The sequence below is a fragment of the Arthrobacter sp. UYCu511 genome, assembly GCF_040547105.1.
Lineage (GTDB): Bacteria > Actinomycetota > Actinomycetes > Actinomycetales > Micrococcaceae > Specibacter > Specibacter psychrochitiniphilus.
The window spans coordinates 1-54876 of record NZ_JBEPPB010000011.1 but is presented as its reverse complement, the minus strand read 5'-3'; the positions used below and the strand labels follow the sequence as shown (position 1 = coordinate 54876).

Below are 54876 nucleotides of genomic sequence, written 5' to 3'. Positions count from 1 at the left end.
CCCAGTACGGCGTTGCGGCGGGAACCGGTGTGACGTCGCGCAGGTCGCCCACCACGTTGACGGCGGCATCCACGGAAACGCGGTAAGGAAGAGAATCTGAGTTGACGCGGCGGACGCCGAGCCGCTCCAGTTCGGCCACCGTCAGGGTTGCGTGCGCAAGGACGTTCAGGGGATGTTCGATTCCTGCGGCGATGCTGCGGATATCGTCCGCGGCGGACAAGCCAAGGACGAAGATCCCGTTCGCGCCGGCATCGGCGTAAGCTCGGGCACGGAGCAGCACAGCCTCGACAGTGGCGTTCTTGGCAAACCAATAGTTGTCCACTCGGGCGTTGAGAAACACGTCGGGGGTGCTGTGCTTTAACGCCGCAATCTTTGCCGCTGAGAGCGCCGGGTTCACCAAATGCCCGTCCGTACTGTCCTCCAAGTTCACCCCGTCCACGCCGAGTGCTGACAGCTTGGCCACGAATCGAGCAACTTCCTCGGGGTCGTCGGAGTAGCCGTTTTCAATGTCGGCGCTGACATGTACCGGAAGCCTGCCCAATCCCGATACCAAGGCGAGCGTTGCCGCTTTGCTGGCGTGCCCGCCGTCGGGCATTCCAGCGCTGGCGCGCACCCGTCCCCGCCTGCGTCAACAAGATCCGCGCCCGCCTCCCCTAAATGCGCCCGGTCTAGCGGGCGCGGAATGGGGGAGCGGTAGCGGATGTTTCAGGGCGGCCATGTTCCGGGCCGCGGGGCAGTGAGGCGCAGCCAGGCTGGCCCCATTTAGGCCAGGGACAGGAACAGTTTCTCCAGCTTTCCGCTGTCCAGGTCCTGACTTTCCCCTGAGGCGAGGCATTCCTTCAGGCTGCCCGCGACCAGTCCGAAGCCTGCCCGATCCAGAGCCTTGCCGACGGCGGCCATCTGCATCACGATGTCTTCGCAGTCGCGCCCTTCCTCAAGCATCTTAATGACGCCCGCCAGCCGGCCCTTGGCACGGCGGGACGGTTGATGATGGGCTTTGAGTCTTCCCCTGACAGCTGCTTGGCACTCCTTGGTTCTTTCAGGTGGACTTGACATAATACCCTAGGGGGTATGTAAAGTATGAGTTGGAGATACCCACAGGGGTATCTAGGAATGAGGAGAAACCGCATGTGCCGCGCCGTGAACTGCAAGAGCTGCAACAAGACCACCTGGGCCGGCTGCGGCAACCACGTTGATGAGGTGATGCGCCATATCCCCAAAGCGGAGCGCTGCTCCTGTGACCGCAATGCGCCCAAATCTGCGGCACCGAAATCTGCGGCCCCCAAGGCCAGCTCCGGCGGCTGGTTCAGCAGGCTGTTTGGCGGAAAGTAGGACGATCGTTGAGCCGCAACCGCGATCACCTCGCAACCGCGAGCACGCCGAGGGCTAGTCGCTGACCTCGTCCGTTTCTGTGGACTTGTGCCGTACGGCCAGGACCTCCTCATGGATCCGTTCCATCTTGACGTCCAGGTTGTTGGCCACCCGGGCAGCGTCCTGGAGTTCCTGCAGCAGGGCCGCGGGAATTTCCTCGTCGAACTTGTAATAAATTTTGTGTTCCAAGCTCGCCCAAAAGTCCATGGCGATGGTGCGGATCTGGATCTCCACGCTCACCGTTTCAACGGAGGCGGATAGGAAGACCGGGACGGACACAATCAGGTGCAGGCTCTTGTACCCATTTGCTTTAGGGGAGGCAATGTAGTCCTTCACCCGCAAGACGGTCACGTCCCGCTGGGAGGAAATCATCTCCGCCACACGGTAGACGTCGGAGATGAAGCTGCACGTGATGCGAATGCCCGCAATGTCGTGGATGTCCCCGCTGATAGCAGCGAACGAGGGCTCCATCCCATCGCGGCTGATCTTTGCCAAAATGCTCTCAGGCGTCTTCAGCCGTGAACTGACGTGCTCAATGGGGCTGTAGTCATGCAGATGCTCAAATTCAGACTTCAGGATGTTGATTTTTGTCATCATCTCGTCAATGCCGAATTGGTAGGAGAGCATGAACCGGGCAATGCCGGTGCGGAACATCTTGAGGGTCTCGAGCGGCAATTCGTGGCGGGCTGGCATTGCTGATGGTTTCCTTCTGGTGCGGTGGAGCGGGCCCTGAGCCTCTCGATTCTAGCTCGCGACTCTGGCAGCCCCCTGTCAGGGATACGCTCGATTTCCCGCCACCGCCGCCTGCGACTGTCCCTAGGACCAATTCGGCAGTTTGAGCCATTCTGAGGCCTGGGCGCGGAACGTCTCCGGTGCCAGTTGGGCTGCGCCGGCTGGCAGGGTGCCCAGGAAGTTCACTCCCTGCCCCTGCAGCGAATCCAGATTGCTCACTTCCACGTACGACGGCGCCGCGGGCCACGCACCAATCACCAATGCGGGCGCAGCCACACCCCTGTGGTGCAGGGCTTCCAACGTGAGCCCCGTATGGTTCAACGTCCCCAAGGCGCTGCGGCACACCACCACGAACGCCGTCCGGATGGTGAGCGCGTCAGATCCCTGGGCTGCAGCACGCTCAACAACTCTCTGGTCAACCAGGGCAGCCAGTTCGGCAATGGTATTGCCCTGTCCGTCCAGGGTCACAAGCAGTCCGCCAGCCCCTTCAACGAGGACATGGTCGTGGCTTGCCGCCAGCTCGAGGATGCGTGCGGCATGGTCGGCCAGGGAGGGAAGGTCCCGGTTTTCACGCAGTGCAGCCGCATCCGGGGCCATGGGATACCTCAGCCGAATGCCCTCGTGGACGTTTTTCACGCCGCTGAGCCGGGCCACCTCGGCCATGTCTGCGGGGTCGTCGCAGGAGACACCCGTCTGCGTCGGCTTGTACACGGCCACAGTGTCACCGTCCGCTGTCAGCGCTGCGGCGAGTGCCGCCGTCGTTATTGTCTTTCCCACGTCCGTGTCGGTGCCGGTGACATAGCTGATGGTGGATTCGCTCATGGGGTTCCTTTCCGGATACCTATAAATAGGCGTGATTTAGTGAGGTTGAGTGGCGTGCACCGTCAGCGGTGCCTGGAATGAGAGCAACCGCAGCCACTGCGGCGGATCTCCCGCGGGCATGAGGCCGGGCAGGGCTCGGGCCGTTTCCTCCACCACCAGTGCGGTTTCCAGCTCGGCCAGTTTGGCGCCCAGACAGCGGTGCAGGCCGTACCCGAACGCCAACGAGAACGCCGAAGCAGCCGCGTTCTCAGGGTGTTGGCCTGTCAGCTCCAGCAGGATCTCGGCCCCGGACGGGATGGCGGTGCCCTGTAGTTCGGTGTCATGCAGGGCAGCCCGCCGCCACGTGTGGACGGAGGATTCCGTGGCCAACACGGCCTTGATATGGGCGCGGGCGGCCTCCGGGTCCGCGAGCGATGCCCACCCTCCCGCTACTTGCCCGAGTTCCAGCCCGCGGTAAAGCGCCGTATTGATCAGTAACGAGGTGGTTTCCTGGCCCGCAATGACGAGGAAATAGCCCAGCGAACAGACTTGAGCGCTCGTGAGCCCGGCAGCATCCAAAACACCAAACAGCGATGCCGTGCCCTTGGCTGCCGCAACTTCCTGGCGCAGCCACACATAGAACTCGGCCGCACTGTGGGCCAGTTCCACCTGCCGCTCGGGATCGGGCCAGCCCCAGAACAGCTCCAGGGAGTCCCTGCTCCAGCGGTTCAACAGGTCCAAGTCCGGGGTGGGTTGGTCCGTCAGCTCGGCCATGACCAAGGGTGGAATGTGCCGGCCCACGGCATCGCCCAGATCCAGCGGACCGTGCGCAAGTTCAAGCTTCGCGGCAGCCAGGCGCTGCTGCGAGAGTTCGCGCACGCGCGGCTCGATCGCCGCCACCTTGGCCGGGGTGAAAAATTTCCCCACCATGGTGCGCACGGCGCGGTGCTGGGCGCCTGTGGCGGAGGCCAATACGGGTGGCAGCGCAAAACGCGCCTTGCTGAGAATGCGCAGGGTGGCAGGAGCCAGCGGCACCACCGACGTCAGCGCATTCGTAGGCGCGAAGTCGTCCGTGCGGGCCATGACCTCCTTGACCTGGGCGGGCTCGCCAATGACTAAATAACTCATGCCGGATTACTCGCTTTTCCGTGGTTGATGCTTGCCATGGCACTGCTTTCAGTGACACTGTTTTCGGCGGCATTGTTGGCCGCAGCCAGGACCCGGGTCAGGGCAGTGATGCCGGTGTCGAGCTCCTGGGCCGTGAGGTTGGCGCGGGCCGTGAGCCTGAGCCGGGACACACCGTCGGGCACGCTGGGCGGACGGAAACAGCCCACCGACACCCCCTCCAACCGCAGCTCCGTGGTGATTTCGGCAGCCAGTGCCGCGGACCCAACAGGGACCGACTGCACGGCTCCGGCTGACGGGGCCACCCCGCAACGCCGCGCCAAAACCTCTGCATTGCGCAGCAGTGCGGCGGCCAGCCCGGGCTCCTCCCGGACAATGGCGGCAGCACGTGCGCCCGCAGCAGCTGCCGCAGGTGCCAACGCGGTATCAAAAATGAACGTCCGGGCCGTGTTCACCAGATGCTCGCGCAACAGGGCCGATCCCAGCACGGCCCCGCCCTGGGAGCCGAGTGCCTTGGATAAGGTGGCAGTCGCGGCAACATGGCCCGCCCCGGCCAACCCCGCCGCAGCAACAGCCCCCCGCCCGCCGCCGGCAACACCAATCCCGTGCGCCTCATCCACCAAAAGCAGGGCGTCGTACGTGGCGCACAGCGCGGCAGCGGCCGCAAGATCTGCCGCGTCCCCCAAGACTGAATAAATGGATTCAAGCACGACGACGGCCCTCGGCTGAGTGCGCCCGGCCAGTGCGGCGGCAATCGCGTTCAGGTCATTGTGGGGCACCTCCACCGCGGGGGAGCGGGAGAGCTTGATCCCGTCACGCAGGGAAGCGTGGACGTGGGCGTCAAAGATCATCAGGGTTCCCGGGCCGCCCAACGCCGCGAGCACGCCCAGGTTGGCGGTGTAGCCGCTGGAAAATGCCAGTGCCGAGTCATGGCCCGTGAGCAGGCACAATTGCTCCTCGAGGTACTGGTGAGCCTGATTGGTGCCGCACACCACGCGGGAAGCGCGGGCCCCGGCACCGTGATCGTGCAGTGCCTGGACGGCCGCCTCAATGACGCGCGGATCGGCGGAGAGACCCAGATAATCGTTGGAGGCTAGGTCAATGACTGCGCCTTGCGGGGTTGCGCCACGCTGCAGCCCGCGCCGTTCCCGGACCTCGGCGCGAGAATGGAGCCAGACGTCCATGGCAGTTTGCGGGCAGGCTGTTGGTGCTGCGGTAGTTGGTGCACCCGCCATTAGCCGTGCACCTGGGACGCTGCGGCGCAGATGCCTGCGCCAATGGTAGCCACTTCGTGGGGTGTGATGATGAACGGCGGCATGGTGTAAATGAGGTTCCGGAACGGCCTGACCCACACACCATGGTCCAGGGCAGCCGCTGTCACAGCCGGCACGTCCACGGGAAAATGCAGTTCCACAACGCCCACGGCACCCAAGACCCGCACCTCGCGCACAGATTCCAGCTCCATGGCCGGTGCCAGTGCTTGTTCCAGACTCTGCTGAATTCCAGCAACTTGCTGCTGCCAGGTCCCTTCCGCCAACAGGTCCATGGATGCGCACGCAACAGCACACGCGAGGGGGTTGGCCATGAACGTGGGCCCGTGCAGCAGCGCCCGCAGTGGTGATTCGGTGACCACGGCGGCCACGCGTGCCGAACACAACATGGCAGCCAGGCTCAGGTAGCCCCCTGTCAGAGCCTTGCCCACGCACATGATGTCCGGGGCAACATCTGCCCATTGGGAGGCAAACAGCTTCCCGGTCCGGCCAAAGCCGGTGGCAATTTCATCAACAATCAACAGCAGCCCGTGCTCATTCGCCACGCGGCGTGCGGCCGTCAGAGCCTCCGGGGCATAGAAGAACATGCCTCCGGCCCCCTGAACCACTGGCTCAACAATGATGGCTGCCAGCTCGTTGCTATGGCTGCGCACCGTCTCCTCGAGTACGGCAATCCACCGGGACACGGACTCCGCATCGGAGACGAGCGTTCCGTTGACAAGGTGTGCTGCGGGCGGGCGGGGCAGAAACAGTTGCTGCGCAATATTGGCCGGAAACGCGGAATGCATGCCATCCACGGGATCGCACACGCCCATGGCGGCAAAGGTGTCACCATGGTAACCGCCACGCAGGGCCAGGAAGCGGTTGCGGCCGGGCCGGCCGCGCCCCAACTGGTGCTGTCCCAGCTGGTATTGCACGGCCAGTTTCAGCGCCACTTCCACCGATACGGAGCCGGAATCGGCAAAGAACACATGGTCCAGACCTGTCATCTCTGTCAGCTGTTCGGCGAGCCGGACAGCAGGTTCGTGGGTCAGCCCGCCAAACATGACGTGGCTAAACCGTCCACTCTGTTCCACCAAGGCCGCGTCGAGTGTTGGGTTCTGGTAGCCGTGGATGGCCGACCACCACGAACTCATGGCATCTAATGCCTCAAAGCTGCGGCCATCTGAACCCGTGAGGCTCAGCTTTGTGCCGTTTGCCCCATGTACCGCGTACGGCGGGTGCCCGTCCAGTGGCGCATAGGGGTGCCACAACAAGCCGCGGTCACGCTCAATCAGGGAGGCCTCAGGCATTGGGCGCCAGCGCGGTGCCTGCTCCCCGGCGGCGGATGGTGGGATTGGCGCCGGAGGAGGTCTCGGCGTCGTGCGTGCCGTGGCAACCGCAACCACCGGAAGACTGGCTCCCGCACCCCTGCTGGGTGGCGGCTTCCGGACTGCCCAGGACCACGAAGCCGTTGTCCGCGATCATGTCCAGATCGGCCTGCCCGGCCTGGCCCTCGCTGGTGAGGTAGTCACCCAGGAACAGCGAGTTGGCCACATGGAGGGCGAGCGGCTGGAGCGTGCGCAGGTGCATTTCGCGACCGCCAGCCATGCGTAGCTCAGTGCTGGGGCAGGCGAAGCGGACAAGGGCCAGAACGCGCATGCAGGCTGCGGGTCTCAGGAGCCAGGTGCCTTCCAGCGGGGTGCCGTCAAAGGGCATGAGGAAGTTGACGGGGATGGAGTCGCTGCCCAGCTCGCGGAGGGCGAAGACGGCATCAATGAGATCCTCGTGGCTTTCCCCCATGCCTACGATGATGCCGGAGCAGGGGGAGAGGCCAGCGGCCTTGGCATGCTCCACCGTTTGTACGCGGTCGGAGAATTCATGGGTGGAGCAAATCTTTGCGTACATGGATTCGCTGGTGTTCAGGTTGTGGTTGTAGGCGTCTACTCCGGCCGCCTTCAAGCGTCCGGCCTGGCCGTCCTTGAGAATGCCCAAGCACGCGCAGACCTCCACGTCCGGGTGCTGGTCCTTGAGTTCTGTGACCATCCCGGCCACACGGTCCACGTCACGGTCGGTGGGGCCCTTGCCGCTGGCCACCATGCACACCCGGGAGGCGCCGGCACGAATTCCGGTAGCGGCTTGGGCCACGGCGTCTTCCGGCTTCAACCACGTGTATTTAAGGATTTGCGCGGCCGAGCCCAGCCGCTGGGAACAGTACGTGCAGTCCTCCGGGCATAGGCCGGATTTCAAGTTTACGAGGTAGTTGACCTTGACCGTGTTGCTGAAATGGGTCCGGCGCAGCCGTGCAGCAGCAGCCACCACTTCCAGCAGTTGCTCGTCGGTGGATTCGAGGATGGCAAGGGCCTCATGGTGGGTCAAGGTGGCGCCGCTCAGCTGGCGGGTGGCTAGGTCATCAAAGTAATTGAACACCGTTCAAGTTTGTGTGTTGAGGGTGCCCCTGTCAATTGAGGCGCTCGCAGCTGGGATGCGAATGAGGATAGGCGGGGGGCATGGGGGAAGATGGGACGGGTGCCGTTGGGGTATCCGGGCACTCTTGATAAGGACACTCATTCCATGGCGTTGACACGCGAGCAGATAGTAGCGGCGGCCATGGGAATTCTGCGCGAATACGGGCTGGCCGACCTCTCCATGCGCCGTTTGGCGCGCGATCTCCAGGTGCAGCCAGGAGCCTTGTACTGGCATATCAAAAACAAGCAGGAACTGCTGACCGTTCTGGCCGGAATGATCCTGGACACGGTTGGTGAGCCGGCGTCTCTGCGGGAGCTGGCCATGGCTATTCGTACAGCGTTATTATCGGTGCGCGACGGCGCTGAGGTGGTGGCATTGGCTCAGGTGCTGGTGCCACACGCCGATTCGCCGCTGCTTGCGGTGCGTGCCTTGATGGCCGTGCAAGGAATGTCTGCGCCTGCAGATCAGTGGGCTGCCGAGGCGCTCATTCACTACATTATTGGTGCCGTTACGCAGGAACAGACCCGGGCGGGGCTTGTCCGCGCGGGCCTTCTGGAAGAACCGGACCACGACGCCGACGCGGCCTTTGACTTTGGCCTGGGGATTTTCCTGGCGGGGCTCAAGATCTCAGGCGAGTAAATCTGCCTGACGTTGCCCGGTTGCCCGGTTGCCCGCTGGCCCTACTGGAACTGTTGGCCCTGTTGGATGGCCTGCTGTGCTGGGCTGGGCTTGGCTGTGCTGGGCGCGGCGTGCCTAAGCTCGCCCAGCACGCAGAGGCGGACCGGAAGTACTATTTGGGCCAAATCATCTAGAGGACTCCTCGTCAAAGAGAGCTAAGTGTTGAGCGTGATAGTTCGAGGCCAGGTTGCCTGTGGGCGGACCGATAATATGTGATCGATAACAATGGATGAATGTTACCCACCTGTTTCTTTTGTTCCAGTACAAGGCACGCATAACTTGATGTCAAGGGATGTCTCTTGATGGGCGCCGTGTGACTCGATGTGTCACTGGATGTACTCCAAATGTGTTGAGCGTGTCCACTGCGGAGTGGTTTGTGAAAAAGTGACTATCCTTACGCTGTGGCCTGGTTTAACCGACGGGGTCAATCTCGCCGTCTTTCGCCCTCAAAGACTGGGGCGAGGCGGCCAGATCCTGCTACATTGGCGTCATGAAAATGCGCCGATACAGTGAAGAGGATGTCTTCTCCGAAGAGGCGTATCGGGGCAATGCGTTAGCGGTTGTTCACGATGCCGATGGTTTGAGTGCCGAGGAGATGCAGCGCTTCGCCACTTGGACAAATCTGTCTGAAACAACGTTTATTCTCGCCCCAAGCGTTCCGCAGGCCGACTACCGGGTGAGGATCTTCTCAGCCAGGGAAGAGCTTCCCTTTGCCGGCCATCCAACGCTTGGATCCGCCAAAGCATGGCTGGAGGCCGGTGGCTCACCACGGAGTGGCGGCATGCTCGTGCAGGAATGTGCAGCAGGCTTGATCCCCGTCCGAGTCGCGGATGGTCGAATCGCTTTTGAGGCGCCGCCGCTCACTCGGTACGGGCCCGTAGATGAGATGCTCGTTCACCGAGTAGCAACGATCCTAGGTATCTCCAGGGGCAAAATCATTGATGCTTCGTGGCTGGTCAATGGCCCCCAGTGGATTGGTGTCCGCTTGTCCTCGGCGCGGGAAGTTCTTGGTCTACGGCCCGATCCGGGGAAGGCCGGTGATCTTGAGATAGGAGTGGTGGGCCCCTACGGACCCGGGGAAGAATCCCAGTTCGAAGTACGTGCCTTCATCGGAGAAGATCCCGTATGGGAGGACCCCGTAACCGGAAGCCTCAATGCTGGCCTGGCCCGCTGGATGATCGACACCGGGGCAGCAGCCAACCATTACGTTGCGTCGCAGGGAACGGTACTGGGGCGCCAGGGCCGAGTGCATGTGAGCCTCAATGACGGGGCAATCTGGGTGGGTGGCCATGTCACGAGCTGCGTTGAGGGAAGCGTCAGGCTGTAGCTGGCTATGGGGTGAGGTCCCGGAACGGTAATGACCGTTCGCCAGAGAATTCAACCCTGCTCCGTACAACCGCAGAACCGTAGAACCGTAGAACCACAGAACCGCAGGTCAACGGCTGCACCTTTCTGGGAGAAAATGGCTCTACCTTCAGATATTTCATTTTTCACTAGCCCCGTTGAGGTTCAGCGCAATGATTCTGTCGTCGCCCTGTCCCGGATTGCCTCGGCCGTCGGTATTGTTGGTCAGCAGCCACAGGGAACCGTCCGGGGCCAGGGCGCTGTCCCGGATGCGTCCATACTTACCGGTAAACCAATCCTTGGCCGTTGTGGGATCAGTAGCGGGGATCCTGCGCAGCACCTCCCCGCGTAAATTGGCAACGTACAGTGCGCCGTTGGCGTAGGCGATGCCGCTGGGGCTCGCCTCCTCGGGGCGCCACTGCTGCACTGGATCGGTGAACGCTTCAGTCCTGGCGATTCCTTCCACTGTGGGCCAGCCATAATTGTTCCCTGCAGTGATGATATTGAGCTCATCCCACGTGTTTTGGCCGAATTCTGTGGCGAATAACGTCCCATCCTCTGTCCACGCCAGGCCCTGCGGGTTGCGGTGCCCGTAGCTGTACACGTAGGAGCCGGGAAAGGGATTATCTGGAGGCACACCGCCGTCGGGGCTCATCCGCAGGATCTTGCCGCCCAGCGAGTGAAGATTCTGGGCCAGTGAGCGTTGGCCGGCGTCCCCAGTAGTTGCATAAAGGAGCCCATCCGGACCAAAGGCGAGGCGGCCGCCGTTGTGATTCCCGGCTGCTGGGATCCCCTCGAGGAGGCTCTGCGGCGCGCCCAGTGCCAGCGACCCTGCCGTGCCTGTGACCGCGAAGCGTTGGATGCGGTTGCCTCCCGCGCCCGTGGAGTATGCGTATAAGCGGTTCTGGGGATCAACCGTCAAACCGAGCAAGCCACCCTCGCCCCCGTGCAGCACTCCAGGGACAGTGCCGATGGTGCGTGGTGTGCCGTCGGCGGAGAGTTCCATAATACGTCCGCTGTCCCGTTCGCTGACCAGAGCGGCGCCGTCCAGAAACGTAATGGACCAGGGTGCTTCCAGTCCTGACGCCACCTGTGAAACACGGCCCCAAGGTGCGGGCTGTGTGGGCGTGGACTGTGTGGGCGTGGACTGGGCCGAGGCGGACCGCGTGGGAGTAGGTGGTTCGCTGGCGCAGGAGGCCATCAGCAGGCAGGAAATCAGTGCGGCCATGATGGCTCGCAGGGCACGCATCCAGCTCATGGTGGACTCCTCATAGTGGTCTGTCCCGTGTTTTGCCCACACTATCTGACCCACCAGCAGGCAATTGCCTGCGGGACGCGCCCGACGGCGCAAGACGCGCCCGCCCTGCGCAGGTGAGCGTGCGGCGGTAGGTTCGCAGACGGCGTCGCCCGCGGGTAAATAGCGCTGTAAATAAGGCGGGCAAATAACGCGAGCAAAAGCCCTTCCGCGCCCACTAGCTGGTGTTACTATGTAGTGGTAGTCAATACTACTTAGTAGCAAGGGGATGTTGCCTGTGGGCAAGCAAATGACCGAGATGCTCAAGGGAACGCTCGAGGGGATTGTTTTAGCCACGCTCGCCGTGAAACCCGCCTACGGGTATGACATGACGGCGAGGTTACGTGAGCAAGGCTTTACGGATATTGCCGAGGGAACCGTCTACGCGCTCTTGGTGAGAATTGAAAAAAACGGCCTGGTTGAGGTCGAAAAGGTGCCCTCCGAGAAAGGGCCGCCACGCAAGGTGTACGCCTTGAACGCTCAGGGGCGGGACTACCTGGCGGAATTTTGGAAAACCTGGAGCTTCCTCTCGCAGCGGCTCGAGACGCTCCACCATGGAAGGAATGAAGCATGAGCTGGATTGAAAAAGTTACCGGACCGCTGGAGCAAAAGAAGGCGTACCGGGACTACAAGGCGCGGGTGAAGGCTCTGCCCGGCGGGTATCGCCAGGCGGCGGCCGCACTGGAGCGCTACCTTATGTTCATGGGGCCCAGCAATGACGGAAAATCTCTCATCGCAATGCTGGATGACCTGGTTGAGCTGCTTGAACAGAGCGCGGCGGCCGGTACCCCCGTCCGCGATGTGCTCGGGGCCAATCCTGTGGAGTTCGCGGAGCTATTTATGGACAACTACGGTGGCGGCAGCTGGATCAGGAAGGAGCGGGCCCGGCTGAGTACATCGATCGAGCGGGCGGTGGCGCAGGGGCAGGAGCCATGAACGCCCCGGCCCCCATGATCCACGTGCGGGCATACACAAGTCTTACAAGAGCGCGAAGGGGTTGCGCGGTGTCAACCGTGAGGTTGCCACAGGCAGCATTCTCGCCCTGCTTGGCGCCAACGGTGCCGGCAAAACCACTCTCATCAAGATCCTTGCCACCCTGTTGAAGCCCGACGCCGGAGCTGGCGCCGTCAATGGCTTTTCCGTCACCACCGCGCCGGCCCAGGTACACGAGTCAATCAGGTACTCGAGTCAATCAGCCTCACCGGCCAGTTCGCCGCCGTGGATGAGATCCACTCGGGCCTTGACCCGCAGGCACGCCTGGAAGTGTGGGCGGCTGTGAAGGAACTTGCTGTCCAAGGGGCCCCCGTGCTGCTTGGCCGCTCCCTGCGGCACATCACCCGCTGCCCGGACACCATCATCACCACCACTGTCATGCCGATCGCCTCGGGTGGGGCCTACACCGCTTACCGGCTCTTCCATGACTTAAAGGGTGGCATCTTTGGGCGTTTCCAATCCATGCCGATTGCCCGCCTATCCGTCCTGTGGGCGCACGTCTCGACGTCCTTGGTGGCCAACCTGGTCTCCGTTATTGTGGTGGTGCTCGTGGCCCTGATCATGGGCTTTAGATCAGGAGCCAGCGTATTGGCCTGGCTGGCTATTACCGGGATTCTGGTGTTATTTACCTTGGCTCTGACGTGGCTGGCCGTCTTTGCCGGACTGTCCGCAACAACAGTTGATGGTGCCAGCGCTTTTTCCTATCCGCTGATGTTTCTGCCCTTCATCAGCTCGGCGTTTGTGCCCGCTGCGTCCATGACTGGAGCGGTCCAGTGGTTCGCGGAGCATCGGCTTGTCACCTCCATTGTTAGAGCGATCCGGGAACTGCTGGCGCAGGCACCGGTGGGTGGCACCATCTGGGTTGCGCTTGCTTGGTGCGGGGGCATCCTGATGGTGGCGTACACCTTTGCCTTGGTGGCCTACCGCAGGAAGTTTCTTTAAGGCCGCGGCTGGCGTTCTAGCTCCTCTGCAGCCGCGGTGATGCGCTTGGACATGGAAGAAAAGATCTGGCCGTGAAAGGGGAGAATGGCCAGCCAGTACAGGCGCCCGGCGAGGCCGTGGGGGAAGAACACAGCGCGCTGGATGTAGTGGCTTCCGGTACCAGCAGGTTCCACCGAGAATTCCAGCCAAGCACGCCCCGGGGCTCGCATTTCGGCGCGCAGGCGCAAGAGCTGGTTGGGGACTATCTCCTCAACCCGCCACCAATCCACAGCGTCGCCAAGGGCCAGATTCTCGCGGCTACGCCGGCCACGGCGCAACCCGACTCCGCCCATTAATTTATCCATGATGCCGCGCAGTGCCCATGCGCTCGGTAGGGAGTAATAGCCAGTTTCCCCGCCGATGCCTTGAATGACCTTGAAAACGCTGGCGGGGCTGGCCTTCGTTTCGCGTTTGCGCACGTCAGTCAGGACAGTATGCCCCGTCCATTGAGGATCTGAGGGCAATGGATCCGCAGGAGCTTCCAACGCGTGGGCTGTGACCCAAGTCGTCTCCACGGTGTCCTCCCGCAACTTGGTCAGCGCCAACTCCACCGCCTGTGAATAGTCCATCAGCCCGCCTTCCGGGCGGTCAATAATAGTGTCAATGTCACGGTTCTCCATGACACAGTCATGCTGCAAGGATTCGACCAGCGGAATGGCCAAGGATCGCGGAATGGGGGTTACCAAGTTCACCCATTGTGCGGCCAGCCACGGCGTCAGGACCGGTAACGGGACTATCTGGGGACGCCGAATATGGGCAGCATCAGCATAAAGGCGCATGAGATCTCCATAGCTATGCGCCTCCGGGCCGCCAATATCGAATCGCCCAAAAACCTCAGGCGGGAGTGCAGCGGCTTTGGTCAGGTAGTGCAGGGCGTCCCGGACCGCGATGGGCTGGACTCGGTTGAGTACCCATTTGGGGGCGGGCATTACAGGAAGCACGTCTGTGAGGTGCCGGACCATTTCAAAACTAGCCGAACCGGAACCGATGATCAGCCCTGCCTGTAATGTCAGGGTAGGGATGGAGCTAGATTCTAGAATCTCGCCCACCTTGACCCTGGAGCTCAGGTGCCTGCTCAGCGGACCCTGTGGGTGCAGGCCGGAAAGGTAAATCAGCCGCTTGAGCCCTTTTTCCTTCGCTGCGGCTGCTACGACCTTCGCGCAGCGTTCCTCGACCGGGCCAAAATCTTGGCTTCCGCTCATGGAATGCGCCAGATAGTACAGAACCTCCGTACCATCACAGAGTTCTTCCACCGCGTGCGGATCTGCCAGATCACCGACAACCACTTTGACCTGATTACTCCACGGCACGTCCCGTAGGGCATTGGCCCGTCGCGTCAATACACGCACATCATGACCTTGTTGGAGCAGAATGGGAATCAGACGCCCGCCAATGTATCCCGTGGCGCCCGTGACAGCAATGTTACTCATAAGGTTCACCTACTCGACAGTTGTTAGTTACTTACCCCATAATGTATCTAGATAGGAGAGCAATCAACCCATCGAGGTAAAAAATGTCAGAAACTTTCCAAGATCCCGCCAAAGAGGGCGCATCACGGCTGCTACATGAGGTTCTTCTCTTTAATGATTCGCTGAAGCACTCCTTGTGCCGCGAGCTCGAAATCAACGAAACAGATTTTGACGCGCTGCAACACCTCACCTTTGGAACGCCGCTGACACCGAGCGAGTTGGCCGCAAAACTGCGGGTATCCACTGCAGCCACCACCGCACTGATTGACAGGCTCAGCGCCCGCGGCAGGGTTGTTCGCACACCCAACCCCGCAGACCGAAGAAGTATCTTGATTCGTCCCAGTACCGGCACAGTGGAACTGGTAGTGGCTGCCATGCGTCCGCTTTTTGACGCTTCCAGTGAATCAATGAACAACATCTCCGCTCATGAGCAGCAGATAGTGACAAGCTATCTAGAACACGTACTGGCAGCAATTCATTGCCGCATTGACACCTTGGCAGCGGCCGCGACGGCGAAAAGGGGAACACAATTATGAGCTTGTCGACCTGGACCACCACCACCACGCCGCAGCCAGCTGGTTTTAGCACCGAGCAGGAAGCGGCCTTTGACGCTAGTGTGCGCGGAGAACTTTCCCAGATAGTGCAAAACTACACAACAGACGCCGCACAGTATTCGCCGGCAACAGAAGTTTTATGGTCACGGATTGGTGGATCGCTGCACGGCGGCAAACTGACCCGTCCCCGCCTAGTAAAACTTGGCCATGACGCCTTTGCTCGAGAAGGGTCTGCAGCGTTGCGCGGGAGCAGGCCAAGCAATGACCGGATCGTCAGTATGGGTTGCGCTTTTGAACTGCTGCACACCTCGTTGCTCCTTCATGACGATGTGATTGATAGGGACTTCACGCGCAGAGGGCGCCCCACCCTTTCCGCCCTGTACCGTGATGATGCCCTCCACACCGGCGAGAGCTTGCTTGATGCCGAACATGCAGGTCACAGTGCCGCAATCATCGCCGGAGACTTGCTGCTCTCTGCCTCCATTTCACTGGCGCTGCGCGCCGGCGGCTCCCATCCGCACGCGGCAGCCTTGGAGAGTTCCTTTCAGCGGGCCATCCATCACGCAGGCGCTGGGGAGCTGGAGGACCTGCTGTATTCGCTGGGCCGAACCCCGGCAAAGGTTCGGGATGTGTTGCTCATGGAGGAGCTCAAAACGGCCTCGTATTCCTTCAAATTCCCACTGCACACAGGTGCGTTGTTGGCCGGTGCGAGCATGGAGGCGGCTGAGGCACTGGCTAGTATTGGCGGCCAGCTCGGGGTGGCGTATCAGCTGATCGATGACGTTTTGGGAACTTTTGGGGACCCAGCCCGGACCGGAAAGTCAATAGACTCTGACTTGCGTGAGGGGAAAAGTACCATCTTGACCGCGCTCGTAGCCCAACAGCCCGAATTCGGGGCGAGCCTGAGCATGCTGCGCGCCCACACCGACTCCGTGGAATCGCTTCGTTCGGTTTTGGAAGCTGCGGATGTGGAAGCCCAGGCGCGGGCTCTTGCTCAAGACTTGTGTGAGAAGGCGATCGTGTCTGCACAGCAAATGCGGTTACCGGAACATGTGAGCGAACAATTCCAGGACTTCGCGCTACTCATTTTGAACAGGGGGGCCTAAATCATGAGTCATGACACAACAGAGCATTCATCGGCAAAAACAGGTCCGCGCACAGAGCGTCTGACGCCGTTGGAGCTGTACTCAGCCACAGCAAGACGCAGCGCCGGGGTGGTCATCAGTGCCTACTCAACATCCTTTTCGCTGGCTTGCCGGATGCTGGGGCAGGCGTCACGGACACATATTGCCAACGTCTATGCCTTGGTGAGACTTGTTGATGAAGTGGTGGATGGCGTGGCCAGGGAAGCCGGGCTGAGCGTAGCCGCCACGGAGGAAGCGCTGGACCGGCTGGAAGCGGAGACTGAGGCGGCTCTGCTTAGCGGATACAGCACCAACATGATTGTGCACGCCTTTGCGTGCACAGCAAGGCAGTGCGGCATTGATTCCACCTTGACGCGCCCATTTTTTGCCTCGATGCGCAAGGATTTGACTGTCTCTGACCATGATGAGGCTTCACTTGATACCTACATCTACGGATCCGCCGAAGTGGTGGGGCTGATGTGTTTGAAGGTTTTCCTCTCCTCTCCCACGGCAAACGCTGGCCAGAACGCCGAAGTGGAAGCTGCCGCTAGACGGCTCGGAGCTGCCTTTCAAAAGGTCAACTTCCTGCGTGACCTGGCCTCGGATACAAGCGAACTGGGCCGTAGCTATTTCCCCGGGCTGGATCCGCAAGACTTCTCTGAAGAACACAAGGATCAACTGGTGGCTGAAATCCGTGCGGACCTCAACGCCGCAGCACAGGGGATACCTTTCTTGCCGTTACGTGCAGCTGTGGCAGTGTCCGTGGCTCATGGTTTGTTCAGTGAGCTCAACACTCAGCTGGACCGCACCAGCGCAGCAGAGCTGCTGGGGCGGCGCGTGTCAGTAGCGCCATTGCACAAAGCAGCCATCGCGGTTCGGGCATTGTCCGCGCAGACCCTGACACGGCTGCGCCGATGAGCCAGAACAAACAAGGAGCACAGCACACCGTGAAGACCAACAAGAAACAGACTCCTGCGGCGGGGCCACAGCAGGTGGTGGTGATCGGGGGAGGCTTTTCCGGGCTGGCCACCGCGGGCTTATTGGCGGCCTCGGGCCACAAGGTCACCTTGTTAGAGCAACAAAAGCACCTAGGTGGACGTGCCGGGCGCCTGCACCGAGACGGGTTCAGTTTTGACACCGGACCCTCTTGGTATCTGATGCCTGAGGTCATTGAACACTGGTTTGAGCTGATGGGCAGTTCTACGCAGGAAGCCTTGGACCTGGTGGCGCTGGACCCCGGTTACAGAGTGTGGTTTGCCGGAGAGTCCGGGCCCGTGGACCTTTCCACTGGAGAAAACGCCGACGCCGTCTTTGAAGGCTTGGCGCCCGGGGGCGGTGCAGCACTGAGCCAATACCGTGAACAGGCCAAGGAAAGCTACAACCTTGCCCTGCAACATTTCCTCTACGACGATTTCTCTTCCATTAAATCCTTCATCAACCCCCATACGTTGAAGCTGCTGCCACAACTTGCGCCGCTTCTGGGCACCTCCTTGGAGAAGCATGTAGCCAAGCGGTTCACCGACGGTAGGCTCCGCCAGATCTTGGGGTATCCGGCAGTTTTTCTAGGATCCAGCCCGCAGCGAACCCCCGCCCTGTATCACTTGATGAGTCATCTGGACCTCACCCAAGGTGTTGGGTACCCCATGGGAGGCTTTGCCGCCCTGGTTGATGCTATGGAGCAGATCTGTCTTCAAGCGGGTGTGGAGATCATCACCGAGGCTCAGGTTGAAGGCATAGATGTTGCTACCACGGGCAAACCCCAGGTCCAGGCTGTCCGGTGGATTAATACCGCTAGGTCCGGGATAAAGCACAATGTTCAAGAAGCTGACGTTGTCGTGGGCGCAGCCGATCTGCACCATATCGAAGCGGACTTGCTGCAACCGGAATTCCGTGCACATTCGCAAGCCTCGTGGAAACGCCGGGACCCCGGCCCCAGCGCCGTGCTGCTGTGCTTAGGTATTAAGGGGAAAATTCCACAGTTAGATCACCACAATCTTTTCTTCACCAAAGACTGGGAGGAGAATTTTGCGCGGATCCATCAAGGCCGAGACCTCGAACCGGAAACCAGTGTGTACGTCTGCATGCCCAGCCACACTGACCCTTCGGTGGCACCCGCCGGCCACGAGAACCTCTTTGTCCTAGTCCCCGCACCGGCACTGCCCGCGTGGGGAGGCGGCGGACCAGACGGCACGGGCGCCGCGCAAGTGGAGGAAGTAGCAGACGCCGCGATTGACCAGATTGCGTCCTGGGCCGGGATCCCTGACTTGCGCGAACGTATTGTGGTGCGTCAAAGCTACGGACCTGCTGACTTCCTCAACACCGTCAACGCTTGGCAGGGTGGAGCCTTGGGCTTGGCCCACACACTGCGTCAGAGCGCATTTTTTCGGCCGGCAAACCACAACCCCAAGGTTGCTGGCCTGCATTATGCTGGCAGTTCGGTACGCCCTGGGATCGGTATCCCCATGTGCCTGATCAGTGCCGAACTTGTCACCAAACGCATCAACGGGATCAAGAAACCCGGTCCGCTGGAATTTGGTCCCGCCATTCAAAGCGCTGCCAAGAGGCGGGCAGAGCGGTGACGTACTTGCTGATTCTGTTGGTACTCATTGTTTGCCTGGCGTTACTGGATGCCAGATACCGCCTGTTCCTCTTTTCCCAACCATTACCGGCAGCGGTCTCACTGCTGGGTGGGACCGGCATTTTCCTGCTCTGGGATGTCATCGCCATAAAACAGGGCATCTTTTTACACCTTGATTCTCCTCTCATGACGGGGATCATGCTTGGCGATCAGCTGCCGATGGAAGAAGCGTTTTTTCTTTTCTTCCTCTGCTACCAGAGCATGTTGGCAGTGCTAGGATTCCTGCGCTGGAGCGGATACCGGAAACTGCTTAAACTAGAGCACTCACCTAGTTCCAATGGGCTAGCTCAGTCCCAGCGCTCAGGTCAGGGGGAGCAGTGAGTTTTGCCTTGCTTTCGCTGTATTTCTTGGCCGGTTCGGTGTTGTTGCTTTTTATAGCACTTTGGGTGCGGCGCATCAGTTTGCGCACTGTAGCGCCAGCGCTGGGCATTGCCTTGCTGGCCCTGGTGTTACTGACGGCTATTTTTGACAATGTGATGATTGGCTCAGGTCTTTTTGCCTATGCCGAAAAGACCCTACTGGGCGTGCGAGTGGGGCTGGCCCCCTTGGAAGACTTCAGCTACCCGGTGAGTGTGGTGTTTTTCGCCCCGGCGCTGTGGTGGCTTGCCGGCGGCCGCCCCCCGGGCACGCCCGCACCTGCGAGGTCTGTGGAACAGCAGCCGGCGGCCAAGACAACAGCGGCCAAGACAACAAGGAAAGGGCTCTAAATTTTGCTGCGTGAACTCTTCGCCACCTCCCGCCCGGTCTCGTGGGTCAATACCGCTTACCCCTTTGCTGCCGCGTATTTATTAAGCACGGGTGCCATTGACTGGATCTTTGTGGTGGGCACAGTATTTTTCCTCATTCCCTACAACTTGGCCATGTACGGAATCAACGATGTTTTTGACTACGAATCCGATCTGCTCAACCCGCGCAAGGGTGGCGCGGAGGGTGCGCTGGTGGATCCGAGCAGACACCGCAGAATACTCTTTGCGTGCGTTCTAGGGCTGCTTCCCTTCCTCATTGTGTTGGCTGTGGTGGGCTCTTGGCAGGCGAACCTGGTGTTGCTGTTCTCCATGGCGGCAGTGGTGGCCTACAGCGCCCCGCATCTGCGGTTCAAGGAACGCCCCTTTCTGGATTCAATGACTTCCAGCATCCACTTTGTCTCTCCCATGGTCTACGGGCTAGTCCTAGCGGGAGCCCATTTCAACACCGAATTGGTTGCCGTGACTGCTGCATTTTTCCTTTGGGGGGTTGCATCCCAGGCCTTCGGCGCGGTTCAAGACATTGTTCCTGACCGGGCGGCCTCGCTAAGTTCCATTGGCACGGTGCTGGGTGCCCGGTTGACTGTGGGGTTTGCGGCTGGCGCCTATGCGGTAGGCGGCATTTTGTTGTTGTTCACTGATTGGCCAGGCCCCTTAGCCGCGGTGTTGGCACTGCCCTACATCTTGAATGTGTTGCCGTATCTGTTTTTACGGGATCAGGATTCTGGCCGGGCGCACGCTGGCTGGGTGCGTTTCTTGTGGCTCAACTACATGACCGGTTTCTTCATCACCATGATTCTTATTTGGTATGCCTTTATCCGATGACGCCCACCACCTGCCTGAGAGAAGGAATAGCATCGACATGAGAAAAACTGCTCTGAGCGCCATTAACGTTGTGTGGTTCCGTGACGACCTCCGTCTAGCCGATCACCCCGCACTCAGTGCAGCCATGGCGGATACTCACGTGCCTACCGTGGCAGTGTTTGTTCTTGATGAAGAGTCTGAGGGCATCCGCCCGTTGGGTGCTGGTGCAAAGTGGTGGCTGCACCACAGTCTGGTGGACTTATCCAAGGATCTCGACGCGCTGAACGTTCCGCTGGTGCTGTTGAAGGGGCCGGCAGCGCCGCTGGTCACCGAGTTGGTTAGCAAGCTGTGTACACTGTTCGGGCTGCCCGCCAACGGGCTGTCCATGCACTGGAACCGCCGGTACGGTGGGGGAGAACGCAGCGTTGATACCGAAATCAAGGCAGCCCTGCGGGAACTTGGCTGTTCCGTCAGTAGCTACTCCGGCACCTTGTTGCACGAACCTTGGGTTGTTAAGACCAAGGAAGAACGGCACTACAAGGTGTTCACACCGTTCTATAACGCGCTGCTTGCCCTCCCGCTGCGCCCCGAACTTCCCGCACCAGAGAGGGCCCAAGAACATCTGGACCTTGATGGGCTTAGGCCGGGAAGCAGCAACGACGATCTAGAAAGTTGGGAACTGCTGCCCAAGGCTCCGGATTGGTCCGCAGGGCTAGCCAAAGCTTGGACACCGGGTGAGGGTGCCGCCCATGAAAGGCTAGCGCTGGTCCTGGATGAGGTGGCCGCCGGGTACCTCACAGGACGGGACCGGCCCGGCTCTGATGAAACCTCCCGGCTTTCGCCCGCACTGCGCTGGGGGCATCTGAGCCCTGTCCAAGTATGGGAAGCATTGGGCGCCTTGGCCGCGGCGAACCGAGAAGCCGCCGACGGCGCCCGGGCCATCATGCGCCAACTGGCCTGGCGGGACTTTTGCTGGAACCAGCTCTACCACCAGCCGCACTTACACCAGCAGAATCTTCGCCCGGAATTTGACGGCTTTGATTGGTCTTGGCCCACCACGGTGCTGCCCGTACCCGGTAGCGCGGGCGCTGCGAGCGGAGCATCTGTGAGCGGATCCGGTGAGAGCGAGCCGGGCCAAGCAATCATCGATGAGCTTTACACTGCCTGGTGCCGAGGCGAGAGCGGGTTCCCGTTGGTGGATGCCGGCATGCGCCAACTATGGCAGATCGGGTGGATGCATAACCGCGTGCGCATGGTTGTTGCCAGTTTGCTGGTGAAGAATTTGGGTATCCATTGGCGAGCCGGCGAGGCTTGGTTCTGGGACACCCTCGTGGATGCTGATGCGGCATCCAATCCGGCGAACTGGCAGTGGGTAGCTGGGTGTGGTACTGACGCCGCACCCTATTTCAGGGTCTTCAACCCTGTACTGCAAGCCAAAAAATTCGATCCACACGGCCGGTACCAGGCACAGTTTGCCCCGACACTTAGTCACGAGCCAGTTGTAGACCTCAAGGAATCACGTGCAGCTGCGCTTGCAGCCTATGAGCATATGAAGCAAAGCGCTCGAAGCGGTGAGGCGCTGCTCTAGCGCGCCTCACCGCCTCGAGCTGCTGCCTTAGCTTCGGTGAGCGGACAATGTATCTAGCTGGCCGCCGTGAGCCCCGTCTCCGGCGCCAGCTCCGTCAGCCTCACCGTCGGCACCTCCGTCACCATGGCCGCTGGCGTGCGTGGCTGCCCGGGAGAGCTTGGAGGGCCACCAGATGACTTTGCCCAGATCGTAGCTGAGGGCCGGGACCAGCAATGACCTGACCACAAAGGTATCCAGCAGCACCCCGAACGCCACGATGAAGGCAATCTGGGCCAAGAAGAGGATGGGAATTACACCAAGAGCCGAGAAAGTAGCGGCCAGAACCAGCCCTGCCGAGGTGATCACGCCACCAGTAATGACCAGCCCGCGGATGATCCCGTCATGGGTGCCATGTTTGAGTGATTCCTCCCGCACTCGAGTCATCAAGAAGATGTTGTAGTCAATGCCCAGGGCTACAAGGAAGATGAATCCGAAGAGCGGGACCGCGGGATCGGCGCCGGGGAAGTGGAACACGTGGTTGAAGAAAAAGGCCGCCACTCCCAAGGCCGTGCCAAAGGACAGCACGGTGGTCAGGACCAACAGCACCGGTGCCAGGACAGAACGCAGAAGCATCATAAGGATGAGCAGAATGACCACCAGAACCACGGGGATGATCAAGTTGCGGTCATGGATGGAGGCGTCGTTAGTGTCAATCGAGGTGGCCGTGACACCGCCCACCAGAGCTTGCGGGACAACGCCGGAGAGGCCGGTCCGTAGCTTGCGCACCACGGAGGAGGCAGCGTCAGAATCCGCGGCAGCAGCGAGTGTGCCTTGGAGCATGATGTCCCCGTTGGCCACGGTGGGTTGGGGAGCTGCTGCCCCGGGTGCGCCCATGGCTCCAATGCCTTGGGCTGTGACAGTGGCGCTGCCGCCGGGGGCATCTGCCGCAACAACTGAGACAGAGTCAACACCCTCCTGCGCCAACAGCACATCCGCCGCATCCTGCAACTGCGCCTGTGGCACAACAACAAGCACGGGACTGCCGGTGCCGCCCGGGAAATGCTGGCCTAAGACGGCTTGGCCATCACGTGCCTCGGAGGAGCCCAGTACCAGCTCCGATTGCGGAACCCCACTGGCATTGAGCGTGGTGGCGCCAAAGACGCCTATCAGCAGGACGGCGGTGGTCACCATCCAGATCAAGCGCGGACGGCGTTTGATGGTTCGGGACAGCTTGGCCCAGACACCCGTGGCGTGCACTCCATGTTCTGCTGCCACAACGTTTGGTTCATATTTGGGCCGGCGCGGCCAGAACGCGTTGCGGCCAAAAGCGAACAACAGTGCCGGTAGGAGAGTCAGGGCAGAAAGCATGGCAAAGACAATGCCTATCGCAGCTACTGGTCCTAGTGAACTGTTGGATTTCAAATCGCTGAGCAGCAGACAAAGCAAGCCCACAATAACTGTCCCGCCGGAAGCGGCAATCGGTTCTGCGGACTTGCGGATGGCCGCCATGCTCGCGGACCATTTATCCGTGGAGATACGCAACTCTTCCCGGTAACGAGAAACGTAGAGCAGTGAGTAGTCCGTGGCGGCGCCAATGACCAGAATGAACAAGATGCCCTGGGTTTGGCCGCTCAGCAGCAGGATTCCAGCTTTCGCCAGCCACCAGACACTCAGTAGGGCCACGCACAGGGCAAACAGGCTGGTGGCCAGCACGGCCACCGGGAGCAACAGGGAGCGGTAGACGGCAATCAAGATGACGAACACAGCCAAAAGAGCCACGCCGAGCAGGATCCCGTCGATCCCGGAGAAACCTTCGATCAAATCTGCCGTGAATCCGGCCGGGCCGGTGACATGAACTGAAACGCCCTCAGGTGCTGATGCGCGCAGAGTAGTGCCAATGGTGGTGACGATCTCACCAATGTCGGCATCGGATTGGATGGGAACGAAAGCCTGGAGTGCCCGGCCGTCTTTTGAGGGGATGGCAGGGGATACGTCCTGGCCCACGCCGGCAATCTTGGTCAGTTCTGAAACTTGCTCAGACACCGCCGCTATGTCATTTAGGCTCAGGGTGTCGGTGCTGGAGAAGACCAGGACGGCGGGAATCTCGTCAGAGTCACGGAAATCACTCAGCAGTTTTTGTACTTGGGTGGCGTCAGAGGAGGACGGCAGGTAGGTGGTTGGATCATTAGATGAGACCTCGCTGACCTTGCCAAAGTAGGGTCCGCCAATGGAGCCGCCAACAAACCAAGCGATGATGATCAGCGCCGGCAGCAGTGTCCTCAGCCATTTTCGGGGTTTGTGCTGTGGTTTGCCGGGATTTCTCCCGGCGTGAGGGCTGGCTTTATGCCTGCTCATATTCAGTTCTCCATCGCTAACAAATTTTAATCTAGTTTAGCTAGTAAATACTAAAGCTTGCAACAAGTGGAGCTCTTTATATAGGAGCTGGGATAGAATTATGTTCATGGCAAGTATCAAGGAAAATGAAGCTCCATTGCCGAGAAACCTCTACGATGTGAATGCTGCCGACCCCGACAGCCAGCTCATTGACCGGGCGGCAATGGCCCCGGCCGAAATTGAGAGCATTGGCCAGCTTATGGCTGCGCTGGGTAGGCTGCGCGTTGCCGAGAAGGAGCTCTCGGACGCCTCGCTGCGGTACATGAAACTCAACCAATCCGATATGCGGGCGCTGCACTACTTGATCGTAGCGGCGAACACCCAAGACATTGCCACCCCCGGTGCCATTGCCGCTCACCTGAAAATCTCGACGGCGTCCACCACTAAGCTGCTGGACCGGCTCGAAAGTGCGGGACACATCATCCGTCAGGCCCATCCCACCGACCGCCGGGCGCTGGCGATCACCATCACTGCGAAAACCCGGCAAGCGGCCATGGACACGGTGGGGCGCCAACAAGCCAAGCGATTCTATGCGGCGGCGCGGTTGAGTCAGGCAGAACGCGATGTGGTGATCCGTTTCCTTGATGACATGAGCCAAGAAATTTCCCTCAATGGTGTGGCCTGGGCGCAACAGGGCTGAACCACCGCAGTGAAGGTGCGCCACGTTTTACGCCAAGGACAGGAACAGCTTCTCCAGTTTGCCGCTGTCCAGGTCTTCGCTGTGGCCTGAGGCCAGACATTCCTTCAGGCTCCCAGCGACCAGTCCAAACCCCGCCCGGTCTAGAGCCTTGCCGGCGGCTGGTTCAGCCGGCTCTTCGGAGGAAAGTGACACGTTCGCTAACTTCTCAGTGACGTCATCGGCCCACGGGCTTAGCCGCGCCGCCGTCAGTCGGTAAAACTTTTTCATGCCCGCTCAGGAGCCACCCAGCCGCAAGGTGATCGCGCGGGCGCACTTTTTGGCGGCCTCGCCCAAATTTGCCAATTGTTCGGGGGAGACGCGGAACCGTGGCGCGGGGATGAGTACGGCGGCCACCAGATGACCGCGGTGGTCAAAGACGGGGGCGGCCACACCCACCTCGTCTAAGGCCGACTCCCCATAGTTGGTGGCATATCCGCGTTTTGCTGCGTCTCCGAGCCGGACTGCGTAGGTCTCCAGCCCGGCTTCATCTAAACCAGCGAAGTGAATGGTGCCGTTAATTATCAGTTCCCGTACCCGTTCTTCCGGCTCCAGAGCCAAAAATATTTGGACAGAGGCGCTCATTGCGTCACTGTACCGGGCGCCTAAGGGTGCGGTGTGCTTGACCTGCTGGGTGCTGGGGATTTGTTCCACACACATGGATTCGCGCCCGTTCCACACCATCAGAGCACTGGTTTCCCCTGTGCGCTCGGTCAAGGCCTGGAGCATGGGGTAGGCCACGCGGCGTTCATCCAGTTCCGCCAGGAGCGGCCCGGCCACGGCGATCAGACCCAACTTGTAGCGCCGTCCTCGCCAATTACCAAGATGCAGTGCTCACGGTAACCGCCAGCTCCGGGCTGACCGTCCATGACGGTGACCATGGGCTCCAAGGAGACCACCATGCCTGGTTCCAAGACTGTGTCAATGTCCTTGCACACGGTACCGTCCGTGTTGATGCCTGACCGGAACCACACCCAGGTATCGCGGATTTCTGATCGGGGAAGGTCTTGGCGATCTCATGCACCACGCACGGTGACGGTAGTCAAAAAGTATCATTTGACAAGGCGATCGAAACGATGCGTCAGACAGGTGCCGACATGATGAGCAAGTACAAGGAAACCTCCCGCGGGGGCCTGGCCGTGAACGCGATTGAGTGCTGAGCCATGACCACCACACACCATGATTCCGGCCAAGGGTAAGGGCTGGAGCGCGAGGCGGACATTATTGATAACCTGCAATTTAGTGACCGCAGGCATCTTGATCAAGGCGCTGTTGGGGCCAGCGGTCACCAAGGTGAACCCAAGGGGCACTTCTTCATGCGCCCCCATGGCGCCAAAAGGCGGGTGTTGATCATGGTCTCAACGTTTGAGCACTGCCTCAATGACTTGCTGTTCAGGACCCAGACCGGGGAACTGCCGGTGGATATTGTTGCTGTAGTCTCCAACCACCTGGACCATGAGCGGTTGGCGCAATGGCATGGCATACAGTTTTTCCATGTCCCCATCTCCGCCGCGACTAAGCCGGCTACTGAGGCTCGGTTACTGGAATTGGTAAATGAGCTGGACGTTGAGCTGGTGGTGTTGGCCCGCTATATGCAGGTGCTCAGTGATGTTTTGACCCGGAAGCTGGACGGGCGTGCCACTGCCCACTACGTCAACAGCGAGCTCGATGAAGGGCCCATCATTTCCCAACAAATTGTGGAAGTTGACCACACCTTCGGACCCGATGATCTTGTGGCGGCGGGTAGGGACACCGAGTGCAAGGCATTGAGTAACGCAGTCCAGTGGCATTGTGAAGGTCGCGTTATTCTTCACGGTAACCGGACCGTTGTGCTGCGCTGACTGGTGCTGCGCTCAGGGGTGTGGTGCTTGAGATGCGTGCCCGCATCTCAAGCACCAACTCTTCGCAGTTGGCAAAGTGGTCAACCTGGTCCGCGGTGCTTAGCCTCTGCCGCGTCCACTGTGGAGTCCGGCGTCTCGGAACGCATCGGAATTTTCGGCAACGGATTCCCTGGCTGGGAGAACCTGGTGAACCAGCTTGTTCACAGCTTCGCCAGCTTGGGCTTTCACGCTCTCTTGAACACTCGCCACGGTGCCCTGCACTTCATCTCTATTCCAGAGCTTTTGCACCGAGGATTTCAGTTGATCGTAGTGAGCCCTCCCGGCCCTACTTCCTAGAATATATCCAGCGCCAAGGCCTGCAATGAACGTCAACTCAGCTTTCATACGTACTCCATCCGTCCTGTTTTGGCTCTCTTTTAGGGAAAAATTGCGCTCGTGAAGAAAGCAAGCACCCTTTCAGAGATCTACCGCTCAGAGATCCACAGTGCCGCTTTCTCCTGCATCAATTCTTTCCCCGCTGATGCGTGCCTTGGCCCACTTGAACACAGTGGCCAAGACGCCGCCGGGAGATTCCCAATATTGAGCACCATCGGGGCGCACCCGGATCAAGACCAATTCCTTGGACTCGGGGCCATCCGGGTAGAAAGCAGCGGCTGCCGGATTCCACAATTCCCGCGCTTTCGCTTCACTGGTGATCACTGCGGCTTGTCCGTGAAGTGAGAGCCACTGGTCTTTTCCCGCGAAGGAAAGGTTAACCTCTGGTGCCAGCTGCGCCTGTTCAACAGGGGAGGTGCCAGCAGAGCTGAGAAACCACAGTTCACCGCCGTCCTCGACCTTGGCAACCGTCATTGGATGACTTAGCAAGCCGTCAGGGCCTTGGGTAGTGAACATGCAAATGCGGTGCGAATTGATGATCGTCAGGACTTTGTTGAGGTCTTCGGTTGCTGAATCTTCGTTCGTTAACATGGGGACATTCCTCCTGAAGTGGACGCTGCTTTGGTTAGCACGCTGCTCTGGCTAGGCTGCTGACTTGTTGCGGCCGGTGATGGCTCCGTAGACGCCCGCAACAACCAGGCCGCCAACAATGGCTAGGAGCCACGAGCCTAGGCTCCAAAATTCCATTTTTCCGCCGCCGAAGAGAAGGTCTCCGATCCATCCTCCAACAATGGCGCCAACCACACCCAATACAAGGCTGGTGATCCAACCGCCGTTAACCCGTCCTGGCAGAACTGCCTTAACAATGGCGCCGACAATTAGACCCAAGATAATCCATCCGATGAAACCCATGGTTACTCCTAAAGTGCAAGAAAGTCTTTACTCGTATGGCGTAATTGAGAACGGTCTCCATGCACTGCTCTCAGTGCATCAATACTGCACGCATTTCGAGTTTTTGCCATCGATCCAACGGGATCGACTCATCTACCCTAACCACATTCTTGGACTAAATGCACGCCAAGATACGTAAATTTGCGCTGGAAGGCCGGCCCTGAGCGTTGCTGGAAAGCAGTGACATTGATTCCTGCCGGGGTTCCTGCAAGGAGCCGTCCCAACGGAGATATCCATACGGATAACGCTGAATTTTCGCGGCTATTGCCTCAGGAAGATCTTGGATATTTGTTGACTGGGTGGTTAGAGTCTAGAAACGAGGAGGGCGTCCTAGAACTGACGCAGCAAGAAGACTTGTTTCACTACGTGCCAAAACGATTGTGGAGGAAACGCTATGTTTGAACGATTCACAACACTTGATGAGATTTTTTGCTACAAGCTTGGAACTGCGCTGACCATGGAACACGATTCTTTGGATTTGATGGAAGAGTTGTCAAAGTCAGCGATGCGCAGTGTTCTCACCGAGTTCTTTGACGAACATGCCCAAGAAACCCGGCTGAACATTGAGAATCTGGAACAGTGCCTGGCATTGATGGGTAAGGAAAACAGCCAGCATCCTTCGCCCACTACCAAGGGTCTGGCCAAAGAATTGAAATCCTTTATGGCCAAAACTGACAACACACTCGTAGACGCTGTTGTTGTTGCCGGGGCTTTGGAAAGCCAGCACCATGAGGTGGCCGTGTATGAGTCTCTCCTCCTACAAGCAAAATCCCTCGACGTCACCGAAGCAGTTCCACTCTTGAGTCAAAACTACTCACGGGAGCAGCTAGCCCTTGAAAAACTGAGGGCGGCCGCGGACACTCTGGCCCAGGCGGATGCCAGAGACCAAGATGGTGCAAACGGTGCTGGCCATGCTGTGATTGAGGTTCCGCCCTACCTGCCCCCGGGAAGCGTCTAGTTGCTGATCCCAACTCCCGGCGTGAGTGCGCCGGCCGTTAGCGCGCGCAGGAAGCGTTGCCGCGCTTACTTTCATGACCAGCAATGCCCTGTGTAAACAAATCACTATCTGCCCAACTGCCAGGAGAAATAATGAATTACAGTGCTGAACCAGTAGAAATCTCCATCCGACTCCAGGATGGCGATTGGACGCCCGAATCCCTGAAAGAATTGGTGGGCTCTTACCAGCAGAAGCTGCAGGCAATGGGGGCACCGGAAAACGCCATCGAAACGGTGGTGAAAACACCGGATGACGGCTCGGCATCCGTCCACGTCAGTTGGTCTCACCAAGGCCAGCAAACCTTCGCGGACATGAGTCAGACCGCCGTCAGCGAGGCACCTGACGCCCGTGGACATGGGGAAGTGATTCCGCCCGGAGAACCAACCCAAGACTCCCAAGGTCTGGGCGCTATTCTTGGGGATGCGGAACGTTCCGCCATTGACGAACCCGCCACTGACCGCGCTGTTCAAGCAGGGGAAAACGCCGTGGAACAAGCCGGTAATGATTACCTGATCAAAACGGGAGCAGATGGAAAAACGTACGTGGAGGACGTCGACCCCGCCAAGGGGTGACCCGCCCACAGCGTAAAGCCTAAAGCCTAAAGCCTAAAGCCTGTGACCCAGATGCGCCCCGGAGTTGTAACCGTGGTAGCTTGGGCGGTGGACACGACACGGGGTGCCGCTTGGCGGCTGAGAGCTAGACCCGTTGAACCTGATCTCGATAATCCGAGCGAAGGGATGCCGGTCCTGCAGCAATGACGATTCGTAGCCCTTGAGGTGGCGTATTCGAGCGTTCCTGGCATCCTTTCGAACTACTGAAGGGTGCACGCGATGCAAATCAAGGACCAAATTGTACTGATCACTGGAGCCGGCCGAGGCCTAGGCTCGGATGTGGCACGTTCCTTTGCCCGGGAAGGCGCCAAAGTGGTGCTGAATTACCGCAACAGCGAGGAATCAGCCCAGAGGCTCGCCGCCGAAATCGGTCCCGAGCAAGCTATTGCGCTGCGGGCAGATGTCACCACCACCCAAGAGGTACAGGACATGGTGGCAGCTGCTGCGGAGTATTTCTCTGCACCCATTACCACCGTGATCAACAATGCCTTGCCTGATTTTTCCTTCAACGGGGACGGCCGTTCCAAAGCCCATGCCATTGAATACGGTGAGTTCACGGCACAGTTTTCCGGTGTTGTGGGAGGTGCGCTTAACACGATTCAGGCGGCGCTTCCTGGCATGGCTCTTGCCGGGTGGGGCTCCATCATCAACATCGGCACCAACCTGTTTCAAAACCCGGTAGTGCCCTACCACGACTACACCTCCGCCAAAGCGGCGTTGCTGGCACTGACCCGGACCTTTGCTGCCGATCTAGGCCCGTCCAATATTCGCGTGAACATGGTCTCCGGGGGATTGCTGCGCACCACTGACGCCTCAGCGGCCACCCCAGAGGAAGTCTTTGAGCTTATTGCCGGTGGTACCCCACTGCGTAAGGTGACTACCCCGGCGGAATTTGCTGACGCAGCACTATTCTTCGCCTCACCCTGGTCCCGAGCCGTCACGGGGCAGAACCTTGTAGTCGACGGCGGATTGGTCATGAACTAAGGATGGAAACGCTCTCCTGCCCCACAATCCGGGCGATGCACATCAACGCGTTCCTTTTCGGGGCTGGACACCACACCATGGGCTGGCGGCATCCTGAGTCCAGTGCAGCCCGGGTTGGGCAAATACAGTATTTCGAGGAACTAGCCCAGCTGGCCGAAACCGGCTGTCTTGACGCGGTATTCTTCGCCGACGGGCATGCCGTCAACCGCCAGTATTCTGCCGGGGTACCCGGGCTTCTTGAGCCGATTACGGCGTTGAGCGCCATGGCCCGGGCCACAACGCACATTGGCCTGGTCACCACGGTCTCCTCAAGTTTCTACACGCCCTTTCACGCAGCACGCATGCTGGCATCACTGGATTACATCAGCGGGGGCCGGGTGGGTGCGAACATTGTGACTTCCATGTTTGATGCCGAGGCGCAAAACCATGGTTTTGCGGCCCTGCCCTCTCACGCGGAACGTTATGAACGGGCCAATGAATTTGTGCGGGTGCTAGGGCAACTGTGGGACTCTTGGTCGGATGAGGCATTGCCAAGAGACCGGGAGAAGGGAATGTTCCTTGATCCGGAGCAGATCCAGCCCATTAACCATGTTGGCAAGTACTTCCAGGTGGCTGGGCCACTGAACGTGCCGCGTTCTCCGCAGGGGCGCCCGGTGCTCTTTCAAGCCGGTTCCTCCGAGGCTGGGCGGGACTTTGCTGCCCAATTTGCCGAAGCTATTTACTCGGTGTCCTGGGATCAGGACTCCGCACTTGAGTTCGCCACAGACATCAGAAGGCGCCTGGACGCTGCAGGCCGTGCTGGGACGCAGGTTCCTGTGCTCCCGGGTCTTGTGACATATGTGGGCGCAAGCCGTGAAGAGGCCTTGGCGAAGAAACGGGCGCTGGATGCCTACTTGGACATTGACGCGGCCATCACTCAGCTCAATATTTTCACGGGCATGGATTACCGTACTCATGGGCTGGATGATCTGGTGGCGCCATTGGCGCCAGCTTCCACCTTTACCGGCCCTCAAGGCCGGTACCTCACCGTGGCACGCATTATCGAGACTAAGCAGCCCACACTGCGCGAATTGCTGGGTTTTCTGGCCGCGGGGGGAGGCCATGCCACCATGATTGGCACCCCCACCGAGGTGGCGGATGAAATGGTGGCCTGGTTTGAATCTGGGGCGTGCGATGGATTCAACCTGATGTGCCCCGCGTACCCCGATTCACTGCGGGACTTTGTTGACTTGGTGGTTCCGATCCTGCAGGAACGCGGGCTGTTCCGTACGTCCTATGAAGGAAGTACGCTGCGTGAAAACCTGGGCCTGGCACGGCCCGTGCGTCACCAAATTCCGTGAACCCGTACCGTCCGTGGAATTTCCGGCTTTCTGACCCTGGGCGGGAACAATGAAACCGTCCTCCCTGGGTTGCATTTTCATACCCCCGCATCAGAGATGACGTCATGAAGCTCGTTTGTTCTGGTGTGAGGGGCCACTGGCGAACCCGCAGCCAGTAAGAGCTAAAGACGTGGCCGCGGCAGCTAAGAGAAGGGCTAAACGCACGGATTTGGGGTGGGAGAACTGAGCGGTATTGCTCATGGTGACGATCCTATAGAGAATGCCCGTCTTGCAGTACAGGGACTTGTACTCACCGCAGGGTATCTCTGCCCCGAGTGAGTGTTTTAGTGCCTCGGCACTGAGAGTGGGGGAGCCCTGCGCCAAATCCTTACCCTGAGAATCGATGACTCGCACCTTGTTTGCGTGGCTCAGGAGTGAGGCGCTGATAGTGAACTTTCGAGTGGTTGGGGCTTGGATGAGATGCTCTCCGGGCCAGAACAGCGGCAGTGATTCAATGATGCGTGCCAGAAGGGCAGGAAGGAGCCGCAACGCGCTGGCTTCCGTCCGCGGTGGGCCGGGCAACCCGGCACACTGGACTGGCTTAGATTGGTTCTGGACTGGCTTAGATTAGTTCAGTCCGAGCAAGGCAAAAGCTGTGGCGATACCGTTTTTACGTGGAGGTGGGGCGGTGGCATCTGCAATAGTCAACAATTCTGTAGGGGATCCCTCGATGGCAACGCCGAGCCCTGCGAAAGCGAGCATTTCCAGATCGTTGTGCCCATCACCAAAAGCGATGGTGTTTTCTCGCGTGATACCAAGGTACGCAATGGCGGCAGCAACGCCGTCAGCCTTACTGATTCCAGCTTGGAATAATTCCCCGGCGTGGAGCCCCTCTGCGGCGATGGAATTTTCCACCACGTCAATGCCAGCACCGATCTGGGCCACAAGTTCCGTCATGGGCGCAGGGGAGGAAAAGACGGAGATCTTGGCGAATACCACGGAACTAAGATCAGCCAACGGGACAAGCTTGTCCAAGATGGAGGCGGAACCTTTGCTCAGCTGAGCCGGTGCGTTGGCAAAGTGCGCTTCGATGTGTGCCCGGAGCCGGGCTTCGGCTGCAGCGCAGACATAAATGGCGTCTTGCGCCTCGAGGATGTAAACCGCGTTGTGTGCGTCCAATACTGCGAGGGCACGAGCTGCGAGGTCAGCGCAAAAGCGTCGATCAATGAGTACCTCACCGCCAACGTCAAGGTACGCGCCGGCGCTCGCCACCACGCCGTCGAATCCGGCGCCAAGGATACTTGGGGGGAGCATTGGCAGAGGCCGTCCCGTGCAGATAAGGACCTTATGTCCGGCCGCCCTTGCATCCTTGACGGCCTGTTCATGCGCGGCTGGGACAACCCCATAATCTGCGTAGGTGCCGTCCACGTCAAGGAAGACGGCCTGAATGGTCTTGGTGCTGGCAGGACTCTCGAGGCTCATGATGAGGGAGTCTACCCGTGCTAGCTTCAGTTGCCTCTAGAACAGCACCGGTTAGCTATCCTTTGCGAGGTGGCCATGGTGGCGCTCGGAGAGTACTAGCCAATAAAAGAGCCACATCATGAGGGCCCTCACGCCTGGCGCGTGCGGGCCCTCATGCAGATCCAGGAACAACTTAAAAATTTGCTGTCGACAAGACAGTAAAAAGGAGTATGCTGTCTTTAGGACAGTAAATAATTGGTTGAGAAAAAGGAGAAATCATGTTTTTCGAAAGCAAAGTAGCTCTTGTCACCGCTTCCGGCGCCGGGATTGGCCGTGCCATTGCTCAGCGTTTGGCAGCCGAAGGGGCAGCTGTTGTTGTCTCGGATGTCAATGACGAGGCCGGTGCGGCAACTGTTGCGCTCATCGTAGAAGCCGGTGGCAACGCCGCCTACCAGCGTGCCGATGTCAGCTCTCCCGAGGACGTCACCGCACTCGTAGAATTTGCGGTGGAAACTTTTGGTGGACTCCACTTGGCAGTAAACAATGCCGGCATTGGATCCATGCCCAAGGAGCTGCAGGACCTTACCTTGCCTGAGTGGGACCGAACCATCAACGTCACCCTGCGCGGCACGTTCTTGTCCATGCAGGCTGAGATCTCACACTTCCGGGCCAATGGCGGTGGCAACATTGTCAACATCGCCTCAATTGCCGGGATCCGCGCCACGCCTCAGCTCACGCCCTACGGTGCGGCCAAGCACGGCGTAATCAGCCTGACCCGCAGCGCTGCTCTTGAAAACGCCCAACAGGGGATCCGGGTCAACGCAGTGGCCCCCGGAGCAATTGAAACGGCATCCCTGGCCGAGCTCCCGGAAGAGGCCAAGGCTGGCTACGCCGCTGAAGTCCCCATGCACCGCCTCGGTAAGCCTGAAGAAATCGCCAACGCAGTAGTTTGGCTACTCTCGGAAGAGTCTAGCTTCGTGACGGGCGTGGTGCTGCCAGTAGATGGTGGTACAAATGCCTAATGGCGCAGGCCACACGCCCGGAGATGAGGACAGGGCAGCTCTGATAGAAGCGCTCACGCGCATCATCAGCGAATGGTCAGCCCCGGACTTTCTGACTGGCGTAGTTGCCAGGGAAGGGGTTGAGTTGGATCCTGGGGCCATAAAAATGGTCACCATGCTCTCAACCCAAGGACCACAACGGCCCTCCCTGCTTTCCCGCAACATGGTCACCGGGCCCTCGAACGTCAGCAAGATCGCCCAGCGGCTCATGGCTGCCGGCCTAGCCAAAAAAATCTCTGATCCGGACGACGCCAGGGCTCACCAGTTTGCCCTGACAGAGTCTGGTTATCAGGTGGCCAGCACCTTTGTCCGGGCAGGAAGTGGACTAGTTGATGACCTGCTCCACGGCTGGAGCCCGACTGAACGCGATGAGTTGTTGCGATCCTTGCAAAAACTGGAACGCTCAACCATGGCGCTGGCAGCACAATTTCAGAACAAGACATCCTCCGGTTCATCGGAGCGCAACACCACAACACGCAACATCACAACATGAGGAGTGCAAATAATGACTAACGCAACTGAAACTTCCCGCAACTACATTGTCACCGGTGCCGGATCCGGTATTGGCCTGGCAACCGCCAACCTCTTGCGTGACCGCGGTGCCACCGTGGTGGGCGTGGACCTGCGCGGTGCCGATGTAGAAGCAGACCTCAGCACCTCAGCCGGCCGTAAGGAAGCTGCCGCGAACGCCCTGGCCGCAGCCGGTGGCAAGATCGACGCCATCATCGCTTGCGCTGGAATCTCCGCACCCATCCCGCTCACCGTGAGCGTGAACTACTTCGGTGTCACCGAATTCCTGGAATTACTCGCGCCGGAACTGGCCAAGAGCGCCAGCCCGCGTGCCGCCGTCGTCAGCTCCATGGCATCACTGCAGGCCAACTCACCTGAACTGGTGGACGCGCTGCTTTCCGGCGACGAGGCCGCCGCGGTGGCCGTGGGCACAGCACTGGCTGAGCAGGGCCCCGAAGCCGGCTACCTGAACTACCCCTCCAGCAAGCGCGCCTTGAGCCGCTGGGTACGCCGCGAAAGCATCACCCCCACCTGGGCCGGAGCCGGTATCCCGTTGAATGCCGTGGCACCCGGAACCGTTATTTCTCCCATGACAACCCAGCTGCTGGCCACCGAGGAAGGCCGCGCCATGGTGGATTCCCACGTGCCCATGCCGCTGAACTACCACTCGGAAGCGGTTGTCATCTCCCGCCTGCTGGCGTGGCTCACGAGCGAGGAAAACACTCACACCACGGGTCAGACCATTTACACTGACGGCGGCGCCGATGCCTCGCTGCGCGGGGACAACATCTGGGTCTAAGCCCCGCAGAGAGTCCGGACTCTCTGGAACTTAGCTCTGTAATAAAAAAATAAAGGAGCCGCAGCATCATTGCTGCGACTCCTTTATTTTGCCCGGACCACGTGGCGGTGCAGTCCAAGGCGTCGGCGTGGCTGGGCACGCCGGGTCTCAACGAACCGGTTACAAACCCAGTTCAGATTCAAAGGCGCCAGCGCCAAGCCGTGCCCGCACATGGCTCATGAAGCGTCCGGCGTCTGCGCCGTCCACAATCCTGTGATCGTAGGTCAGGCACAGGTACATCATGTGGCGGATGGCCAGTACATCATCCCCGTCCGGTCCGGTAACCACTACGGGGCGCTTGACAATGGCGCCCACACCGAGAATACCCACCTGCGGGGCATTGATGATGGGAGTGTCAAAGAGTGCACCCACCGAGCCGATGTTGGTGATGGAGAACGTTCCCCCGGACAACTCATCGGCCTTGATGGAACCGTCACGCGTCCGCGACGCCACGTCGGCAATGCCCGCGGCTAGTCCGGCCAGATTCATCTCCCCGGCGCCCCGCACCACAGGAACCAGCAGACCCTTGGGGGCGTCCACCGCGAAGGCGAGGTGCTCGGCGTCGTGGTAACTGATGGTCCCGGCAGCCTCATCAAAGGAGGCGTTGAGCATGGGGAAGGTCTTCAGCGCCTCCGCCACCGCCAAAGCGATGAACGGAAGGTACGTCAGGTTCACCCCGTGCGCCGCAGCGAAGGAAGCCTTGGCCCGGCCGCGCAAACGCACAATGTTACTCACATCCAGCTCATGCACCTGCGTCAGCTGCGTGGCCGTATCCAACGATTCACGCATGCGCTTGGCAATGACCGCACGGATCCGTGACGCTTTCACCGTGGTTCCACGCAGCGTTGCTGACGCGGCTGCGGGCGCCGTTGCCGGGACAGCAGGGACAGGCACGACGGCGGGACTTGCCGCGGGTGCCGACGTTGCCGGTGCGGCGGGAGCCTGGGCAGCTGCCGCAGCCTTCACATCAGCACCGCGGATACGCCCGCCAACACCGGTGCCGGTGAGCGTGGACAAGTCAATCCCATGCTGGCGGGCAAGCTTGCGCACCAGCGGAGTGACGTAACCTGCGGATACGTCGGCGGCGCTAGTTTGAGCCACAGCCTGAACCACCGGCGGAGCCGGGGTTTCGACAGGGACGGCCAGCGGCGGTGGAGCCGGCATTTTTGTAGGCGACGTCAAGGAGGCCGCAAGGCCGTCCACGGCCGCCGGCCGGGAAGTCGCCGGAAAATGCTGGTCCGCCTCCGCAGGTGCCGCAGCAACAGGTACCGCCGCAGCCGCAGGCACCGAGTCTGCAGGCGCGATGATGGCCAGTGTTGCGCCAACTTCTGCCGTTTGGTCCTCCTGGACCAGGATGCTGTGCAGGATTCCTTCGAAGGGTGAGGGGATCTCTGTATCTACCTTGTCGGTGGAGACTTCCAGCAGTGGCTCATCGATGGCAACAGGGTCACCAACGGATTTGAGCCAGCGGGTCACCGTTCCCTCGGTGACGCTCTCGCCGAGTGCCGGCAACAGCAAGGGCTCAGACATTCGTGGCCCGTTCTACTGTGATTTCACCGCGGCGCAGCAGCTTGCCGGTGGCGGTGATGCCATCGAGTTCATGGCCGCGCAGGAAGGTGCGCCGGACCACGCCGGAGAGGGCGCGGCCATCGTAGGGGGTAATGGGGTTCTTGTGCTTGAGCTTCGTGACGTCAACAATGAAGGCGTCGTCGGCGGCGAAGATGGCAAAGTCGGCGTCGTAACCGGGGGCAAGCTTGCCCTTCTTGTGCAGACCGACGAGGTCCGCCGGGGCCGTGGACATCCAGTGGATCACTTGCTCCAAGGTGATGCCGCGGTGGCGGGCCTCGGTCCAGATCAGTGACAGTCCCAGCTGGAGGGAGGAAACACCGCCCCAGGCAACGGCGAAGTCTCCGTTTTCCAGGTCCTTCAAGTCAAGGGTGCTGGGGGAGTGGTCAGAGACAATGCAGTCAATGACACCGTCGCGGAGTCCCTGCCACAGCTTTTCCCGGTTGGAGGCTTCGCGGATGGGCGGGCAGCACTTGTAGGAGGTGGCGCCGTCGGGGATTTCCTCGGCCATCAACGTGAGGTAGTGCGGGCACGTCTCCACAGTAAGCTTCACACCGTCACGGCGGGCGCTGGCAATCATGGGCAGTGCGTCGGAGGAGCTCAGGTGCAGAATATGCGCTCGGGCACCGGTCCAGCGGGCCCGTTCAATGACCTCGGCAATGGCCAGGTTCTCCGCGCCGCGGGGACGCGAAGCCAGGAACTTGCCGTACTGGTCCCCTTGGGCTGTGGGGGCACGGTCAATGGTGCGTGAATCCTCGGCGTGGACCAGCATCAGAGCGTCATAGTTAGTGAGCTCCCGCATGTCCTCTTCCATCTCATCTGGATCCAACGGCGGGAACTCGTCCACACCTGAATGCAGCAGGAAGCATTTGAAGCCGAAAACGCCGTTGTCATGCAGCGGGCGCAGATCGGCCTTGTTGCCGGGGATGGCCCCGCCCCAGAAGCCCACGTCAACAAAAGCCTGGTCCAGCGCAACGCTGCGCTTGAGTTCCAGGGCGTCAACGTTGACGGTGGCGGGGATGGAGTTCAGTGGCATGTCAATGATGGTGGTGACACCACCGGCTGCGGCGGCACGGGTTGCGGAGGCAAAGCCTTCCCAGTCCGTGCGGCCGGGCTCGTTGACGTGCACGTGGCTGTCCACGAGGCCCGGGATGAGGGTCTCATCATCAGCCAAATCAATTTCCGTGTGGCCGCGTAGCGCGTTGCCCAAGGGTTCCAACGCCATGACGACGCCGTTGCGGACACCCACTTCGCGGGCGGCAATGCCAGCGGTGGTGAGCACCCGCTTGCCACGAATGACGAGATCATACAGATCCGCGGTCTCGTGGCTTCCTGCAGGATTAGACATACGAGTTCTCCTCTTCCTTGCCTCTTGTGGCAAGCCGGGCGCCAATCGTGGCACCAATTTGTGTCAGCAGGGCGCCCGCATTTTTCATGCAGTGCTCCGTGTCGGCATTTAGATCTGTCAGGGCGTAGCAGTGGGCGAATCCGGCCCCATGCAAAACCTCGGGGGTGAGGGTGGTCCGTCCGCACACGGCTACCACGGGAATACCTGCGGCGCGTGCCGCTGTGGCAACTCCCATGGGTGCCTTGCCGAACAGGCTTTGCTCATCCAGGCTGCCTTCACCCGTGATGACCAGATCTGCTGTGCCAATCTTATCGGCCAGGCCTGTCAGTTCCAGGACCACGTCAATACCGGGCCGGCGCTTGGCTGAGAGCACGGCAAGTGCCGCATAGCCGGTGCCACCAGCCGCACCGGAACCGGGGGCGTCAATGGCATCTACGGCGGCAGTGCCCAAGGCATTGGCCATGACGCGGAAGTAACGCTCCAGGGCAGTTTCCAAATGTGCCACATGTGCCTCTGAGGCACCCTTTTGGGGTGCAAAGACGGCCGCGGCCCCATCGGGGCCCAGTAGCGGGTTATCCACATCGCTGGCGAGCGTGAACTGCACCCCGCCGAGGCGGCGATCCAATCCGCCCAGCTCGATGTTGGTCACCGTGGCCAAGGCCCCTCCGCCGGGTGGCAGATGCCGCCCGGCGGAGTCCTTGAAGGTGGCGCCGAGCGCGGCAAGCATGCCGGCCCCACCGTCGGTGGTGGCGCTGCCGCCAACACCTAGGACAATCTCGGTGCAGCCCCGGTCCAGGGCCGCCTTCACCAGCTGGCCGGTACCGTACGTACTGGCCAGCAGGGGTGAGGGCGTGCCGTTGTGCAGGACAGCCAGCCCGGAGGCGGCAGCCATCTCAATGACGGCTACCGTTCCGCGGACAGCGAAGTCAGCCTGAACTGATTCGCCGGTGGGTCCTTGAACTCTCTCAACGACCCGGGTGAAACCTGAGGCTGTGACGGCGTCAATGGTGCCCTCGCCGCCGTCGGCCACTGGCATCAGGACAATGCCCAGGCCAGGGTCAACTGAACGCAGGCCTTCGGCCAGGAACCGAGCAGCCTCAGGGGCGGAAACGGAACCCTTGAACTTGTCGGGGGCGAGGATGACGCGCATGGTTGCTCCCTAGCCCTGCAGTGCCAAGATGGCGGTGGGGGCGTCAGCTGCGTACTCGGCAATGTCTTCAATCTCGTTGACATTGTCCAGCTCGGTGCCCATGGAAATGTTGGTCACGCGCTCCAGGATGGCTTCAACAACTACAGGAACCTTGTGCTCTTCCATGAGGCGCTTGGCCTCGGCGAAGGCGGCAGCCATGTCCTCGGGGCGCTCCACGCGGATGGCCTTGCAGCCCAAGCCTTCGGCAACCTTGATGTGGTCCACGCCGTAGCCGTTGGTCTCCGGGGAGTTGATGTTATCGAATGCCAAGGAGACGTGGTAGTCCATCTTGAAGCCGCGCTGGGACTGACGGATCAAGCCCAGGTAGGAGTTGTTGACCACAACGTGGATGTACGGCAGGTTGAACTGCGCGCCAACGGCCAATTCTTCAATCATGAACTGGAAATCGTAGTCGCCGGAGAGGGCAACAACTGTCTGTCCCGGCTTGCCGCGGACAACGCCCAGGGCTGCAGGCAGGGTCCAACCCAAGGGGCCGGCCTGTCCGGCGTTGATCCACTGGCGCGGGCCGAAGACGTGGAGCATCTGGGCGCCGGCAATCTGTGACAGACCAATGGTGGAGACGTAGGTGGTGTCCGGGCCGAAGGCGGCATTCATTTCTTCGTACACGCGCTGCGGCTTCATCGGCACGTTATCGAAGTGGGTCTTGCGCTGCAGCGAGCCCTTGCGAGCCTGGCAGTCCTTGGACCAGGGGCCGTAGTCCGGCACGCTCAGATCTGCCTTACGCTCACGGGCGACCTCCAGCAATACGTCCAGAGCTGCGCCAGCGTCGGAGACGATGCCCAAGTCCGGTGCGAATACGCGGCCAATCTGGGTGGGCTCAATGTCTACGTGGACGAACTTGCGGTTGCCGCGGTAGGTGTCAAGGCCACCTGTGTGACGGTTGGCCCAGCGGTTGCCGATGCCGATGACGGTGTCAGACTCCAAGAACGTGGCGTTGCCGTAGCGGTGCGAGGTCTGCAGACCCACCATACCGGCGCTCAGCGGGTGATCATCCGGGATGGTGCCCCAGCCCATGAGGGTGGAGATGACGGGAATGTTCAGCAGTTCAGCCAGTTCAACGAGCTTCTCTGATGCGTTGGCGTTGATGACACCGCCACCGGCAACGATCAGCGGCTTCTCGCCTGCCAGCAGGATATCCAAGGCTTTACCAGCCTGCTTGCGTGTGGCGGCCGGCTTGTTCGGCACCAAGGGCTCGTAGGCATCAATATCAAACTCAATCTCGGCCATCTGCACATCGATCGGCAGATCCAACAGGACCGGGCCGGGGCGCCCTGAGCGCATCAGGTAGAACGCCTTCTGGAACGCACCGGGAACCTGGCCGGGCTCCTTGATGGTCATGGAGAGCTTGGTCAGGGGAGCTGCGATGGACTCGATGTCCACAGCCTGGAAGTCTTCCTTGTGCAACTTGGCAACGGGTGCCTGGCCGGTGATGCACAGCATCGGGATGGAATCGGCCTGGGCTGCGTACAGTCCGGTGATCATATCGGTGCCGGCGGGGCCGGAGGTACCGGTGCACACGCCAATGTTGCCTTCGGCTGCGCGGGAGTAACCGTCAGCCATGTGTGAGGCACCTTCCATGTGGCGTGCCAAGGTGTGGTTCAATCCACCATGGGCGCGCATGGCGGAGTAGAACGGGTTGATGGCTGCTCCGGGGAGACCAAAGATCTCGGTGGCGCCTTCTTTTTCCAAAATCAAAACGGCTGCATCTACGCTACGCATCTTTGCCATGGTATTGCTCCTTCAAAATGTGTGGGGCTCAGCCGCTGTGGGCCTGCCGGTACTGCGAGAGGGATGGTTCCCGCCGTCGAACGCTTCGACACTCACTCGACGGCGGGAGGTTTAGTGGGGATGAACCCGTGGGGCAAGGGGTTACTTGCGGCCCGAGGAGGCCAGTGCGGCCTTGAACAATCCGGAGTGATCCAAGGCGCCGTCGCCCTGGGCCACCATGGAGGTGACGAGCTGGGCAACTGCACTGCCAAGCGGAACTGTGACGCCTGCTTCGCGGGCTGCTGCGGTGACAATGCCCAGGTCCTTGTTGTGCAGGGCCAGGCGGAAGCCGGGGTCGAAGTTGCGGGCGAGCATCTTCGCACCCTTCTGATCCAGGACCTTGGAGCCGGCGAGGCCGCCACCGAGGACCTTCAATGCGGCGTCGGTATCTACGCCGTAGGCCTCAAGGAAGACGATTGCTTCGGAGAGGGCCTGGATGTTGACGGCCACAATGAGCTGGTTCGCAGCCTTGACTGTCTGGCCGGAGCCGGAGGGGCCAACGTGGACGATTGTCTTGCCGACGGCGTTCAAAACGTCCTGTGCAGCAGCGAAATCTTCTGCCGCACCACCAATCATGATGGAGAGAACTCCGTCAATGGCGCCCTGCTCGCCACCGGAAACCGGGGCGTCCAAGGGGCGGATACCGGCTGCTAGCGCATCTTCGGAGAGGCGCTTGGCCACGTCCGGGCGGATGGAGCTGGCATCGATCCAGATGGCACCCTTGCGGGCAGTGGCGAAGAGGCCGTCCTTACCGCTGACAACACCTTCGACGTCGGGGGAGTCCGGAACCATGGTGATGATGAATTCGGCATCCTTGACGGCGTCGGCGATGGAAGTGGCACCGTTGCCACCTGCTGCGACGAGCTTGTCAATGGCGCCCTGGCTGCGGTTGAAGCCAGAAACCGTGTGGCCGGCCTTGACGAGGTTGACTGCCATGGGCAGTCCCATGATGCCGAGTCCGATTACTGCAACGTTGCTCATAATGTGTCCTTTGCGTGAAGTGTGGAGGTGAAGAAGGAGGAGGCGTGGATTAGTTGGCCTGCTGGCGGATGGTCCAGCTGAACGCATCCGCTGCGGCGGACTTGTATTCCAAGCCGATGGGGCCCGCGTAGCCGAGCTCGCGGCTGCGAGTGATCCATTCGCCCAGCGGGAGGGTGCCGGTGCCGGGGGCTCCGCGGCCCGGATCGTCGGCGATCTGGATGTGGCCGAAGTCCTTGGCATGGTTTTCAATCACTGCCGGGACATCGTCACCGTTGACTGCCAGGTGGTAGAAATCTGCCAGGAGCTTGACGTTATCCACGCCCGCTTCCTGGGTCTTGGCGATGACTGCCAGAACGTCAGCAGCTCTCTTCAGCGGGTAGGCCGGGGTTCCGGAGACGGGTTCCAAAAGGACGGTGCCGCCAATCTTGGCGACGCCCTGGGCTGCGTAGACCAGGTTCTTCACGGCGAGCTCGTCCTGCTCCGCCGGGGTGTAATCGTCTTGACGGTTGCCGTAGAGGGCGTTGAAAGCCTTGGTTCCGAGGCGCTCGCCAATGCCGACCACGGCGTCAACGTTGTCCTTGAACTCGGAGCAGCGGCCCTTCCAGGAGACCAAGCCGCGGTCACCGCCGGGCATGTTGCCGGCGTTGAAGTTCAGGCCTGTGAGCTGGACGCCGGCATCGGTGATGGCGCGCTCAAAAGCGGTGAGTTCAGCATCGCCGGGAACGTTGGATTCGAAGGGCCACCAGAACTCAACTGCATCAAATCCGGCTGCCTTTGCAGCGGCCGGGCGTTCGAGCAAGGGCAGTTCGGTCAAGAGGATGGAGCAGTTCACGGTGTACGTCATTGTAGGTCCTTCCAAGGAATTCTTCATTCCATGCATTTCATATTGTGGAAATTAGTTTCTGCTTTATGAAAAGTCTAGAGAATGATGTGACCCACGTCAAGGGGAGTTTTCTCCGGTTCGACACACCCCAGTGCAGGGAGAGCCAAAAAAATGCGCCCGCCCCCCGTTCTTGCGCCCGGTAGACCGGGTGCAAAAATGGGAAGCGGGCGCATAAACCGCAGCGGCAGCTTAAGTCAGCTTGATTTGACGGTTCATGTCCTTGTACAGCAGGTAGCGGAATTCGCCCGGGCCGCCGGCGTAGCAGGCCTGCGGGCAGAACGCACGCAGCCACATGAAGTCGCCGGCTTCCACCTCAACCCAGTCGTTGTTGAGCAGGTACATGGCCTTGCCCTCCAGGACATACAAGCCGTGCTCCATGACGTGAGTCTCGGGGAACGGAATGACGCCGCCGGGCTGGAAAGTGACGATGTTGACCTGCATGTCATGTGCCAGATCGGAAGAGTCCGTGAAACGAGTGGTCTTCCATGCGCCGTTGGTATCCGGCATGGCAGTGGGTTCCACTTCAGCGTCACTGGTGACGAAGGAGGTGGCCTCATAGCCCTCAAGGCGCTCGTAGGCCTTGCGGATCCACTGGAAGGTGACAACGCCGTCGGAGACGTTTTCCAGTCCCCAGATGTCACCGGCGGCGAGGTAGGCGTAGCCGCCCTCCTCAAGCTGGTGAAGTTCGCCTTCGAGGGTGAGGTTGACCTTGCCCTTGGTGACAAAGATGACGCCTTCGACGCCGGGCTCGAACTCGGCGCGCGGGGCGCCGCCGCCGGGTGCAATCTCCACAATGAGCTGGGAGAAGGTGGTGGCGAAGCCGGAGATGGGGCGGGCCAGAATCCAGGAGCGGGTGTTGGAGAACCCCGGCAGGGTGCTGGTGACAATATCCGTCATGACGCCCTTGGGGATGACCGTGTAGGCCTCCTTGACAATGGCGCGCTCTGTGGTCAGGTGCGTTTGCGGCGGCAGGCCGCCTGCGGGGGAGAAGTACTTACTCATGAGTCAAGTCCTTTAGCGAGAGACGGTAGCGAGCCGGGGGTGAGCCAGCGCCGTAAGTTGGTTTTGGTCCAGGCTGGTCAGCGAGAGTACTTCCTCTGCGCTGGCAGCGCCACAGATAAGTCCGCGCAGGATGAAGTTCGCCAGGGCGCGTGCCGTGGCCGGTTCATCCATGACGGCACCGGGGGTCTGCGCAACATAGTTGCGCAACCGCACAGCAGCTGCGGGCAGCCCCTGACGGTAGAACGCGTAGGTTGCGCTGAAACGGCTGGGCAGCTGGGCCGGGTGCAGATCCCAGCCCTGGTAGTAGCCGCGCTCCAAGGAGCGGCGCACCAGGCGCCCGTGCAAGGCCCAAGCAGCCTCGGCGCCATCGCCCACAGGCATGATGTTGGTGGAGCCGTCGGAGAGGCGGATGCCCGTTCCGGCGACAGCTAACTGCATGACTTCCTTGGCGAAATCCGCCACGGGGTGCTCCATGGACTGGTACTGCGCTGAGATTTCCAGCGAAGCACTGTAGTCATAGGTGCCGTAGTGCAGGCCGCTGATGCGTCCGGGCACTGCATGGGCCAACTGGGCCACGGGAGAGGTGCCTTCCGGGCCAAGAATGAGCTGCGGGGTTTCCACCTGCACCTCAAAACGGAGACGCCCTGCGGGCAGAGAGTGAATTTGCTCTAGGCGGCTAACCGCGAAGTCCATGGCCTTGACCTGGTCCACCGTGGTCACCTTGGGCAGTGTCAGCACGAGCCCGTCGGGGAGCTCGCCTGCCTCGGCCAGGGCCGAGACAAACAGGTCCAAGGTGCGCACGCCGCGGGCCCGGGTAGCCAGTTCAAAACACTTGAAACGGATGCCGATGAACGGCGGTGCCGTTCCGGCGTTGACTGCTGCACTGACAGCCTTGCCAGCTGCCACTGCTGCAGCATCTTCTGCCTCGTCGCCGCGATCCCCGAAGCCGTCCTCAAAATCGAGGCGCAGATCTTCAATGGGTTCACTGGTGAGTTTGGCGGCCACCCGTGTTGCCACGGCCTCTGCCAGCTCGGCGTCCTGGCCCAGCAAGGTGCCGAGCTTTTCCAAACCACCATAGTTCTCGATGGCGGCCAGGCCCTGTGCGCCCCAGTCGGCGGCAAAAGTGGAGTTGAACTTATCTGCCGGAACGTAGACAGTGTGAACCGGCTGACGGCTGCCATCGTCGCCCGGGTAGTTGCGGTCCAGCAACTGATCCGTTGCGGCGCACGCAGCTTCGATGTGCGCCAAATCGGCGGCGTCTAGTGAAGGGGTAACGCTCATTCTTAGCCCACCAGTTCGTAGGCCGGAATGGTCAAAAAGTCCGTGTAGTCCTCGGAGAGGCAGATATCGCTGATCAGTGCGCTGGCATCCTTGTAGAACTTCTGGAAGGACTCCTCGCCCACTTCGCCGCGCAGCTTCTGCGTTTCCTCGGCGAGGATGGTGGTGACCAGTTCCCTGGTAACAACATTGCCGGTATCGGCGAGGGTGGTCTTGTTACGGATCTGCTGCCAGACCTGTGAACGGGAGATCTCCGCTGTTGCGGCATCTTCCATGAGGTTGTGGATGGCCACAGCACCGTTGCCTGAAATCCAGACGGCGGTGTAAGCCACGGCGACATATAGGTTCAGGCGCAGGCCCGCCTCTGTTGCCGTGCCTGCTGCGGAGGGAATATCCAGCAGCTGATCCGCGGTGACATTGACCTCGGGGCGCTGCTTGTCAAGCTGGTTCGGGCGGTCGCCCAAGACAGCGTCAAAGACTTCCTGGCACACGGGAACCAGGTCCGGGTGGGCAACCCATGAACCGTCAAAGCCGTCACCGGCTTCACGGGTCTTATCATTGCGAACCTTTTCAAACGCTGCAGCCGTTACCTCGGGCTCGCGGCGGTTAGGGATGACCGCGGCCATGCCACCCATGGCAAAGGCGCCGCGGGCGTGGCAGGTCTTCACGAGCAACTCGGTGTAGGCGCGCATGAAGGGGGCCGTCATGGCTACCTGTGCACGGTCCGGGAGGGTGAAGGCTTCGCCGGCATCACGGAAGTACTTGATGATGGAGAAGAGGTAGTCCCAACGCCCGGCGTTGAGCCCTGATGCGTGATCGCGCAGTTCGTAAAGGATCTCATCCATTTCAAAGGCGGCCGGGATGGTTTCAATCAACACGGTGGCGCGGATGCTGCCCTGGGGGACACCGAGGTAATCCTGAGCAAAGACGAAGATGTCATTCCAGAGGCGTGCCTCAAGGTAGCTTTCCATCTTCGGCAGGTAGTAGTACGGGCCCTGACCATTGGCAATGAGTGCCTTGGCCGTGTGGAAGAAGAGCAGACCAAAGTCCACGAGTGCACCCGAGGTGGGTGCGCCGTCGAGCAGTACATGGCTTTCCGTCAGGTGCCAGCCGCGGGGACGGGCCACAACAACGGCCAGCGGCGCGTCGGTGCGCAGACGGTACTCCTTGCCCTCGGGGGAGGTGTACTCCAAGGTGCCGGCAGCGGCATCCTTGAGGTTCAGGACGGCGTCAACAACGTTGGCCCAGAGCGGGGTGGAGGCATCTTCAAGATCTGCCAGCCATACCTTGGCGCCTGAGTTCAGCGCGTTGATAGCCATTTTGGCCGGTGAGGCAGGTCCTGTCATCTCCACGCGGCGGTCCGTCAATGCAGCAGGTGCGGGGGCAACCTTCCAATCACCTGCGCGCACAGAGGCGGTCTCCGGCAGGAAATCCAGCTTGCCGGTGGCGGCAACCACTTCCCGCTTGGTGCCGCGGGCAGCCAAGAGTTCTTCACGGACCGGGTTGAAGCGGCGGTTGAGTTCGCCCACAAATTCCAGAGCCTCGGGCGTGAGGATCTCAGCCGCCCGCGGGATGGGTGTGAGGTCTGTGACGGTTACTGACTGGGTGCTCATAGGGTGGCCCTCTCGGCGAGTGTTGAAGCGGCTGCGGAAGCCACTGCGGCGGCTACGTCCCCGGCTACGTGCGGGTCGAAGACGCTAGGAATGATGAAGCTTGCGTTCAGCTCGGAGGCATCGACTCGGTTGGCGATGGCCGTAGCTGCTGCCACAAGCATCTCATCCGTGATGTCAGATACGTGCGCATCCAGCAATCCGCGGAAGAATCCGGGGAACGCCAGGACGTTGTTGATCTGGTTCGGGAAGTCGCTGCGGCCTGTTGCAACCACGGCTGCGTACTTGGAGGCGATCACAGGATCAACCTCGGGGGTGGGGTTGGCCATGGCGAAGACAATGGACTTTGGGGCCATAGCAGCCACTTCGGCTTCGCCGATGACGTTGGGTCCGCTGACACCGATGAACACATCTGCGCCAACCACTGCCTCGTGGAGGGTGCCGGTGAAGTTCTCCGGGTTGGTGTTGTTGGCCAGCCAGGTGCGGTGTGCGTCAGTGTATTCTTCGCTGCGGTTGACGGCGCCGTTGCGTCCACAGGCCACAATGTTCTTTGCGCCCTGGGCCAGTAGCAGCTGGATGATGGCGTTGCCGGCGGCGCCTACGCCTGCCACAACAATCTTCACGTCTGAAATGTTCTTCTCAACGACCTTCAGCGCGTTGGTCAGTGCCGCGAGGGTCACGATCGCGGTTCCGTGCTGATCGTCGTGGAAGACCGGGATGTCCAGTTCTTCCTTGAGGCGGCGCTCGATTTCAAAGCAGCGCGGGGCGGCGATATCTTCTAGGTTGATGCCACCGTAGACCGGGGCCATGGCCTTGACGATCATGATGATCTCTTCAGTGTCCTTGGTGTCAAGGCATACGGGCCAGGCATCGACATTGGCGAACTGCTTGAACAGTGCGGCCTTGCCCTCCATGACGGGCAGTGCTGCGGCGGGGCCAATATCGCCCAGGCCCAAGACGGCGGTGCCATCGGTGACAACAGCAATGGTGTTGCGCTTGATCGTAAGGTTACGGGCAGCGGATGGATCCTCGGCGATGGCCATGCAGACACGGGCAACACCGGGGGTGTAGGCGCGGGAGAGGTCATCGCGGTTACGGATGACGAACTTGGAGTTGACCTCAAGCTTGCCACCGAGGTGCATCAAGAAGGTGCGGTCCGAGACGTGCTGAACATGAACGCCGTCAAGTGCTTCCAAGGCATCCTTGACTCGGTCAGCGTGGGCGTCGTCGGTGGTGTTGGCCGTGATGTCGACAACGATGCTCTCATGCTGGGACTCCACGATGTCCAGGGCTGTGACTGCGGCGCCGGCCGAAGCGGCTGCTGCTGCGAGCTCGCTGGTGACCGTGAAGTTGGAGGGAGCGCTAACGCGAAGGGTGATGGAGTTGCCGGGGCTAGGATTCGCCATTGAAGGTCCTTAAGGTAGGCCCGTGAGGGCGGTCGACATTTACGATTGTTCTCGTAGAATGGATATTATTATCTATCTGGTGGAAATTCAAGCCCTGCCCGCGTTTATCTTCCGCTGTGCGGAATGATGTATGTTGGGGATTTGGAACTTGAATACCATCATGCGAATTAATCGTTGAAATATACCCCTTAGTAGGAGACTGACCATGGCGGCAAAAGCTAGCGGCGGCGTCCAGTCCGTGGAGCGCGTCTTTGAACTGCTAGAGCTCATCACTGAAGCTGGTGGCAATGTGACCCTCAGCGAGCTCTCCTCCTCCACGGAACTACCCCTTCCCACCATCCACAGGCTGTTGCGCACTCTTGTGTCTCTGGGTTACATCCGCCAGCTTCCCAGCCGCAGGTACGCTTTGGGGCCCCGCCTGATCCGCCTCGGCGAAGGCGCCACGAAGCAACTAGGCGCCATGGCCATGCCGCAGCTGGATAGTTTGGTAAAGCAATTGGGAGAGACAGCCAACATGGCTGTGCTGGACACTGACATGGTCATCTACATTGCCCAGGTTCCCTCGCCTCACTCCATGCGCATGTTCACGGAGGTGGGACGCCGTGCGCATACTCACGACACCGGCGTGGGCAAGGCGCTGCTGGCGCAGCTTGAGAATGACGTTGTGCGAAACATTGTGACACGGACCGGGATGCCCACCCCCACCATCAAGAGCCACGGCACCATTGAGAGCCTGCTGGCAGATTTGGATGTTATCCGGGAGCGCGGTTACGCGATCGATGAGGAAGAGCAGGAAATTGGCGTCCGCTGCTTCGCCATGGCTGTTCCCGATGCACCCACACCGACGGCGATTTCCGTTTCGGGACCTGTCCAACGCGTTGATGAGTCCTTTGCCGAGCGGGCGGTTCCCATGCTGCGCAGGGCTGCGGCGGTCATTTCCGCCGAACTCAACCGAAACTAACGCGCAGCGAAGCGGCGCTTGCAAAACAGGCGCAAGCAGAGCAGGGCCGCTGCAGGGCCGCTGCAGAGCAGGTGAGGCTCCGTCAGAGCTAGCGCCCTTGGCCACCCGCTGTTTCCGGCATATGAAATTGGTTTCCCGTATGTTGTTGCGTAGCTCACAGTGCGATGTTAGTGTCATGACCATGTCTATGGCGGGCGCCCTTCGAGGTGGCTATCTACCGGGCTGTTCTTGAATATGTCCGAGTCTTGAATACGTCCAAGCGCAAACCGGTCCGTTGTTGTTTGCTTGCGCATCCGCCAAGACCAACGCCGCCGGTTGCCCCAATGACAAGGGAAGTCATCATGAAGAGCAACGAGAGCAACAGCCAGGATTTTCTGGCCCAGTCAGTAGATTTAGCCACGGCAAATGTTCTGCGCAAGGGCGGGCCTTTTGGTGCCATTGTTGTCACAGCGGACGGCCAGGTATTCGAAGGCATCAACCGGGTGACGGCCAATAATGATCCCACCGCTCATGCCGAAGTCACCGCCATCCGCAACGCGTGCGCTAGTTTGGGCACCTTCGACCTCTCCGGGGCCACGCTGTATACCAGTTGCGAGCCCTGCCCCATGTGCCTGGCTTCATCGTTGTGGGCACGCGTGGAGAAGATCTACTTTGCCGCTGACAGGCACGACGCCGCCCGGGCCGGCTTTGACGATGCCGCCTTCTACGAGTACTTCGATACGCCTGTGGAACTGCGTCCCCTGCCCGTGCGCCAGCTAGAGCCAGGGGCCGTGGACGCGTTAGCGCCCTTCAACGCCTGGAACGCGCTTGAGACCCGGATTGATTACTAGGCCCGCTCCATGAACCGGGGGTAAGGTGCCCGTGTGCGAATGCAGCATCCGTTTTCGCAAGGCGCTCATGGCCACATTTTCCCAGCTCTCCTAGGAGTGAATCATGGATATGAACACGATTGAGGCGGTGGTCCCCACAACAGATCCCGCCCAATGGCGCGCGGGTGATGCCTGGCTTGCAGGAGGTACGGTGTTATTTTCCTATGGCAGCGTCTCCATACGCCGCCTGTTGGATCTCACCACGGCCGGCTGGGTGGCGATCTCCAGCAACCCGGACGGGGTGGATCTAGCCGCCAGTTGTACTGTTGCTGAACTGTACGAACTGCCCACCCATGCGGGCCTGCCCAACAACTGGCCCGCACTGGAACTGGTACGCCAGTGCTGCGAGGCCTTTGTGGCGTCCTTCAAAATCTGGAACATCTCCACCGTGGGCGGGAACATCTGCACGGCACTGCCCGCCGGGCCCATGACAAGCTTCTGCTCCGCACTGGACGGGGTGGCGACGGTGATGACGCCCGCCGGCGGGCAGCGTCAGGTACCCGTGGCCGATCTTGTGGTGGGGGATGCCAGCACCTCCTTGGCCGCGGGGGAGTTACTACGTAGCATTCACCTGCCGGCCGCGGCACTGCGCGCCACAACGGCTTTCCGCAGGCTTTCCCTGAGTAATCTGGGGCGCTCCGGGGTGCTGTTGATTGGCAGGCTGGGGGACGAGGGCGGGCTGGTCATCACCGTGACCGCCTCAACGAAGCACCCCGTTCAGTTGCGCTTCGGTGCGGCGGCAGTGCAGCCGCTGGCCGGTGCGGCCGTGGTGCACGGCCATCTTTTCCCGCAGAATCCCCGTCCGGACGCAGCGGCGCTTCGGCGGGCTCTGGACGAGGCCATCCCCGGGACCCTGTACCACGACGACGTCCACGGAGATCCGCTCTGGCGCCGGGACATGACTTACCGGCTGGCCGAGGAAATACGGATCGAATTGCTGCAGAGCCACCTGCCGGACGCGCCGCTGGCGGATGTTTACTTGCCGGAAGGAAACTGAACCATGGCTATGGACATCAACGGAACACACCACGGTAATGAGCCACGACCCGGCCAATGCCTGCGCACCTTCCTGCGCGAAGAAGGCGCGCTAGGCGTCAAAAAGGGTTGCGACGGCGGTGACTGCGGTGCCTGTACTGTCCACGTGAACGGCACCCCCATCCACAGCTGCCTTTATCCCGCCGTGCGTGCGCAGGGTAAATCCATCACCACGGTGGAAGGCCTGGCCGACGGCGGCACCTTGCACCCCGTCCAGGAACAGTTCCTGGCTGCACAGGGCTTCCAATGCGGTTTCTGCACGGCGGGAATGCTCATGACGGCAGTAACCTTCGACCAGAAGCAAAAAGAGAACCTACCGCGGAACCTCAAGGGGAATCTGTGCCGCTGCACCGGTTACCGGGCCATAGAGGACGCTGTGCTCGGGGTGTCCACGGAAACAGAGCAAAGCTGTGGCGGGCATGTGGGGGACAGCCCGGGAGCTCCCGCCGGCCGAGCAGTGGTGACAGGGGCAGCCCGGTACACCCTCGATGTGGACCCCGCAGACTACCCCGGCCTGCTCCACATGAAATTGTTGCGTTCCCCGCACGCGCACGCCAAGGTACTCTCCATCGACACCACAGCAGCGCTGGCACTGCCTGGCGTGCGCGCCGTCTTCACTCACCACGACTCACCCGCACAGCTTTTTTCCACCGCCCAGCACGAGTTGTTCACCGATGACCCGGATGACACGCTCGTGCTGGATTCCATCATGCGTTATGTGGGTCAACGGGTGGCCGCCGTAGTGGCCGATTCCGTGCATGAGGCCGAAGCCGGCGTCCGGGCCCTGGTCGTTAACTATGAGGAACGCAACGCCGTCTTTGACCCGCAGGAGGCCCTGCGTCCGGGAGCTGCGGCAGTCCACGGAGACAAGGACGCCAAAGCCAGCCGTATTGGGGACCCGGTGCGGAACATTGTGGCGGAATTGCACACAGAGCTCGGCGATGTGGCGGCGGGCCTGGCTGGCGCCGACGTGCGCCATGAGGAAATTTACACAACTCAGCGGGTGCAGCACACGGCGATGGAGACGCACGCCGCCATTGGCACCCTCGACGCCGGTGGGCGGCTCAACGTGCGTTCCTCGACGCAGACCCCTTTTTTGACCCGGCGGGCACTGTGCCGTGTGTTCGGTCTGCCCGAGGAGGATGTGCGCGTTGTTGCAGGGCGTGTAGGTGGCGGATTTGGCGGCAAGCAGGAGATGCTCACGGAGGATATTGTGGCGCTCGCGGTGCTGGCTCTGCGCCGCCCCGTGCAACTGGAATACACACGCACCGAGCAGCTCACAGCATCCACCACACGCCACCCCTTCACCATCAAGATCGCTGCCGGGGCCAGAAATGACGGCACACTGACCGCCCTCGCTGTGGATGTGGTGACGAACACCGGCGCCTACGGCAACCATGCCCCCGGGGTCATGTTCCACGGCTGCGGGGAATCCTTGGCCCTCTATCAATGCCCCAATAAGAAGATCGACGCCCGTGCCGTGTACACGCACACCCTGCCCTCGGGAGCATTCCGCGGCTACGGACTGAGCCAGATGTTTTTTGCCGTGGAATCGGCCATGGACGAGCTGGCCGTTGCACTGGGCATGGACCCGCTGGAATTCCGCCGTCGCAATATGGTGCGGGATGGGACGCCCATGCTTTCGGCCTCGGAAGAACCGCAGGCAGACGTTCACTACGGCAGCTATGGACTGGATGAGTGTGTGGAACTCGTTGCCGACGCCTTGGCCCGCGGGGAACAACGGTATGCAGAGGCCGGACAAAATGATCTGGGTCCCGATTGGGCCGTTGGGACGGGTACGGCGCTGTGCATGATTGACACCGTCCCGCCGCGTGGACACTTTGCCCACTCCGCGGTGGAACTGTTGGCCGATGGCAGCTTTGAGGTGAGGGTGGGCACGGCCGAATTCGGCAACGGCACCACCACAGTCCATGCCCAAATAGCGGCGACGGCGCTGAACAGCCGCGCCGACCTTGTCTCTGTTCGCCAATCTGACACTGACCTGACTGAACATGACACAGGAGCCTTTGGTTCCACGGGTACCGTGGTGGCGGGCAAGGCCACACTGTTGGCGGCAGAGGAGCTGGCGGTGCAGATCACCAAGGCGGCGGCAGCAATGAGTGGAACCGCCGCGGCTGATTGCACGCTGGTGCCAGATGGTGTTGACTGCGGCGGGACACTGCTGCCCCTGACCAGAGTATTTTCGTTGGCGGCGTCCAACAAGCAAAGACTGTGCGCAGATGGGCGCTGGGGTGGGACACCCCGTTCGGTGGCCTTCAACGTCCAAGGCTTCCGGGTGGCCGTCAACACCGGGACGGGAGAATTACGCATCCTTCAAAGCGTGCAGGCAGCGGATGCAGGGGTGGTGGTCAACCCGAGGCAATGCCGAGGCCAGATCGAGGGCGGGATAGCCCAAGCTCTAGGCGCTGCCTTGTATGAGGAGGTATTGATTCGCCCCGACGGGTCGGTGGCCTCAGACATCCTGCGTCAGTACCATATTCCTACCTTTGCTGACGTGCCGCGCAGCGAAGTCTACTTCGCCAGAACCCATGACACAGTGGGCCCGCTCGGTGCGAAGTCCATGAGTGAAAGCCCGTTTAACCCTGTGGCACCGGCCCTGGCCAACGCCATCCGCAATGCTACGGGTGTGCGCTTCACCTCGCTGCCGCTGGCCCGGGACGTGATTTATCTTGGGTTGAAGGCAGCCAGAGAGAGTCAGGGCGTGGAATAGTAGCAAGCACAAAAGCAGCCGCCCGGTCCACCGTTTTGGTGAGACCGGGCGGCTGCTTCTATGAGGAGTGCGAGGGTGATTCGGTGGGTGGGGCCCCGCGCCCGTGGGGCGGGTGTGGGTGGGCCCACGCCGGCGAGGGTGAGTCGGTGGGTGGGGCCCCGCGCCCGTGGGGCGGGTGTGGGTGGGCCCACGCCGGCGAGGGACCCGTTTTATCTCGCGCTTAGCGCGGGATAAAACGGGAGCCGGTGGGGACTAGCCTTCGCCGCCGGCGTTG

The 54876-nt window shown here is 60.7% G+C and carries 54 protein-coding genes, 4 pseudogenes and 1 riboswitch (1 of these 59 only partly in view); of the genes and pseudogenes, 29 read left to right on the top strand and 29 right to left on the bottom strand.

What is annotated here, in order from left to right; translation table 11 throughout:
• On the bottom strand, nucleotides 1–613 hold the 5' portion of the coding sequence (locus ABIB48_RS14330) for an isocitrate lyase/PEP mutase family protein (protein WP_354213419.1). 38 nt of this gene lie to the left of the window's left edge; only the first 613 of its 651 coding nucleotides appear in the window; it begins with the start codon at nucleotides 611–613; the stop codon falls past the left edge of the window.
• Nucleotides 614–762: 149 nt separating this feature from the next.
• A complete protein-coding gene (locus ABIB48_RS14325) occupies nucleotides 763–1056 on the bottom strand; it encodes a metal-sensitive transcriptional regulator (RefSeq protein WP_110107151.1) in 294 nt (97 codons plus the stop codon).
• A gap of 72 nt (nucleotides 1057–1128) precedes the next feature.
• Between ABIB48_RS14325 and ABIB48_RS14320 the strand changes: the two genes are divergently transcribed.
• Nucleotides 1129–1332 (top strand): DUF8730 family Cys-rich protein, encoded by a 204-nt coding sequence (locus tag ABIB48_RS14320; RefSeq protein WP_315914884.1) that lies wholly within the window; start codon nucleotides 1129–1131, stop codon nucleotides 1330–1332.
• Between the two features lie 54 nt (nucleotides 1333–1386).
• Here ABIB48_RS14320 and ABIB48_RS14315 read toward each other — a convergent pair whose 3' ends face one another.
• The 6 genes from ABIB48_RS14315 to bioB all read right to left on the bottom strand — a co-directional run bounded on the left by ABIB48_RS14315 (nucleotide 1387) and on the right by bioB (nucleotide 7709).
• Nucleotides 1387–2064, bottom strand: a complete 678-nt coding sequence (locus tag ABIB48_RS14315; protein WP_110107149.1) for a GTP pyrophosphokinase — start codon at nucleotides 2062–2064, stop codon at nucleotides 1387–1389.
• Between the two features lie 123 nt (nucleotides 2065–2187).
• Nucleotides 2188–2925, bottom strand: a complete 738-nt coding sequence (gene bioD / locus ABIB48_RS14310) for a dethiobiotin synthase (RefSeq protein ID WP_110107148.1) — start codon at nucleotides 2923–2925, stop codon at nucleotides 2188–2190.
• Between the two features lie 36 nt (nucleotides 2926–2961).
• On the bottom strand, nucleotides 2962–4032 hold the full coding sequence (locus ABIB48_RS14305; RefSeq protein WP_110107147.1) for a cytochrome P450 family protein: 1071 nt from the start codon (nucleotides 4030–4032) through the stop codon (nucleotides 2962–2964).
• Complete coding sequence (locus tag ABIB48_RS14300) at nucleotides 4029–5264, bottom strand: aminotransferase class I/II-fold pyridoxal phosphate-dependent enzyme (protein ID WP_354213418.1); 1236 nt, start codon at nucleotides 5262–5264, stop codon at nucleotides 4029–4031. The genes ABIB48_RS14305 and ABIB48_RS14300 overlap by 4 nt, the downstream gene beginning before the upstream one ends.
• On the bottom strand, nucleotides 5264–6592 hold the full coding sequence (locus ABIB48_RS14295; RefSeq protein WP_354213417.1) for an adenosylmethionine--8-amino-7-oxononanoate transaminase: 1329 nt from the start codon (nucleotides 6590–6592) through the stop codon (nucleotides 5264–5266). The genes ABIB48_RS14300 and ABIB48_RS14295 overlap by 1 nt, the downstream gene beginning before the upstream one ends.
• Nucleotides 6585–7709, bottom strand: a complete 1125-nt coding sequence (gene bioB / locus ABIB48_RS14290) for a biotin synthase BioB (protein WP_354213416.1) — start codon at nucleotides 7707–7709, stop codon at nucleotides 6585–6587. The genes ABIB48_RS14295 and bioB overlap by 8 nt, the downstream gene beginning before the upstream one ends.
• 144 nt (nucleotides 7710–7853) lie before the next feature.
• Between bioB and ABIB48_RS14285 the strand changes: the two genes are divergently transcribed.
• Together ABIB48_RS14285 and ABIB48_RS14280 are read left to right on the top strand one after the other, a co-directional pair.
• Nucleotides 7854–8387 carry a TetR family transcriptional regulator gene (locus tag ABIB48_RS14285; protein ID WP_354213415.1) on the top strand — a complete coding sequence of 178 codons (534 nt, stop codon included), beginning with the start codon at nucleotides 7854–7856 and terminating at the stop codon, nucleotides 8385–8387.
• Nucleotides 8388–8916: 529 nt separating this feature from the next.
• Nucleotides 8917–9753, top strand: coding sequence for a PhzF family phenazine biosynthesis protein (locus tag ABIB48_RS14280; protein WP_354213414.1), 837 nt, complete (start codon nucleotides 8917–8919; stop codon nucleotides 9751–9753).
• A gap of 156 nt (nucleotides 9754–9909) precedes the next feature.
• Here ABIB48_RS14280 and ABIB48_RS14275 read toward each other — a convergent pair whose 3' ends face one another.
• Nucleotides 9910–11028, bottom strand: a complete 1119-nt coding sequence (locus ABIB48_RS14275; RefSeq protein ID WP_354213413.1) for a PQQ-dependent sugar dehydrogenase — start codon at nucleotides 11026–11028, stop codon at nucleotides 9910–9912.
• Between the two features lie 274 nt (nucleotides 11029–11302).
• Here ABIB48_RS14275 and ABIB48_RS14270 point away from each other — a divergent pair, with 274 nt between their 5' ends.
• From ABIB48_RS14270 to ABIB48_RS14255, 4 genes and pseudogenes are all read left to right on the top strand, one after another.
• Nucleotides 11303–11638 (top strand): PadR family transcriptional regulator, encoded by a 336-nt coding sequence (locus tag ABIB48_RS14270; RefSeq protein WP_110107189.1) that lies wholly within the window; start codon nucleotides 11303–11305, stop codon nucleotides 11636–11638.
• Nucleotides 11635–12000 (top strand): DUF1048 domain-containing protein, encoded by a 366-nt coding sequence (locus ABIB48_RS14265; RefSeq protein ID WP_110107143.1) that lies wholly within the window; start codon nucleotides 11635–11637, stop codon nucleotides 11998–12000. The genes ABIB48_RS14270 and ABIB48_RS14265 overlap by 4 nt, the downstream gene beginning before the upstream one ends.
• Before the next feature lie 31 nt (nucleotides 12001–12031).
• Nucleotides 12032–12378: pseudogene (locus ABIB48_RS14260) on the top strand (ATP-binding cassette domain-containing protein); the annotation flags it as partial.
• Entirely contained in the window at nucleotides 12370–12999 is a 630-nt protein-coding gene (locus tag ABIB48_RS14255; protein ID WP_354213462.1) for an ABC transporter permease, read from the top strand. The pseudogene ABIB48_RS14260 and the gene ABIB48_RS14255, both read left to right, overlap by 9 nt.
• On the opposite strand, the gene ABIB48_RS14250 is transcribed toward ABIB48_RS14255, so the two are convergent.
• Complete coding sequence (locus ABIB48_RS14250; RefSeq protein WP_315914874.1) at nucleotides 12996–14468, bottom strand: SDR family oxidoreductase; 1473 nt, start codon at nucleotides 14466–14468, stop codon at nucleotides 12996–12998. The two genes, ABIB48_RS14255 and ABIB48_RS14250, sit on opposite strands and share 4 nt — an antisense overlap.
• 83 nt (nucleotides 14469–14551) lie before the next feature.
• Between ABIB48_RS14250 and ABIB48_RS14245 the strand changes: the two genes are divergently transcribed.
• The 8 genes from ABIB48_RS14245 to ABIB48_RS14210 are packed head-to-tail and all read left to right on the top strand — an operon-like array spanning nucleotide 14552 to nucleotide 21958.
• Nucleotides 14552–15043, top strand: coding sequence for a MarR family winged helix-turn-helix transcriptional regulator (locus ABIB48_RS14245; RefSeq protein WP_354213412.1), 492 nt, complete (start codon nucleotides 14552–14554; stop codon nucleotides 15041–15043).
• On the top strand, nucleotides 15040–16167 hold the full coding sequence (locus ABIB48_RS14240) for a polyprenyl synthetase family protein (protein ID WP_354213411.1): 1128 nt from the start codon (nucleotides 15040–15042) through the stop codon (nucleotides 16165–16167). The genes ABIB48_RS14245 and ABIB48_RS14240 overlap by 4 nt, the downstream gene beginning before the upstream one ends.
• A 3-nt stretch (nucleotides 16168–16170) precedes the next feature.
• Nucleotides 16171–17103 (top strand): phytoene/squalene synthase family protein, encoded by a 933-nt coding sequence (locus tag ABIB48_RS14235; RefSeq protein ID WP_110107137.1) that lies wholly within the window; start codon nucleotides 16171–16173, stop codon nucleotides 17101–17103.
• A complete protein-coding gene (gene crtI, locus ABIB48_RS14230) occupies nucleotides 17100–18764 on the top strand; it encodes a phytoene desaturase family protein (protein ID WP_110107136.1) in 1665 nt (554 codons plus the stop codon). The genes ABIB48_RS14235 and crtI overlap by 4 nt, the downstream gene beginning before the upstream one ends.
• On the top strand, nucleotides 18761–19144 hold the full coding sequence (locus ABIB48_RS14225; protein ID WP_354213410.1) for a lycopene cyclase domain-containing protein: 384 nt from the start codon (nucleotides 18761–18763) through the stop codon (nucleotides 19142–19144). Before crtI ends, ABIB48_RS14225 begins: the two co-directional genes overlap by 4 nt.
• Entirely contained in the window at nucleotides 19141–19530 is a 390-nt protein-coding gene (locus ABIB48_RS14220) for a lycopene cyclase domain-containing protein (RefSeq protein WP_354213409.1), read from the top strand. Before ABIB48_RS14225 ends, ABIB48_RS14220 begins: the two co-directional genes overlap by 4 nt.
• A 3-nt stretch (nucleotides 19531–19533) precedes the next feature.
• On the top strand, nucleotides 19534–20391 hold the full coding sequence (locus ABIB48_RS14215; protein WP_354213408.1) for a prenyltransferase: 858 nt from the start codon (nucleotides 19534–19536) through the stop codon (nucleotides 20389–20391).
• A 37-nt stretch (nucleotides 20392–20428) separates the two neighbouring features.
• Nucleotides 20429–21958: a cryptochrome/photolyase family protein gene (locus tag ABIB48_RS14210; protein ID WP_354213407.1), complete on the top strand. Its 1530-nt coding sequence runs from the start codon at nucleotides 20429–20431 to the stop codon at nucleotides 21956–21958.
• Nucleotides 21959–21985: 27 nt separating this feature from the next.
• Here ABIB48_RS14210 and ABIB48_RS14205 read toward each other — a convergent pair whose 3' ends face one another.
• Nucleotides 21986–24292 (bottom strand): MMPL family transporter, encoded by a 2307-nt coding sequence (locus ABIB48_RS14205; RefSeq protein ID WP_354213406.1) that lies wholly within the window; start codon nucleotides 24290–24292, stop codon nucleotides 21986–21988.
• A 106-nt stretch (nucleotides 24293–24398) separates the two neighbouring features.
• Between ABIB48_RS14205 and ABIB48_RS14200 the strand changes: the two genes are divergently transcribed.
• On the top strand, nucleotides 24399–24971 hold the full coding sequence (locus ABIB48_RS14200; RefSeq protein WP_110107188.1) for a MarR family winged helix-turn-helix transcriptional regulator: 573 nt from the start codon (nucleotides 24399–24401) through the stop codon (nucleotides 24969–24971).
• 27 nt (nucleotides 24972–24998) lie between these two features.
• On the opposite strand, the gene ABIB48_RS14195 is transcribed toward ABIB48_RS14200, so the two are convergent.
• From ABIB48_RS14195 to ABIB48_RS14185, 3 genes and pseudogenes are all read right to left on the bottom strand, one after another.
• On the bottom strand, nucleotides 24999–25238 hold the full coding sequence (locus tag ABIB48_RS14195) for a hypothetical protein (protein WP_179442350.1): 240 nt from the start codon (nucleotides 25236–25238) through the stop codon (nucleotides 24999–25001).
• Nucleotides 25239–25244: 6 nt separating this feature from the next.
• Nucleotides 25245–25811 (bottom strand): annotated as a pseudogene (locus ABIB48_RS14190) (IclR family transcriptional regulator); the annotation flags it as partial.
• Nucleotides 25793–26034, bottom strand: a pseudogene (locus ABIB48_RS14185) (hypothetical protein); the annotation flags it as partial. The pseudogenes ABIB48_RS14185 and ABIB48_RS14190, both read right to left, overlap by 19 nt.
• A gap of 1 nt (nucleotide 26035) precedes the next feature.
• Here ABIB48_RS14185 and ABIB48_RS14180 point away from each other — a divergent pair.
• Nucleotides 26036–26167, top strand: a pseudogene (locus ABIB48_RS14180) (L-serine ammonia-lyase, iron-sulfur-dependent, subunit alpha); the annotation flags it as partial.
• A 42-nt stretch (nucleotides 26168–26209) separates the two neighbouring features.
• On the top strand, nucleotides 26210–26848 hold the full coding sequence (locus tag ABIB48_RS14175) for a formyltetrahydrofolate deformylase (RefSeq protein ID WP_502914139.1): 639 nt from the start codon (nucleotides 26210–26212) through the stop codon (nucleotides 26846–26848).
• A gap of 99 nt (nucleotides 26849–26947) precedes the next feature.
• On the opposite strand, the gene ABIB48_RS14170 is transcribed toward ABIB48_RS14175, so the two are convergent.
• The 3 genes from ABIB48_RS14170 to ABIB48_RS14160 form a co-directional block, all read right to left on the bottom strand.
• On the bottom strand, nucleotides 26948–27232 hold the full coding sequence (locus ABIB48_RS14170) for a hypothetical protein (RefSeq protein WP_354213405.1): 285 nt from the start codon (nucleotides 27230–27232) through the stop codon (nucleotides 26948–26950).
• 87 nt (nucleotides 27233–27319) lie between these two features.
• Entirely contained in the window at nucleotides 27320–27814 is a 495-nt protein-coding gene (locus ABIB48_RS14165; RefSeq protein ID WP_315914854.1) for a pyridoxamine 5'-phosphate oxidase family protein, read from the bottom strand.
• Nucleotides 27815–27865: 51 nt separating this feature from the next.
• Entirely contained in the window at nucleotides 27866–28135 is a 270-nt protein-coding gene (locus ABIB48_RS14160) for a GlsB/YeaQ/YmgE family stress response membrane protein (protein ID WP_110107127.1), read from the bottom strand.
• A gap of 433 nt (nucleotides 28136–28568) precedes the next feature.
• Between ABIB48_RS14160 and ABIB48_RS14155 the strand changes: the two genes are divergently transcribed.
• The 4 genes from ABIB48_RS14155 to ABIB48_RS14140 all read left to right on the top strand — a co-directional run bounded on the left by ABIB48_RS14155 (nucleotide 28569) and on the right by ABIB48_RS14140 (nucleotide 32106).
• Complete coding sequence (locus ABIB48_RS14155) at nucleotides 28569–29132, top strand: YciE/YciF ferroxidase family protein (RefSeq protein ID WP_110107126.1); 564 nt, start codon at nucleotides 28569–28571, stop codon at nucleotides 29130–29132.
• Between the two features lie 131 nt (nucleotides 29133–29263).
• Nucleotides 29264–29743, top strand: a complete 480-nt coding sequence (locus ABIB48_RS14150; RefSeq protein WP_179442352.1) for a hypothetical protein — start codon at nucleotides 29264–29266, stop codon at nucleotides 29741–29743.
• Between the two features lie 89 nt (nucleotides 29744–29832).
• A riboswitch (TPP riboswitch) is annotated at nucleotides 29833–29926 on the top strand.
• 75 nt (nucleotides 29927–30001) lie between these two features.
• Nucleotides 30002–30766, top strand: coding sequence for a 3-oxoacyl-ACP reductase (locus tag ABIB48_RS14145; RefSeq protein WP_315914853.1), 765 nt, complete (start codon nucleotides 30002–30004; stop codon nucleotides 30764–30766).
• A 35-nt stretch (nucleotides 30767–30801) separates the two neighbouring features.
• Entirely contained in the window at nucleotides 30802–32106 is a 1305-nt protein-coding gene (locus ABIB48_RS14140) for an LLM class flavin-dependent oxidoreductase (protein WP_354213404.1), read from the top strand.
• Nucleotides 32107–32208: 102 nt separating this feature from the next.
• On the opposite strand, the gene ABIB48_RS14135 is transcribed toward ABIB48_RS14140, so the two are convergent.
• Together ABIB48_RS14135 and ABIB48_RS14130 are read right to left on the bottom strand one after the other, a co-directional pair.
• Nucleotides 32209–32667 carry a hypothetical protein gene (locus ABIB48_RS14135; RefSeq protein WP_354213402.1) on the bottom strand — a complete coding sequence of 153 codons (459 nt, stop codon included), beginning with the start codon at nucleotides 32665–32667 and terminating at the stop codon, nucleotides 32209–32211.
• A 45-nt stretch (nucleotides 32668–32712) separates the two neighbouring features.
• Nucleotides 32713–33567, bottom strand: a complete 855-nt coding sequence (locus tag ABIB48_RS14130) for an HAD-IIB family hydrolase (RefSeq protein WP_110107122.1) — start codon at nucleotides 33565–33567, stop codon at nucleotides 32713–32715.
• 257 nt (nucleotides 33568–33824) lie between these two features.
• Between ABIB48_RS14130 and ABIB48_RS14125 the strand changes: the two genes are divergently transcribed.
• Genes ABIB48_RS14125 through ABIB48_RS14115 form a run of 3 tightly spaced genes read left to right on the top strand, consistent with a single transcriptional unit; the run spans nucleotide 33825 to nucleotide 35916 of the window.
• A complete protein-coding gene (locus ABIB48_RS14125; RefSeq protein WP_179442354.1) occupies nucleotides 33825–34568 on the top strand; it encodes an SDR family NAD(P)-dependent oxidoreductase in 744 nt (247 codons plus the stop codon).
• Nucleotides 34561–35100 carry a MarR family winged helix-turn-helix transcriptional regulator gene (locus tag ABIB48_RS14120; RefSeq protein ID WP_315914849.1) on the top strand — a complete coding sequence of 180 codons (540 nt, stop codon included), beginning with the start codon at nucleotides 34561–34563 and terminating at the stop codon, nucleotides 35098–35100. The genes ABIB48_RS14125 and ABIB48_RS14120 overlap by 8 nt, the downstream gene beginning before the upstream one ends.
• Nucleotides 35101–35112: 12 nt before the next feature.
• On the top strand, nucleotides 35113–35916 hold the full coding sequence (locus ABIB48_RS14115; protein WP_315914848.1) for an SDR family oxidoreductase: 804 nt from the start codon (nucleotides 35113–35115) through the stop codon (nucleotides 35914–35916).
• A gap of 159 nt (nucleotides 35917–36075) precedes the next feature.
• Here the strand turns inward: ABIB48_RS14115 and sucB are convergent, their stop codons facing one another.
• From sucB to ABIB48_RS14065, 10 genes are all read right to left on the bottom strand, one after another.
• Nucleotides 36076–37485: a 2-oxoglutarate dehydrogenase, E2 component, dihydrolipoamide succinyltransferase gene (gene sucB, locus ABIB48_RS14110; protein ID WP_354213401.1), complete on the bottom strand. Its 1410-nt coding sequence runs from the start codon at nucleotides 37483–37485 to the stop codon at nucleotides 36076–36078.
• Nucleotides 37478–38869, bottom strand: a complete 1392-nt coding sequence (gene allB / locus ABIB48_RS14105) for an allantoinase AllB (RefSeq protein WP_354213400.1) — start codon at nucleotides 38867–38869, stop codon at nucleotides 37478–37480. Before allB ends, sucB begins: the two co-directional genes overlap by 8 nt.
• Nucleotides 38862–40019 carry a glycerate kinase gene (locus tag ABIB48_RS14100; RefSeq protein ID WP_354213399.1) on the bottom strand — a complete coding sequence of 386 codons (1158 nt, stop codon included), beginning with the start codon at nucleotides 40017–40019 and terminating at the stop codon, nucleotides 38862–38864. The genes allB and ABIB48_RS14100 overlap by 8 nt, the downstream gene beginning before the upstream one ends.
• Before the next feature lie 9 nt (nucleotides 40020–40028).
• Nucleotides 40029–41807, bottom strand: a complete 1779-nt coding sequence (gene gcl, locus ABIB48_RS14095) for a glyoxylate carboligase (protein ID WP_110107115.1) — start codon at nucleotides 41805–41807, stop codon at nucleotides 40029–40031.
• A gap of 141 nt (nucleotides 41808–41948) precedes the next feature.
• Nucleotides 41949–42827 (bottom strand): 2-hydroxy-3-oxopropionate reductase, encoded by an 879-nt coding sequence (locus ABIB48_RS14090; RefSeq protein WP_110107114.1) that lies wholly within the window; start codon nucleotides 42825–42827, stop codon nucleotides 41949–41951.
• A gap of 49 nt (nucleotides 42828–42876) precedes the next feature.
• The gene (locus tag ABIB48_RS14085) at nucleotides 42877–43671 is read right to left on the bottom strand and encodes a hydroxypyruvate isomerase family protein (protein ID WP_354213398.1); all 795 of its coding nucleotides are present in this window, start codon (nucleotides 43669–43671) and stop codon (nucleotides 42877–42879) included.
• A 228-nt stretch (nucleotides 43672–43899) separates the two neighbouring features.
• Complete coding sequence (locus ABIB48_RS14080; RefSeq protein ID WP_315914842.1) at nucleotides 43900–44712, bottom strand: bifunctional allantoicase/(S)-ureidoglycine aminohydrolase; 813 nt, start codon at nucleotides 44710–44712, stop codon at nucleotides 43900–43902.
• Nucleotides 44713–44724: 12 nt separating this feature from the next.
• Nucleotides 44725–45993, bottom strand: coding sequence for a DUF6986 family protein (locus ABIB48_RS14075; RefSeq protein WP_354213397.1), 1269 nt, complete (start codon nucleotides 45991–45993; stop codon nucleotides 44725–44727).
• A 2-nt stretch (nucleotides 45994–45995) separates the two neighbouring features.
• Nucleotides 45996–47603, bottom strand: coding sequence for a malate synthase A (gene aceB, locus ABIB48_RS14070; RefSeq protein ID WP_315914840.1), 1608 nt, complete (start codon nucleotides 47601–47603; stop codon nucleotides 45996–45998).
• On the bottom strand, nucleotides 47600–49006 hold the full coding sequence (locus ABIB48_RS14065; protein ID WP_354213396.1) for an NAD-dependent malic enzyme: 1407 nt from the start codon (nucleotides 49004–49006) through the stop codon (nucleotides 47600–47602). Before ABIB48_RS14065 ends, aceB begins: the two co-directional genes overlap by 4 nt.
• Before the next feature lie 205 nt (nucleotides 49007–49211).
• On the opposite strand from ABIB48_RS14065, the gene ABIB48_RS14060 reads away from it, so the two are divergent.
• The 4 genes from ABIB48_RS14060 to ABIB48_RS14045 all read left to right on the top strand — a co-directional run bounded on the left by ABIB48_RS14060 (nucleotide 49212) and on the right by ABIB48_RS14045 (nucleotide 54602).
• Nucleotides 49212–49967 (top strand): IclR family transcriptional regulator, encoded by a 756-nt coding sequence (locus ABIB48_RS14060; RefSeq protein WP_354213395.1) that lies wholly within the window; start codon nucleotides 49212–49214, stop codon nucleotides 49965–49967.
• 341 nt (nucleotides 49968–50308) lie between these two features.
• Complete coding sequence (locus ABIB48_RS14055; RefSeq protein WP_354213394.1) at nucleotides 50309–50797, top strand: nucleoside deaminase; 489 nt, start codon at nucleotides 50309–50311, stop codon at nucleotides 50795–50797.
• A 103-nt stretch (nucleotides 50798–50900) separates the two neighbouring features.
• A complete protein-coding gene (locus ABIB48_RS14050; protein ID WP_354213393.1) occupies nucleotides 50901–51833 on the top strand; it encodes an FAD binding domain-containing protein in 933 nt (310 codons plus the stop codon).
• Between the two features lie 3 nt (nucleotides 51834–51836).
• Nucleotides 51837–54602 (top strand): molybdopterin-dependent oxidoreductase, encoded by a 2766-nt coding sequence (locus tag ABIB48_RS14045; RefSeq protein ID WP_354213392.1) that lies wholly within the window; start codon nucleotides 51837–51839, stop codon nucleotides 54600–54602.
• Nucleotides 54603–54876 lie beyond the last annotated feature (274 nt).

What these genes read in the sequence shown, in the direction of transcription:
- ABIB48_RS14075 (WP_354213397.1), bottom strand. Translation starts at nt 45,993, where the DNA reads ATGAGCGTTACCCCTTCACTAGACGCCGCCGATTTGGCGCACATCGAA.
- ABIB48_RS14050 (WP_354213393.1), top strand. Translation starts at nt 50,901, where the DNA reads ATGGATATGAACACGATTGAGGCGGTGGTCCCCACAACAGATCCCGCC.
- ABIB48_RS14120 (WP_315914849.1), top strand. Translation starts at nt 34,561, where the DNA reads ATGCCTAATGGCGCAGGCCACACGCCCGGAGATGAGGACAGGGCAGCT.
- ABIB48_RS14080 (WP_315914842.1), bottom strand. Translation starts at nt 44,712, where the DNA reads ATGAGTAAGTACTTCTCCCCCGCAGGCGGCCTGCCGCCGCAAACGCAC.
- ABIB48_RS14265 (WP_110107143.1), top strand. Translation starts at nt 11,635, where the DNA reads ATGAGCTGGATTGAAAAAGTTACCGGACCGCTGGAGCAAAAGAAGGCG.
- ABIB48_RS14295 (WP_354213417.1), bottom strand. Translation starts at nt 6,592, where the DNA reads ATGCCTGAGGCCTCCCTGATTGAGCGTGACCGCGGCTTGTTGTGGCAC.
- ABIB48_RS14065 (WP_354213396.1), bottom strand. Translation starts at nt 49,006, where the DNA reads ATGGCGAATCCTAGCCCCGGCAACTCCATCACCCTTCGCGTTAGCGCT.
- ABIB48_RS14205 (WP_354213406.1), bottom strand. Translation starts at nt 24,292, where the DNA reads ATGAGCAGGCATAAAGCCAGCCCTCACGCCGGGAGAAATCCCGGCAAA.
- ABIB48_RS14210 (WP_354213407.1), top strand. Translation starts at nt 20,429, where the DNA reads ATGAGAAAAACTGCTCTGAGCGCCATTAACGTTGTGTGGTTCCGTGAC.
- ABIB48_RS14150 (WP_179442352.1), top strand. Translation starts at nt 29,264, where the DNA reads ATGAATTACAGTGCTGAACCAGTAGAAATCTCCATCCGACTCCAGGAT.
- ABIB48_RS14235 (WP_110107137.1), top strand. Translation starts at nt 16,171, where the DNA reads ATGAGTCATGACACAACAGAGCATTCATCGGCAAAAACAGGTCCGCGC.
- ABIB48_RS14280 (WP_354213414.1), top strand. Translation starts at nt 8,917, where the DNA reads ATGAAAATGCGCCGATACAGTGAAGAGGATGTCTTCTCCGAAGAGGCG.
- ABIB48_RS14045 (WP_354213392.1), top strand. Translation starts at nt 51,837, where the DNA reads ATGGCTATGGACATCAACGGAACACACCACGGTAATGAGCCACGACCC.
- ABIB48_RS14320 (WP_315914884.1), top strand. Translation starts at nt 1,129, where the DNA reads ATGTGCCGCGCCGTGAACTGCAAGAGCTGCAACAAGACCACCTGGGCC.
- ABIB48_RS14200 (WP_110107188.1), top strand. Translation starts at nt 24,399, where the DNA reads ATGGCAAGTATCAAGGAAAATGAAGCTCCATTGCCGAGAAACCTCTAC.
- ABIB48_RS14085 (WP_354213398.1), bottom strand. Translation starts at nt 43,671, where the DNA reads ATGACGTACACCGTGAACTGCTCCATCCTCTTGACCGAACTGCCCTTG.
- ABIB48_RS14325 (WP_110107151.1), bottom strand. Translation starts at nt 1,056, where the DNA reads ATGTCAAGTCCACCTGAAAGAACCAAGGAGTGCCAAGCAGCTGTCAGG.
- ABIB48_RS14145 (WP_315914853.1), top strand. Translation starts at nt 30,002, where the DNA reads ATGCAAATCAAGGACCAAATTGTACTGATCACTGGAGCCGGCCGAGGC.
- ABIB48_RS14305 (WP_110107147.1), bottom strand. Translation starts at nt 4,032, where the DNA reads ATGAGTTATTTAGTCATTGGCGAGCCCGCCCAGGTCAAGGAGGTCATG.
- ABIB48_RS14130 (WP_110107122.1), bottom strand. Translation starts at nt 33,567, where the DNA reads ATGAGCCTCGAGAGTCCTGCCAGCACCAAGACCATTCAGGCCGTCTTC.
- ABIB48_RS14100 (WP_354213399.1), bottom strand. Translation starts at nt 40,019, where the DNA reads ATGCGCGTCATCCTCGCCCCCGACAAGTTCAAGGGTTCCGTTTCCGCC.
- ABIB48_RS14090 (WP_110107114.1), bottom strand. Translation starts at nt 42,827, where the DNA reads ATGAGCAACGTTGCAGTAATCGGACTCGGCATCATGGGACTGCCCATG.
- ABIB48_RS14055 (WP_354213394.1), top strand. Translation starts at nt 50,309, where the DNA reads ATGAAGAGCAACGAGAGCAACAGCCAGGATTTTCTGGCCCAGTCAGTA.
- ABIB48_RS14240 (WP_354213411.1), top strand. Translation starts at nt 15,040, where the DNA reads ATGAGCTTGTCGACCTGGACCACCACCACCACGCCGCAGCCAGCTGGT.
- ABIB48_RS14165 (WP_315914854.1), bottom strand. Translation starts at nt 27,814, where the DNA reads ATGTTAACGAACGAAGATTCAGCAACCGAAGACCTCAACAAAGTCCTG.
- ABIB48_RS14170 (WP_354213405.1), bottom strand. Translation starts at nt 27,232, where the DNA reads ATGAAAGCTGAGTTGACGTTCATTGCAGGCCTTGGCGCTGGATATATT.
- ABIB48_RS14285 (WP_354213415.1), top strand. Translation starts at nt 7,854, where the DNA reads ATGGCGTTGACACGCGAGCAGATAGTAGCGGCGGCCATGGGAATTCTG.
- ABIB48_RS14275 (WP_354213413.1), bottom strand. Translation starts at nt 11,028, where the DNA reads ATGAGCTGGATGCGTGCCCTGCGAGCCATCATGGCCGCACTGATTTCC.
- ABIB48_RS14300 (WP_354213418.1), bottom strand. Translation starts at nt 5,264, where the DNA reads ATGGCGGGTGCACCAACTACCGCAGCACCAACAGCCTGCCCGCAAACT.
- aceB (WP_315914840.1), bottom strand. Translation starts at nt 47,603, where the DNA reads ATGAGCACCCAGTCAGTAACCGTCACAGACCTCACACCCATCCCGCGG.
- ABIB48_RS14245 (WP_354213412.1), top strand. Translation starts at nt 14,552, where the DNA reads ATGTCAGAAACTTTCCAAGATCCCGCCAAAGAGGGCGCATCACGGCTG.
- bioD (WP_110107148.1), bottom strand. Translation starts at nt 2,925, where the DNA reads ATGAGCGAATCCACCATCAGCTATGTCACCGGCACCGACACGGACGTG.
- sucB (WP_354213401.1), bottom strand. Translation starts at nt 37,485, where the DNA reads ATGTCTGAGCCCTTGCTGTTGCCGGCACTCGGCGAGAGCGTCACCGAG.
- gcl (WP_110107115.1), bottom strand. Translation starts at nt 41,807, where the DNA reads ATGGCAAAGATGCGTAGCGTAGATGCAGCCGTTTTGATTTTGGAAAAA.
- ABIB48_RS14195 (WP_179442350.1), bottom strand. Translation starts at nt 25,238, where the DNA reads ATGAAAAAGTTTTACCGACTGACGGCGGCGCGGCTAAGCCCGTGGGCC.
- ABIB48_RS14115 (WP_315914848.1), top strand. Translation starts at nt 35,113, where the DNA reads ATGACTAACGCAACTGAAACTTCCCGCAACTACATTGTCACCGGTGCC.
- allB (WP_354213400.1), bottom strand. Translation starts at nt 38,869, where the DNA reads ATGTCTAATCCTGCAGGAAGCCACGAGACCGCGGATCTGTATGATCTC.
- ABIB48_RS14060 (WP_354213395.1), top strand. Translation starts at nt 49,212, where the DNA reads ATGGCGGCAAAAGCTAGCGGCGGCGTCCAGTCCGTGGAGCGCGTCTTT.
- ABIB48_RS14125 (WP_179442354.1), top strand. Translation starts at nt 33,825, where the DNA reads ATGTTTTTCGAAAGCAAAGTAGCTCTTGTCACCGCTTCCGGCGCCGGG.
- ABIB48_RS14160 (WP_110107127.1), bottom strand. Translation starts at nt 28,135, where the DNA reads ATGGGTTTCATCGGATGGATTATCTTGGGTCTAATTGTCGGCGCCATT.
- ABIB48_RS14155 (WP_110107126.1), top strand. Translation starts at nt 28,569, where the DNA reads ATGTTTGAACGATTCACAACACTTGATGAGATTTTTTGCTACAAGCTT.
- crtI (WP_110107136.1), top strand. Translation starts at nt 17,100, where the DNA reads ATGAGCCAGAACAAACAAGGAGCACAGCACACCGTGAAGACCAACAAG.
- ABIB48_RS14140 (WP_354213404.1), top strand. Translation starts at nt 30,802, where the DNA reads ATGCACATCAACGCGTTCCTTTTCGGGGCTGGACACCACACCATGGGC.
- ABIB48_RS14250 (WP_315914874.1), bottom strand. Translation starts at nt 14,468, where the DNA reads ATGAGTAACATTGCTGTCACGGGCGCCACGGGATACATTGGCGGGCGT.
- ABIB48_RS14315 (WP_110107149.1), bottom strand. Translation starts at nt 2,064, where the DNA reads ATGCCAGCCCGCCACGAATTGCCGCTCGAGACCCTCAAGATGTTCCGC.